Annotated in this window: 34 protein-coding genes and 1 tRNA gene (2 of these 35 cut by a window edge); 12 read left to right on the forward strand and 23 right to left on the reverse strand. The window is 40.4% G+C overall.

The annotated features are described in order from the left end of the window. The 12 genes from BMX11_RS03190 to BMX11_RS03250 all read right to left on the reverse strand — a co-directional run. A protein-coding gene (locus BMX11_RS03190) for a glycoside hydrolase family 2 protein (protein ID WP_090881323.1) crosses the window boundary here: on the reverse strand, positions 1-2,690 show its 5' portion. It extends 88 nt beyond the left edge of the window; 2,690 of the gene's 2,778 nt are visible here — the first part of the coding sequence; the start codon lies at positions 2,688-2,690; the stop codon falls past the left edge of the window. After that, a complete protein-coding gene (locus tag BMX11_RS03195; protein WP_245738565.1) occupies positions 2,690-4,120 on the reverse strand; it encodes a sialate O-acetylesterase in 1,431 nt (476 codons plus the stop codon). The genes BMX11_RS03190 and BMX11_RS03195 overlap by 1 nt, the downstream gene beginning before the upstream one ends. Next, positions 4,121-5,944: a sialidase family protein gene (locus BMX11_RS03200; protein ID WP_090881326.1), complete on the reverse strand. Its 1,824-nt coding sequence runs from the start codon at positions 5,942-5,944 to the stop codon at positions 4,121-4,123. Between the two features lie 713 nt (positions 5,945-6,657). Continuing rightward, positions 6,658-7,596: a glycoside hydrolase family 43 protein gene (locus BMX11_RS03210; RefSeq protein WP_090881333.1), complete on the reverse strand. Its 939-nt coding sequence runs from the start codon at positions 7,594-7,596 to the stop codon at positions 6,658-6,660. Then, on the reverse strand, positions 7,596-8,999 hold the full coding sequence (locus tag BMX11_RS03215) for a glycoside hydrolase family 140 protein (protein WP_090881336.1): 1,404 nt from the start codon (positions 8,997-8,999) through the stop codon (positions 7,596-7,598). The genes BMX11_RS03210 and BMX11_RS03215 overlap by 1 nt, the downstream gene beginning before the upstream one ends. Before the next feature lie 3 nt (positions 9,000-9,002). Continuing rightward, positions 9,003-12,134 (reverse strand): DUF6298 domain-containing protein, encoded by a 3,132-nt coding sequence (locus tag BMX11_RS03220; protein ID WP_090881668.1) that lies wholly within the window; start codon positions 12,132-12,134, stop codon positions 9,003-9,005. A gap of 199 nt (positions 12,135-12,333) precedes the next feature. Next, positions 12,334-13,965 carry a pectate lyase family protein gene (locus BMX11_RS03225; RefSeq protein ID WP_090881339.1) on the reverse strand — a complete coding sequence of 544 codons (1,632 nt, stop codon included), beginning with the start codon at positions 13,963-13,965 and terminating at the stop codon, positions 12,334-12,336. A 1-nt stretch (position 13,966) separates the two neighbouring features. Next, a complete protein-coding gene (locus BMX11_RS03230) occupies positions 13,967-15,622 on the reverse strand; it encodes a pectate lyase family protein (protein WP_090881343.1) in 1,656 nt (551 codons plus the stop codon). Between the two features lie 391 nt (positions 15,623-16,013). Continuing rightward, complete coding sequence (locus BMX11_RS03235) at positions 16,014-18,029, reverse strand: RagB/SusD family nutrient uptake outer membrane protein (RefSeq protein WP_090881346.1); 2,016 nt, start codon at positions 18,027-18,029, stop codon at positions 16,014-16,016. Positions 18,030-18,063: 34 nt separating this feature from the next. Beyond that, positions 18,064-21,291: a SusC/RagA family TonB-linked outer membrane protein gene (locus BMX11_RS03240; protein WP_090881349.1), complete on the reverse strand. Its 3,228-nt coding sequence runs from the start codon at positions 21,289-21,291 to the stop codon at positions 18,064-18,066. Between the two features lie 32 nt (positions 21,292-21,323). Then, positions 21,324-21,992 carry a DUF3826 domain-containing protein gene (locus tag BMX11_RS03245; RefSeq protein ID WP_090881352.1) on the reverse strand — a complete coding sequence of 223 codons (669 nt, stop codon included), beginning with the start codon at positions 21,990-21,992 and terminating at the stop codon, positions 21,324-21,326. Positions 21,993-22,014: 22 nt separating this feature from the next. After that, positions 22,015-23,646 (reverse strand): fucose isomerase, encoded by a 1,632-nt coding sequence (locus BMX11_RS03250; RefSeq protein ID WP_090881355.1) that lies wholly within the window; start codon positions 23,644-23,646, stop codon positions 22,015-22,017. Positions 23,647-23,875: 229 nt separating this feature from the next. Between BMX11_RS03250 and BMX11_RS03255 the strand changes: the two genes are divergently transcribed. Further along, the gene (locus BMX11_RS03255) at positions 23,876-24,745 is read left to right on the forward strand and encodes an AraC family transcriptional regulator (RefSeq protein WP_090881358.1); all 870 of its coding nucleotides are present in this window, start codon (positions 23,876-23,878) and stop codon (positions 24,743-24,745) included. Between the two features lie 543 nt (positions 24,746-25,288). On the opposite strand, the gene BMX11_RS03260 is transcribed toward BMX11_RS03255, so the two are convergent. The 7 genes from BMX11_RS03260 to BMX11_RS03290 form a co-directional block, all read right to left on the reverse strand. Then, positions 25,289-26,221: a dihydrodipicolinate synthase family protein gene (locus tag BMX11_RS03260; protein ID WP_090881361.1), complete on the reverse strand. Its 933-nt coding sequence runs from the start codon at positions 26,219-26,221 to the stop codon at positions 25,289-25,291. A 61-nt stretch (positions 26,222-26,282) separates the two neighbouring features. Then, on the reverse strand, positions 26,283-27,851 hold the full coding sequence (locus BMX11_RS03265; RefSeq protein ID WP_090881365.1) for a sodium:solute symporter family protein: 1,569 nt from the start codon (positions 27,849-27,851) through the stop codon (positions 26,283-26,285). A gap of 98 nt (positions 27,852-27,949) precedes the next feature. Beyond that, positions 27,950-31,456 carry a malectin domain-containing carbohydrate-binding protein gene (locus BMX11_RS03270; RefSeq protein WP_245738566.1) on the reverse strand — a complete coding sequence of 1,169 codons (3,507 nt, stop codon included), beginning with the start codon at positions 31,454-31,456 and terminating at the stop codon, positions 27,950-27,952. Next, a complete protein-coding gene (locus tag BMX11_RS03275; protein ID WP_090881368.1) occupies positions 31,453-34,269 on the reverse strand; it encodes a glycoside hydrolase family 95 protein in 2,817 nt (938 codons plus the stop codon). Before BMX11_RS03275 ends, BMX11_RS03270 begins: the two co-directional genes overlap by 4 nt. A 9-nt stretch (positions 34,270-34,278) precedes the next feature. Further along, positions 34,279-35,874 (reverse strand): glycoside hydrolase family 28 protein, encoded by a 1,596-nt coding sequence (locus BMX11_RS03280; RefSeq protein WP_090881371.1) that lies wholly within the window; start codon positions 35,872-35,874, stop codon positions 34,279-34,281. 6 nt (positions 35,875-35,880) lie between these two features. Then, entirely contained in the window at positions 35,881-37,437 is a 1,557-nt protein-coding gene (locus BMX11_RS03285; RefSeq protein ID WP_090881374.1) for an MGH1-like glycoside hydrolase domain-containing protein, read from the reverse strand. Further along, on the reverse strand, positions 37,437-40,175 hold the full coding sequence (locus tag BMX11_RS03290; RefSeq protein WP_090881377.1) for an alpha-d-galacturonidase: 2,739 nt from the start codon (positions 40,173-40,175) through the stop codon (positions 37,437-37,439). The genes BMX11_RS03285 and BMX11_RS03290 overlap by 1 nt, the downstream gene beginning before the upstream one ends. A gap of 401 nt (positions 40,176-40,576) precedes the next feature. On the opposite strand from BMX11_RS03290, the gene BMX11_RS03295 reads away from it, so the two are divergent. The 4 genes from BMX11_RS03295 to BMX11_RS03310 all read left to right on the forward strand — a co-directional run bounded on the left by BMX11_RS03295 (position 40,577) and on the right by BMX11_RS03310 (position 43,660). Next, positions 40,577-41,341, forward strand: a complete 765-nt coding sequence (locus tag BMX11_RS03295) for an SDR family NAD(P)-dependent oxidoreductase (protein ID WP_090881380.1) — start codon at positions 40,577-40,579, stop codon at positions 41,339-41,341. 24 nt (positions 41,342-41,365) lie between these two features. Beyond that, a complete protein-coding gene (locus tag BMX11_RS03300) occupies positions 41,366-42,217 on the forward strand; it encodes a fumarylacetoacetate hydrolase family protein (RefSeq protein ID WP_090881382.1) in 852 nt (283 codons plus the stop codon). A 25-nt stretch (positions 42,218-42,242) separates the two neighbouring features. Beyond that, positions 42,243-43,067: an amidohydrolase family protein gene (locus BMX11_RS03305; RefSeq protein WP_090881385.1), complete on the forward strand. Its 825-nt coding sequence runs from the start codon at positions 42,243-42,245 to the stop codon at positions 43,065-43,067. 89 nt (positions 43,068-43,156) lie between these two features. Further along, entirely contained in the window at positions 43,157-43,660 is a 504-nt protein-coding gene (locus BMX11_RS03310; protein WP_090881388.1) for a transposase, read from the forward strand. A gap of 90 nt (positions 43,661-43,750) precedes the next feature. On the opposite strand, the gene BMX11_RS03315 is transcribed toward BMX11_RS03310, so the two are convergent. From BMX11_RS03315 to BMX11_RS03330, 4 genes are all read right to left on the reverse strand, one after another. Beyond that, the gene (locus BMX11_RS03315; protein WP_090881391.1) at positions 43,751-44,332 is read right to left on the reverse strand and encodes a LutC/YkgG family protein; all 582 of its coding nucleotides are present in this window, start codon (positions 44,330-44,332) and stop codon (positions 43,751-43,753) included. Positions 44,333-44,361: 29 nt separating this feature from the next. After that, positions 44,362-45,729, reverse strand: a complete 1,368-nt coding sequence (locus BMX11_RS03320; RefSeq protein WP_090881394.1) for a lactate utilization protein B — start codon at positions 45,727-45,729, stop codon at positions 44,362-44,364. Next, positions 45,722-46,474: a (Fe-S)-binding protein gene (locus BMX11_RS03325; RefSeq protein ID WP_090881397.1), complete on the reverse strand. Its 753-nt coding sequence runs from the start codon at positions 46,472-46,474 to the stop codon at positions 45,722-45,724. The genes BMX11_RS03320 and BMX11_RS03325 overlap by 8 nt, the downstream gene beginning before the upstream one ends. Positions 46,475-46,921: 447 nt before the next feature. Beyond that, positions 46,922-48,073 (reverse strand): aldose epimerase family protein, encoded by a 1,152-nt coding sequence (locus BMX11_RS03330; RefSeq protein WP_090881400.1) that lies wholly within the window; start codon positions 48,071-48,073, stop codon positions 46,922-46,924. Positions 48,074-48,201: 128 nt separating this feature from the next. Here BMX11_RS03330 and BMX11_RS03335 point away from each other — a divergent pair, with 128 nt between their 5' ends. The 7 genes from BMX11_RS03335 to BMX11_RS03365 all read left to right on the forward strand — a co-directional run. Continuing rightward, positions 48,202-48,861: an HAD family hydrolase gene (locus tag BMX11_RS03335; protein ID WP_090881403.1), complete on the forward strand. Its 660-nt coding sequence runs from the start codon at positions 48,202-48,204 to the stop codon at positions 48,859-48,861. A gap of 1 nt (position 48,862) precedes the next feature. Further along, entirely contained in the window at positions 48,863-49,561 is a 699-nt protein-coding gene (locus BMX11_RS03340; protein WP_090881406.1) for an NUDIX hydrolase, read from the forward strand. A 167-nt stretch (positions 49,562-49,728) separates the two neighbouring features. Then, positions 49,729-49,801: transfer RNA gene (locus BMX11_RS03345), tRNA-Lys, on the forward strand. Positions 49,802-50,113: 312 nt separating this feature from the next. Then, on the forward strand, positions 50,114-50,347 hold the full coding sequence (locus tag BMX11_RS03350) for a hypothetical protein (RefSeq protein ID WP_090881409.1): 234 nt from the start codon (positions 50,114-50,116) through the stop codon (positions 50,345-50,347). A gap of 74 nt (positions 50,348-50,421) precedes the next feature. Further along, a complete protein-coding gene (locus BMX11_RS03355) occupies positions 50,422-51,738 on the forward strand; it encodes an ATP-binding protein (RefSeq protein ID WP_090881412.1) in 1,317 nt (438 codons plus the stop codon). A gap of 779 nt (positions 51,739-52,517) precedes the next feature. Then, positions 52,518-57,542, forward strand: coding sequence for a hypothetical protein (locus tag BMX11_RS03360; protein ID WP_090881415.1), 5,025 nt, complete (start codon positions 52,518-52,520; stop codon positions 57,540-57,542). A 15-nt stretch (positions 57,543-57,557) separates the two neighbouring features. After that, positions 57,558-57,671, forward strand: partial view of a hypothetical protein gene (locus BMX11_RS03365; RefSeq protein WP_090881418.1) — the start only. Its footprint extends 3,870 nt past the window's final position; 114 of the gene's 3,984 nt are visible here — the first part of the coding sequence; it begins with the start codon at positions 57,558-57,560; its stop codon lies off the right edge, out of view.

Consider the following 57,671-nt stretch of genomic DNA (forward strand, 5'->3'; position numbering starts at 1 on the left):
ATAGGCCCGGTTGTTTCTGGTTTTTGTGTTTTTGTTCCAATGGCCGAAATTCCGTTCATGAAAGAGATATCTCCATTCGGAAAGGTTGGACTCATATTATCATACTCTGTATCTTTCGATTTTTTCGGTGTAAATAGCCTTAAGAAAACATCTTCCCTATCTGTTACTACTTTAAAATGCTGCGTTTTTCCTACAAACTCGCACCAGTAAAGGTCTGAATAATAGCCCTTAAATTCAGGATATTGCCAAGGTGCTTCACCAGTTGCCGAATTGTTGTAATCCTTTTGCCAAATGCCAAACTGGTTGCCTTTCATTCTGTTTTTCCAAACACGATAAGGACCATTGCCTTTATAATTTACGCTTTTTATTTCTGATTCCGGATACGAAAAGTTCAGTCCCACAAATGTGGTAAAGTAAGCAGATGGAAAATATTTAACCTGCATTTTTAGCCATCCTGATGGATAAACAGTCCATTCTAGCGTATTGAAACTTTCTTTTTTATCAAATTTGGAAGAAATTACGAGGTTTTGTCCATCCATCTTATAACTAAAACCTTTGAAATTATTTTCGCCTTCCTGTAAAAACGGGCCATTGCTGAAAGGGATAATTCCTTTGGCATTTTTAGCTGTTTTAAGTAATCCAGTGGTTTTATCGAACGTGAGATTAATGCCATTTGCAGATACTTCGTAGTTTGTACTGCTTTCTTTGATGTTTATCTTAGCAGGCCCCTTCGTAATTACGATTTTCTCCGCATCATCCTTTGGTAAGGCGATTGGAAAACTCCAGGTAAACAATTCTTTCCCATCAGGTGAATTGGCAGTAAGATACAATGCATCGAAGCTTCTCCAGTCGGCAGGTAGGTTAATTTTTAGTTTTCCTTTTTCAAAAGGCCTGATGTTAGGTGCATCAATCTTAGCTCCCTTAAAAATGGCATCATCATTAGCCGATTTAAAGCTGCTGAGTTTCCAGCTGAAACTGCATTGATTCAGATTGGTAAAGGCATACCTGTTCTCCACCTGAAAAGATCCGTCAAAGCCCGCGGTCATTTCCCGTCGTTCTACAAATACCGGGCTCCAAACCTCCTTAATGGTATAGAAACTACCTTCCTTTTCATGGTAAGGGCCAACAATTCCATCGGGACCATGATTTCCATCAGTGTCCAGTTCACCATTTTTATCCGTACGAACTACCCCCTGATCGGCAAAATCCCAAAGGAAACCACCTGCCGATAGTGGATTGTTCCACATCGCATTCCAGTAATCTTCAATACCTGCACCATGGCCACCATCAAACATACCATGCAAAAATTCTGTGGGCATTAAAATGTTGTGGCCATGATCGTAATTACCAATGCCATAGTTGAACTCGCGGTAATGAGTGGTTTCAAAACCACCAAAAACCTCCCAAGGATGTATCACCGGACGCTTTTGAATATCTTCTTCAGGAAATAAATGATCTAACTCCCGATTGTGACCGCCTTCGTTTCCATTAGCCCAAAACACAATAGAAGGATGATTTTCATCATTCCACATCATTTCTCTGAGCAGTTTGGTTCCTGTTGGTGTATTATAAGTGCCATGCCAACCCGCAAGTTCATCCATAACAAATAAGCCTAATGAATCGCATACATCCAGGAAGTGTCCATCTGGTGGGTAATGCGACATCCGAACAGCATTCATATTCATTTCTTTCATCAACAATACATCATCAATGCTGATTTTTTTACTCGTTGTTCTGCCGGATGTAGGATAAAATGAATGACGGTTAACGCCCTTGAATTTCATTTTAACCCCATTAACATAAACGCCATCCCGCTCACGCACTTCAATGGTTCTGAAACCTATGTTCTTAGTGATCTGATGAACTTCCTTACCATTCTTAAGCAAGGTAAACGTTGCCTTATACAAATTGGGAAACTCTGAAGACCATACAGCGGGCTGTTCAAATTGATTGTTTAGCGCAACTTTCTTTGTTCCTTTTGCAATAGCAGTGCTGAATTTGTTGCCGAAGCGCTTTCCGTCCTTTCCAGTGAGTACGACTTCAACTTTATCGGCATCGCCAATAAAAGACAGATTGGCGATGAAATTTCCATCTGCTTTGGCATCAATCTGAACCCTTTCTATATGCGATTGTGGCAAAGACTCCAGGTATACAGGTCTGAAAATACCACCAAAAATCCAGAAATCTGCTTTTCTTTCTGCCTCGTTAACGGATTGATTAGCAGAATGCTTAGAAACTTTTACTTCAAGTAAATTATCTGATCCGATTTTTATCAGTTTGGAGATATCATATCTAAACACATAAAATGAACCCTGATGGATTTCTCCAGCCAGCTTACCGTTGATTTTCACTTCGGTATCGGTCATAGATCCTTCAAAAACAATGTTGATTTTGCGGTTTTTCCAATCGGCAGGAACCTTAAAATTGTATTTATATAAACCCTGTTCCTTGCCTTTGTTGGCTTCTTTATTAAAACCATAATTATATTGACCAAAGCCCTGAAGTTCCCAATTTGAGGGTACAGGGATAGTGGTCCATTTACCAGAGTTCGCTCCTGCTGTGCAGAAAAAATCCCAGTTAACCGTTTGATCGTTACCTGTTCCGGATAAATATAATTTTTCTGTTTGCTGCGCTTTCAGGGCACTAAACATCGGAAGTAAACACAAGAAGAGTATAAATCTGCGTTTCATTAATTGGGTTTAAATTGGTTTGTTAATGCGTTATCTGTTCTGAAGGGCAGAGCGGGTAGTCCTTGGCTAAAGAAAGTGCCTGTGGGATTTTCTGTCCAGTTGTAGCGAACCGCCGTGGGATTTTTTAATCCACCAGCTGATACCACAACCTTACCGTTTATATTTTTAGCAACTGCAGGGATAAATTTTCCATCCTGGCCAGCAATGGTAAATCCTGTTATTGCAGTTGAATTGTTTTTCAGGTGTTCAAATGTCAAAATCGCTTCATCTCCTTTAAAAGAGGCAGACTTATAAATTGGCCCTGAATAGTTTATTTGCTGGTTGTAGGTTTTGGCCAGGGCCCACAGTGCCAATCGCCTGCCTACTTCCCATTTATAGGTTGGGTGAAGGTCATCATTGGAATCGGTTAGATCGTTCGTTGAAACCATTCCTGTATTGGGTAAGCGTAAAAGCTGCGTTTGTGCCTCCCAAAATAGTGGTTCGGTATCTTCCGTTAAAATCACTTTCCCTTTGGTTTTGGAGTAATTGAATGGGGCTATCTGAACATAATAGAAAGGTAAATCGCCATCCTTCCAGGCTTTACGCCAGCTGTTGATGAGTGTTTTCATTTTATTCGAATAGCTTAGCGTCTCATTCAAAAAGCAATTCGTTTCCCCCTGGTACCAGAGAAAACCACGGATTTTAAATTGGGTTAAAGGCTCAATCATGGGGATATAAAACTTACCGGGGTCATTGCCAACTTTCTCCTTTTTAAATTCATCAGCGGTTTTGAAGGCTTCGTTTGAAATCCAGGGCTCAATTGCACTTCCGGGAACGGCAGCAGAAATCATCCCTACCGGAACCCCTAGTTTTTGTTGAATTTCTTTCGCAAAGAAATAGCCAACTGCAGAAAATGCCCTTAATGCGGAATCCTGGGCTATACTCCAGCTTTTGTGAATGGAATCTGGCTTAATTAGGGTTTTACGATTGACCAGAAAAATTCTGATCTGATCATTTTTAGCCTTCGCCACCTCATCTAAAGGAAATCCCAGGTGCTCCTTTTTAGGTTTCGGGATTTTCACCAGTTTGCGCATGGCATATTCCATGTTGGATTGACCAGAACAAACCCACACTTCGCCCACTAAAATATTGCTTAAGGTAATCTGGTTCGACCCGGAAATGATCATTGACTGTGGTTTCCAGGATGTTTTTAAAGGGCTTAATTCTACCGTCCAATGGCCTGATTGATTAGTGGTCGCTTTGCGAACCTGTCCCGCAAAGCTCACAGAAATCTTCTCTCCAGGACTCGCAAAGCCCCAAATATTAAGGGTTTTATCTCGTTGTAAAACCATATTGCTCGATAAAATCTGTGGCAGTAAAATTTTAGCATCTGCCGTCGTGGTGATGCAGAACAAAAAGAGAAAACCAAAATATTTGAATAAATACTTCATCTAAAATCCTGCTGTTTTTAAATATTTTATACTGTAACTGGCTTCTTTGGTCGATTCTCCTGCATTTGGTAAATCATAAGTCTGATCTGCAGGGGTATCCACGTCTGGAAAACGGCGCACATCACCAGTACGGAAAACAATCCTGGAAACTGTCGCAACAGGTTGAAAAGCCAAGCTCGTTAATACGTCTTTTCCGTTTACGGTAATAGTATAAAAGCGTGTAAAGGCATCTAATTTGAGTTTAATATCATAGGTTTCACCGGCCGTGTACTTCATAAAATTCTTGTATCGGGCACCGGCTTTGGCACTGATGGTACCTGCGGTATCGAATGTCAGTCTTACAGTAGCCATCCCTTTTTCATCTTGTAATTCAATCTCCAGCAGTCCGTGATCGCTTTGCTTTGGGGTAACTGAAAACGAAGTCACCACTTTTCTCGAAGCCGGAAATAATCTTTCCGCTTTAGCGTAATCAAAAGGGTCTTTATCTTTTAAAACCAAGGTTCCGTTCTCTACCTTAACCGGTGCCCATAGCGGACTGTAGGTATTCCAAAGTGCCAACTCTTTACCTTTAGCCAGTTTGCTGAAATCTTCATCTACATGGGCAGATGCTTTATCATTTACCGGTAAAGGAATAGCCGACACCCAAATATCTTCCTTGTTCATGCTGTAGGTAATCCAAAGTTTTCCGTCAGCAGGTTTTCCATTTCCTTCTTCTATTCCACGAACGTATTGCGGACCATAAGATTTGTAATTTCCACCATAGCGCATTGGGGTAATTTCTCCATTTACGAGCAGCAGATTGGTATAATCTAAACCATTTTTACTCGTAGAAATGGCTAATGGCCACCTGTATTCTGAAGGATTGTATACAGTGGCATAGTTTCCGTCAGCTGTTTTTTGCCCCCAGATTTTAGCATTGCTGTTTACAAAACCCGGCGCACGACTGGCGTTTTCAGGCCAGCTTTTACCATTGTCGTTGCTGATAGCAGTAAGTGCATTTTTCCATAAGCCAACCACTCTACCATCAGGTAAATGGTAATAACAGAAGGCTTTATATTGTTTTTGCAAAGTGATTAAGGGATCTTTTCTATCAGCTTCTTCATTCCATTGTTGAGTCATTAACTTATTAGCCAATAATTCTTTACAGGCCTCAACAAAAGCTTTACTTTTACTGCGGGTGTATAGCGGATATCGGGTATTTTTTTCAGAATAGCCTGGATTGTAATGAATAAAGTAGATTGGACCATAAGTGCCATCAGCCTTAATTTCCCTCACCGCTCTGCCTAATCCATTTCCATCATTGGGATCGTCTTTTGCATCGAAACTGATGGCGTAGAAACCCAGTACCAGAAAGACATTTTTAGTGGAAACATAAAACCCCATTCTTTGATGCATTACTGCGTCCAGATCTTTAGCCACATCGGTTCTGCCTGCTTTCGTGGTACCATCAGCGATTCTGTAAATAGGAAAAATCACCTCTGGTTTGTTCCAGGTGTAACCATCTGCCGAAGTTTGTAACAGCGTTTGACCTGGGGGAATACTCTCTCCCACTTTGTCGCTCAAATATTCTACATAAAACTTATTGTTCCAATAAGCCAGCATGGGTGCGTGATTGTACGTCCAGCCAAAGTTTTCTGCAAGCTCAGGATGTTCCCTGTTTGCCCTGAAAGTTTGGATGCTGTGAACGCCCATAACAGGCGATAGCTGCCCGTGATGATAATCGGCATTTACCAGGGTTTTACCTGTGTAGCGTACGGTATCTTGTGCCTTGACTGATGAAAAAGCCAAAGCTGATAGAAACAATATATATTTAGTTAATTTCATTATTACGTTTTTTATTCAGTTACCTACTCTTGTTAATCTGAGCTTGTAGAAGAACTATCAATAGTCCAGCGCTATATCCTTCGATTACCTGTCCCGATTTTACATCGGGAAGCTCAGGATGACAAGGCTAAAGGCTCAGGATGACATTTCAAGTTGGATGACATCACAAGTAGTATATCTTTTTTTATTTCTTATTCATTTTACTCCCACATCTTGTCAGTCTGAGCTTGTCAAAGAGCTATCAATAGTCCAGCGCTATATCCTTCGACAAGCTCAGGATGACAACGCTAAAGGCTCAGGATGACAACCTACGTAGGTGACATTTCTTATTTATCCTTATCATGCATCTATACTTCCACATCTTGTCAGTCTGAGCTTGTTGAAGAGCTAACAATAGTCCAGCGCTATATCCTTCGACAAGCTCAGGATGACAACGCTAAAGGCTCAGGATGACAACCTACGTAGGTGACATTTCTTATTTATCCTTATCATGCATCTATACTTCCACATCTTGTTAATCTGAGCTTGTAGAAGAACTATCAATAGTCCAGCGCTATATCCTTCGATTACCTGTCCCGATTTTACATCGGGAAGCTCAGGATGACAAGGCTAAAGGCTCAGGATGACATTTCAAGTTGGATGACATCATTATTTATCCTTATCATGCATCTATACTTCCACATCTTGTCAGTCTGAGCTTGTTGAAGACCGCCTTACTTCATTTCATTAATCAATTTCTTTATTACACTTTTCTTTACCTTAATGATCGTTCCGTGTTTATGCCCTTCCGGGATAGCGACTTCACTGGTTACATCTTTGAAAGCCTTAAAATCTGCTGTTTTCACTGCTGAATAGATTTTTTGCCCATAAGCATCGAAATAAATCAGCCATTCCTTTCCTACCTTAACTACCGTTGGTCCTTCGGTTAGCTTCGGGCTAAAAGTTTCTGAGGCCGCTCCATAGGGTCCTGTTGCACTGTTACTAAAGGCTACTTTTAAATTTCGATTAGGCCGGGTATTGTCTTTCAAAACCAGCACATAATCTTTCGCCTTGCGTTTAACAATAACAGCATCTATTACGCTAAACCCGGGATCAATGAACAATTTAGGTTTAGAAAAACTGTTAAAGTTTTTTGTTGTCACGTAATACATCCTATGGTTGTTATCTTCATCTTCAATGCCTTTTTCAAAGCGAAAAGGGATGGTTGAAGCCCAGATAATAATGTATTCCTTTGTCTCTTCTTCATAGAAAATTTCTGGTGCCCAAACATTAACCGTAGCTGGCTCGCTTTCCATTACCGGGATAAACTTTTGTGCAGACCAGTGGATTAAATCTTTTGAACTGGCATACCCGAATCCTTTATCACCTTTCCAGCTACAAGTCCACACCAGATGAAAAGTTCCATCGGGTCCCTGAACGATAGAAGGATCGCGCATTACCTTTTGTGTGCCTACTTCCGGCTTAAGTAAAGTTTTATTTAAATCAGTCCAATGATAGGCATCATCACTATAAAGCAATCTCAAACCCTCAGTGGCAGGTTCATGAAAAGACGTAAAAATATAAGCTTGTTTGCTGCAAGAACTTAAAATACAGCAAAATAACCCAATTAAGGCTATTCTTGTGCTCAATATTTTGCTTAAACTTCTTATCATTATATTTTATCCAATATTAAAACCCAATCGTTTCCATTTATCACTTCACCAGGAGGATCAAATGTATGTGTCCCTTTATTGTTTATTGCACCGATTAGGGTAGTTTTTCCATCTCTAGGATTAAACCAGGAGGCCTTTACGTTCTCACCCTCAATTTTACCCATATTCAAATTGATATTTCTTCCGGTGTAGGTGTAAACCATCACGTAATCTGCTCCTCTGGTAGCCAATAACCTGTCGTACTTTTCTCCATTCTGTCCGGCAATAACCGATTGATCGGGAACCCTATCAAAGTAAGAACGCGAAAGCATTAAGTCTTTCAGGTATTTCATTTGAGTTGCCCCAGCAGCATTTAACGCCGTAATCCACTGATCTTTTGGCCCGTAAGCTGGCTTTTTATCGGTTACTTTATACATCTGCATCACAGAATTATGACCATAGGTATAACCAAATGCACCTGCAAAAACCGACCAGTAACCGTAACGTCTTACATCTGCAGCTGTCCAGCGTGGTTGTGTAGTATCATGTAATCCTTGCGGGATATCTTCGTAAGAAGGCTCTCCGTCTATAGTAGGTTTAACAGGAGTTAATTTATAATCGGCTTCAATATATTTCCAGTTATCTTCTCCGTAATGCAGTTTTTCGTTTTTAGAAGTATCCTGATCATAACGGCGGTGCCCAGATTGTATCATGTTAAAATCGCTCCATGCTGCGTTGTGGAACCATTGAGAAGAAGCTGTTCTTCCCCTTGGGTGGAAAGTAATTAAATGATTGGGATCATTCGCCCTTAAGGTTTTACCAATGGTAGTCCATACGTTCAGTCCATCGCTGCCTTTAATATCGCCTCCATCTAACCAAATGATATTCCATCTGTCACGGTATCTTTTGGCTAAAAATTCAGCATAAACTTTTGCTTCAGGTTCTTTTACTTTTTTCTCTTTTACATTGGTTCCCCAAACCGGCACCAATGCCATATATAAGCCCTTCTCTGCCGCTTTATCGATGATATAATCTACATTGTCCCAATAATCGTATTCATCGGCTTTTTTATAATTACTTCCAGGGGTAATGGCAGGTTTAGCCACATTGGCGCGAACCAGAGATGAGTCCAGATACACATTTCTGGAAGGTACATCATGAAGTAACATCACCTGGATAACGTTAAACCCTTTTTGTTTACGGTCTTCCAGATAAGTATCGGCCTCTTCGCGTGTTAACCTGCTGAAAAGTAACCAGGCTGTATCGCCTAACCAGAAGAAAGGTTTACCATCTCCTGTAGTTAAAAAACGACCATTTTCTGAAACCAGCAATGATTTTGGATCTGCTTGCTTTTTACTTTTGCAGCCCAGAGCAGTTGCCATTACGGCAATTAATAAATAGATATAGAATTTGTTAAAGCGCATATTTTATAGTTTTTTGATGAATATTACTTCATCCCCTGATCCTACTTTGTTAATTTTTGATGGACTACCACCATTAATTTTTTCTTCTTTAATTGACTGGCCATTTTTTGCGTTCATTACCGTAATACTGAATTTTCCTGGCGCTTTGCTTAAGTCCAGATCAATTGCTTCCGCAGATGCATTGTAGAGGATATAAGCTGTTCCAGGATCAGCGAGGCCATATTGCTTTGCCGATTTTCCCGCGGGTAAAAAGGGTTTCATGGTACTTGCCGCACTTAAAAAAGATTGGTTGAAACCTTGAATATTAGATAAAGAGCCTCCAGCCATAAAAATTGCCCAACCGAAACTATCGAAGTTATCTCCTGAATAGATCACTGCTTTTTGAGAAAACTTATTTTTATATTCTGAAACGGCACGATATACCTCCTCAAAAGAAGTTTTCTTTGGTTTTAACAGTCTGGCATGCTGTCTGGGTGCTAAATTCTGACCACCTTGAGGTGCATAAGCCGTACCATCTGCCTGATAATGCCAGTAACGAATATCGATCAGATCTACCACTGATGCGCGCGCTGGGTCGGCTAATATGGCATCCTGAACATCCTTAGTAACACTCAAGCCAATTATGGGATGTTTTCCCGTTTCTTTCTCCCAATCTTTAATCGTATCGATCCAAAATTGTACGAAATGAAGTGGTCCGGTAAATTCGGCACCAATTAACTGAATGACTCCCGTATTTCCATTGAAATTTTCCAGACACTTTCTGATGTAAGCTTTATGGATAGCTTTGCGGTGTTCATTACTAATATCATAGAACTGCTCGGCCATGAAAATTCGTTTGTCGCCTGCATAAGGTACCGGCTCAGGAAATCCTGTGCTGTTAATATTATTTGCGGTACGCCAAGGGAAGTCGGCATAATGCGCCCCTGCCTCAATGATGTTATGCTGAAAATAATTTTGGTGAATTAATACCAATGACTTTTGATCAGCGAGGTTGGCGAACTGCTTTAAGCGATCCCAATACCAGAGATTGTATTTCGTTACATCGTACTTACTTAAGCCATCCCAGGCTATATCTTGTCCGCTACGGGCGAATGGGAGCTCATAAAAGGGAGGCCAAACTTCTCCATCCATGCGGCGGATACGCTCATGATCATCTCTCCTTCTATCGTACCACAGACCATAGTTATGGTCTAAAACTTTAACCTTTCCATTTTGCATAGAATCGGTAATCTGATCTAAATCATCGGTAAGGCCATTGCCAGCCCGGCCAGGAACGAAACGGGTAACATGAAATTTAGTGCTCTTTAATCCGTAAGGCCGTGCACTGCCGTTCCACCAGGGAACATCCTGACGATTGCCCACAACCAGTTCATTTCCACGTACCAGCCAACCATTTTTTATAGACATGGCGCTGGCCATTTTTGGCTGCTCTACCTTATCTAAACCAATTTGATCAATATTTTTAGCCTGACCAGCAGCTGCTGCGATTTTTGTTCTATCGCTTGCTAAATCAATATATTCGGCAAGAGTTTGAGCGGGTTTTACTGCCAGTTTGGTTAATTTTTGGGCTACATCTACCGGTGGACTACTCGACGCTTCTGTTTCTACAGGGAGTAAAAACGTTCTTTCCTCCACTCCTTTACCCAGCCTGTCCTTCAACTGTGCATAATATAAGCTTCGGGGTTGGATCTGTTCGTTAGATTGGTCCCAATACCCATCGCCAGCAAACTGCGCCCAATTGCCCAAGGCCCAATTTTGTGCTGTTGGTGGCTGGTAACAATCTATTCTTGCTGCCGAGCATTGCCAAAACATACTGTTTGCGGCTGCCCAGCCTGCTCCCTGCCCGTCTTGTCCGCGGTTCATAAAGCTCAATGCCTCACCATCTACGTTTACGATGTCAAACAGTACTCCTGAAGCCCAGCTATCAATTGCACCACTAAAGCTATACGGTAAATAAGACTGGCATTGCACAAATACATTCGGTCCTGCCGCACAGAATCCTACTGCAAAATCGTGGTATGCATATTCTGAATACAATCTTTGAAATAAAGTCTGTTGTCCGCTGGTAAGGAAAGTATATCGTCTTTCTCCACCAATTTCTGATACCGGAGCCAGTGATTTACAATCTTCAACTGTTATTCTCTTAGCCGTTTCGAGTACGCTGACTGCAGAGCCAGCAAAGTGTTGAAATGTTACCTGGCGAACCCAGGCATCCTGCACATTTTCTATGCTAATGGCATTCCATCGGTGATATTCGTCTTTTAAATTTTCTTTGTGATAATCGGATGCCAGGTTTAGGTTTTCTACCCCTGATTGCGTAATTTTGCCCGACCAGGTATATTTCGAAACTGTTGCACCACCATATCCGGCATCTAGCGCCGTAGTGATTGGTGCATCGAAAGTGATTGTGTTTCCACTGATATTGATGATCTGACGATCCCAGAAGAGATCTCTTTGTCCGGCTTTCCAACCTAAAGAGGTAATGCCACCACCGAAATGCTCGGTATTGATATCATCTATCCAGTTTTTGGTAGATGGCCGATGGATGGTGATGTTGTCTCCAACTTTAAACCCTGTTGTACTTGCAACTGTAATCTTATTTGCATTAACCGGAACATAAGTATCTGTAATATTTACAGCACTTCCATCTGCTTTATTATTTTTTCCTAGAATCCTGATTACGCCAATTCGGTCCAGGCCTGTAGCATGGATAATCGTTCCATTATCTCCCATTCCTGATCCTCTTAGCACTACGCCAGAAGAGGCAATCTTTAACGTACCGGCAACTTCATAAGTTCCTTTTTCGAGTAAAACTGCCCCTCTTAAGCCATCTTTTCCGACAGGTAATTTGCTCACGTAGTTGATGGCAGATTGAATTCTTAAGGTTGCATCTCCCGTTTTTACCGGAACAATCACCTTAACGGTTGCCATTGGAATGCTTTTTTCTCCGGCCATATAGCCCGCGTAAGAAAAATCAGGAACACGATTGCCCTGTGCATCTGGTGTATAGGCCATTTTCCCATCCTTATCTCTATAAATGGGTTTAGGTGGCTCTACAACCTTAGGTTTTTGAGCAAATACTGATAATGAACCCAAAATAAAGGGTAAAACTAAATAGCGCTTTAGCTTCGACATTTGTGGTTCATATTTGAGGTTAGTATTTAACATTTATAATGTAATTCTACTTTATTTTTATAGTCAAGTCATTCTGAACACTTGAAGAATCTCCAGGCGATGAAATACCAACATTAATAGCGCATTGCGATGTTAACTTGATCACCTTATCCAAACAGATGCTTCGTTCCTCAGCATGACAGCATGGGAAGTAATTCCCTTAGGGCCTTACCTTTCCCAAATCTACCAGGCTATTCAAATAAACTTCAATGTTTGCATAGCCATTCTTTGAAATTTTGGCCGAATCACTGGCATCTTTAGGGTTCAAACCATTCTTACTTTCCCATGCATCAGGAATGCCATCCTGATCAGTATCTACATAAGGTGTTCCTTTATATTCTGGATAGCCACCAACCTGTGCAATATCTGAAATGATCCCTTTTTTATATGAATCTCCTGGCAACCGACGCTTCACATAACTTTGCTTAGCTGGTAATACACCATCTGCAACGTGCTCAATTTTACCCGTCCGTACTTGCTTTACAATCCTGGTATCTACCGCATCGCGAACGGGAAGACTTGCTCCGGCATTTGCTAAAACATATTCGTAAGCTTTTTTGGTATCTATGATGGAAATTTTAGCCATTGGCAAAGGTTTATCCACACGCATCGAATCCAAAAGTTTTTGCTTATCTCTTTTGCTTTCGGGTTGAACGCCTCCATCCCAGTTGTTCTGAGTTACCTTATCGTTACCTTCCGTAATGTTTCCGGTAATATAAGCCTTACCAAATTCATTGGTAAATCTTTTATCTCTGCCTGATTCCGGCTTCAAAATCCGGTAAGAAATCGGCTCTCCTACGGGTGTGATGGGTCCCGGCTTGTAATAGTTATTAATGAAGCTGTAAAATGAATTGTTATCTCCACCATCTGCACTGCGGTTCCACCAGTTGAAAATGACGTTATTGGCAAAACCAAAATCACCATACATCCCTACAGAAGGGTTTCTACTGATATTGGATGCCCAAAGATTACGCATAAACGTACTGTTTAAACCTCCAATCGTACTTCCGAAAGCGTGGTTGTAAGTATCCAGCGCTTCAGAAAAAATAGAGTTCTGTATCGTTACGTTAACCGTTGGCAGTTTTTCTGGCTTAGAACCATCTTTGGGATCGTACACATGGCGATAAATCGACATATTTTCATCTAATCCCCAACTCGCAGAAACGTGATCAATAATGATATTTCCTACTGGATTACCACCAATGGCATCGTCACGACGGGTTACATCGGTTTCCCCTCGGCGGAAACGCATATACCTGATTACCACATCATGGGTATTGATCCATACCGATTCTCCGGCCACACAAACCCCATCTCCAGGTGCACTTTGTCCGGCAATAGTGATATAAGGTGCACGGATGATTAGCGGAGATTTCAAACGAATAATTCCAGAAACATTGAAAACGATAATTCTCGCTCCTCCCTGCTCGCAAGCCTCACGTAAGGTTCCCTTCCCAGAATCGGCTAAACTGCTAACCACATACACTTTTCCTCCTCTGCCACCAAAAGAATACGCACCTCCCCCTTCAGCGCCTGGAAAGGCCGCCAGTTTGGATTGAGGTAAATCGCTTGGCTTTGCAGCCCATGGAATATAAGGTTTACCATGCTTCGCCTCTTCATCCACGATGGATTTTACCTTTAAAAACTGCTGTTCTGATAGACGGGTGATGTTGTCCATAATAGAATCAGCTTTCTTTTCCATGGCTTCTGGTATGACCGGATATTGCGCCCATGCTGAGTTGGCCAGGCCAACAAGAGTTGCAAAAGTTAAAAATGATTTGAACCTGATCATCTTAATTAGGCTTTACAATAGATACCGGAACCACACTGTTTAAGTAAACTTCGATGTTTGAATAACCACTTTTGGTGATTTTAGCAGCATCACTGGCATCTTTCGGATTTAGGCCATTCTTCAATTCATATGCGTCAGGCATTCCATCATCATCAGAATCTTTATAAGGTGTTCCCTTATATTCCGGGTAACCACCAACCTGGCTGATGTCTGTAATAATTCCTTGCTTATAGGAATCTTTTGCTAAACGACGGTGTTCAAAGTCCTTCTCCGGTAATTTTACACCTTCAATATAATCGATTTTACCTGTTTTAACTTGTTTTAATACACGGGTATCAACCGGATCTCTTTTAGGTAGCATTGCCCCAACATTTGTTAAAACATAATCTTTTGCTGCAAGTGCTGGTAAAATAGTAATCTTAGGCATTGGGAAAGGTTTATTAACCCGCATGGCTGCAAAGTAAGGTGATGCTTTTTCGAAAGTCATCAACTCTCCTTTCTTATCTTCCAATTGAACGCCACCGTCCCAGTTATTTTTCGTTACTTTTTCATTGCCTTCAATGATATTTCCTTCTACGTAAGCGCGACCAAATACCACGTAAGGGAGTTTACTTCTACCCGATTCTGGTTTTAATATCCTATAGCTGATTGGATCTTTTAAGTTTGTTACCGGCCCGGGTTTATAATAGTTATTTACGATGTTGAATAACGCAGTGTAATCGCCACCATCAGTAGATCTGTTGTTCCAGTTGAATACAACATTATTTGCGAAATTGAAAATACCATTCCAACCGATTGATGGATTTCTTGCGCCATTATCAGCCCATAAGTTTCTCATAAAGGTACAGTTCTCTCCGCCTAAAGTACTTCCGAAAGCATGGTTCCAGGTATCTAAGGCTTCAGAAAAAATAGAGTTCTGAATGGTGATGTTCACCGTAGGTAGTTTATCTTCAATTTTTCCGGTGCTATCGTTATACATGTGGCGATACATCGACATGTTTTCATCTAAACCCCAGCTTGCCGAAACGTGATCGATCATGATATTTCCTACCGGATTACCTCCGATTGCATCGTCTCTTCTGCCCACATAAGTTTCACCACGACGGAAACGCATAAAGCGAACAACCACATCATGGGTATTTAACCAAACCGATTCGCCAGCAACACAAACACCATCACCTGGAGCCGTTTGTCCGGCAATGGTAATATAGGGTGCACGGATAATCAAAGGTGTTTTTAAACGGATAATTCCTGACACATTAAAAACCACGATTCTGGCACCACCTTGCTCACAAGCATCACGTAAGGATCCGGGACCGCTATCATTTAAATTCTTAACCACGATTACTCTACCGCCACGGCCACCAAAGCTGTAAGCGCCACCGCCTTCAGCACCAGGGAAAGCTGCAATTTCTGCTTGTGGTAAATCAGTTGGCCGACCAGCCCATGGAATATAAGGTTTTCCTTGCTTAGACTCTTGGGCAATAATAACCTTGGCTTTTTCCCAGGCGATATCAGATTGGTGATAAGCTTCCTTCATCATCTCATCAGAAGCTTTTTTTACATCTTCAGGGATTTTTGGATATTGGGCAAACGAATAAGTAGTGGAGAGTATTAATGCTGCTGAGCAGAGCAGATTTAAAAAGTTCTTTTTCATTTGTGTTTTGTTGGTTAGAAAACAAAGAAATGGTTTTTGATCTTTTTTATGCTTCGCATAAAATCATCTTAGATAAAGATAAAAGATTCTGGCTCATTTACATTGAATTCTTGGTTCTAAAATTTTGGTTAGAAAGTATATTATCTTTCAAATTTGCAATCTAAAAGCGGCTTATTAATCTATAATATTCGCTAGCTATTGTACTATTTTATCATTCGATAAAAATAACGGTAACAATCTAAATTCATTATCACAGCGCTGTTACAAGAGTAATAAAAAATTCATATATAAATAACATTTTTTTAAATAAAAAAAGGAGACCACTAGGATCCCCTCTTTCAAACCAAATATACTAAATTTAAAAGGTGCTGAGAAGGCACCTGAGCGCGTGTTATTTTAATGGATCGAATGTGCCTGCACCATTCATACTATCCCAACCTGTAGTTTGTTGGAGATATGGACTTGCAGTTAATACGTTTTGATTGATACCGAAGAAATAATACTGTGGATACCAGGTGAATTTCCATGTTGCTGGGTTCGTTCTGTCTAAATCATCTCTTACACTTACTTTAAAATAATTGTCATATAAATAATCTAAGTATTGATCAGCATTTGTTACACCAGCAGGATACGTTGTAGCATCTCTATCTATTAAAGGAGCGTTACCTGTAGATGGTTTTATTAGGGGGTCATTATTACCCACGTAATCTGCACCTGCAGGAGTTTTAACGCCAATATAAAATCCAGTCCGTCTTGTTCCATTTAAAGGAGTAAAACCTAATCTAGCTGTTGTTGGACCCGCTTCGAACAGCATCCAGCGTCTTAAATCCCAAAAACGCTTATTTTCATAGGCAAACTCAATTTTTCTTTCGTTTAAAGCAGCAGCAAAAAGTTGGTCGCGACTTAAACCAGTTCCTAATCCGTAAGAAAGATCAGTTCCCGGCAAAATTCCTGCACGCTCTCTAATTGACTTAATTCCATCAAAGCCTTCGTTTAATTTATCCACCCCGATAGCCGATTCTGCTAAATTTAATATTACTTCTGCAAACCTGATTTCCATGTAATCTGTAGTGCTGTTGCTAAAGTTTCCAATACTATTATTTGCTGCCGGATTATTGGCTTTACAAAGATAAATACCACTGGCGTTGGCGCCTTTAGTTTCTGTAGTAGCATTGTAGGTAGTTGCTCCTGTCCTTTTCCATACGTATGTCCATTGTCTAAAATTCGTATTTCCATTATATGACCATGTTGCACCATTATAAACGAAGGTTTTGTAAAAACGTGGATCTCTGTTTTTATAGAACTTTCCTTCTGTATAAGGAAAAGCGGCAGATGATGCTGTAATTGGTTTGCCATCACGCATTGGAAAAGCATCTACAATTTGCTTGGTTGGGGAAATGGACCCTGCTCCATTAATTTCTCTTGAACGAGTGGCCTGCTCCCAACCATTATTTTTTTGTGTATTACCGGTAGTAAGTGAATTGAAACCAAAGTTGAAAACCGATTCCGAACTATTGTCTCTAACAAACATTGCTCCCCAAGCTACACCGTTAGCAGTTCCTCCTTCTTTAAAGAGACCAAATCCATTGTTTTCCAACAAGGTTTTAGCTGCTAAATTTGCCTGATACGCTTGTTCCCAACGTGTTCTATCGTCGTTACGGTTGAAAAGCGGACTTGCCCAGGTTAATAATACCCGACCTTTTAATGCAGCAGCAGCTCCAGATGTAATCCGGCCTAAATCTGCACCAGTCCATTTTCCAGGTAATAAAGAAATGGCCATATCTAAATCTTTAGTGATTTGAGCAATACATTCTGAGGTAGAGCTCCTTTGAACCTCGTTTGCCGGGCCAGATGCTAAAATAGGATCCTGAGGTACAAGTACTAGCGGAACACCGCCATATAAACGAACCATCTCAAAATACTGCCATGCTCTCCAGAAATACATTTGACCTTTAAGTTTATTTCTTACATCTTCTGCAATGCCGTGTTTATCAATTTCCTGAATAAAAATATTGATTTCTTTCATTCTTGTCCAGGTATTGTTCGCAACACTGTTCGGAAGGCGCTGAGCAAAGTACTTTAAAGCATTATTATTTACATAAGAAATTTGTGGCCACTCTCTGTTCCAATCAGTTTCACCGGCAAGTTCGTCGGTAGTTTGTGTCCAAAGGGAATTATAGGTGCCGTTATCGGATGCCGACTGTGACTGTACATTTGGTGTACCATTATTGGCCGGGAGAAACAAACCATAAACATAATCCACATAACCTTGTGCTAATGCGGGTTCTTGAAAAACCTGTTCGTTAAATCCGGTATAATCCTTTTTCTCTTCCAAAAAAGAATCTTTACAGCTGGTTGATAAAACAACCAGTGCAAGAAACATATATAATATTTTATTATTTTTCATGTCTTTAATTTTTAATGTTGCTTATTTCTCACAATTAGAACGTCACATTTAAACCAAAAGAAAATGTTCTGAGGTTAGGAAATATATCATATGCCGTATCGCTATCCCTATAGCTATAAGGGTTGTAGAAATTTACCGGGTTTAAGGCTGTTGCGTATACCCGTACATTACTTACTTTTACTTTCTCTAACAAGCTTTTTGGAAGAGAATAGTTTACCTGAAAACTAGTCATTCTCATTCTGAAACCTGAAACCTTCCAAAAATTCGAAGCAGGCGTTAAACTTGTGCTTTCCCAGTTTGGATTTGGCATAGTTCCAGTTGGATTTAAAACCGGATCATAGATGTCGCCCCAGATTTCAGGCACACTGGCAAATGTTCTGGAGATAGAGTTGTTCATTTTCTTACGTGCATCTATTTCCGCCCAGCCACCAAATGAACCAGAAATTACAGCCTCTACACTCACACCTTTATATCCTGCTTTCAAGGTTGTTCCGAAACCATAGTGATTGGTTGCTTTCTTTGCCAACTGTACCTGATCATTATTGTCAATGATTCCATCAGGCCCAGCAAAGGTTCCATCAGGTTGAAGTGGCCCTCTTACGTCTCTGTAATAAAGCATACCGGGTTTCAAGTCTTTAGCTAAAATCGCAGTACCATTTCCCGGATTCACAGAGGTAATTTTATACTGGCTTACATATGCATCAATATCTGCCTGGTTTTTAAACATCCCTAAATAATCATAACCCCATTTTCCAATGTCAGATGATACTCCATTTCTTGGATTCCAAGGATATAAAACATCATTTGCATTAAAATCGGCTCTGATAACCTTATTATCTTGCCATGCGAAACGCAAATCAACACCATAAGTAAAATCGTTACCAATTCTGTCATTCCAGCCCACACCGATCTCATAACCAAAATAATTGGCTATACCGAAATTTTGGGAAGCCACTGAACCACCAACAGTAACGGGAATGTTTGAAGTAATCTCGGTTAAAATATTGGTAGCATGGTTAAAATATCCATCTACGTTTACAGACAATCTATTTTTCAAAAATTTAGCATCAATACCGATGTTGTTCTTAAGTTCGTCACTCCAAGTAGCATCTGGATTTGGTGAAGCTTCCATTTTGTAACCTCCCGTTGCACCACTATCACCATTAAATACAGCCCCTTTTCCATCCTGGAAAGTATATCTTTGGCGCCATAACCAAGCTTTGGTTTGATCATTTCCTAATAGTCCAATTGAATATCTTAGCTTTAAATAGTCGATACCTTCAACTTTAAAAAAATCTTCCTGAGAAATCACCCATCCCAATGAACCTGAATAAAATTTACCCCAGTAGTTTCCTGGTGCAAATTTGGTAGAGGCATCGCTTCTAAACATAAATTCTGCCAGATACTTATCCGCATAAGCGTAATTTGCTCTTGCTACATATGATAGTGAACCACCTTCAGACCTTGTTGTGCTTCCGTCTATAGCACCCGTAGCAGAGTTAAATTGCCCGTTCGTTTGTTGAATTGGATCAGCTCTGAATACCACTTCACCATTATAAGCTTGTTCTGAACGTTCAACCGTTGCTAAACCACTAATGGTGTGCTTACCGAAAGTTCTGTTGTAATTTAAAACAAAGTTAGATTGAGTTGAGCTTTGGTTAGTGTTTGAATAGTATAATCTGTTTCCGTTAGAGGCCGTGATGGCTACCGGATTTGTGGCACCATCATAGATATGCTTATTTGCTCCTAAGCGTGTAAAGTTATAAATGCTGTATCTGGTACCAATCTGAGAACCATTCGAACTTCCGTTGTTTCTGGAATAAGCTGCTCTTGCTGTTAATCCCTTGATGAATGGTACATCATACTGAGCATTTAAATTGATTGTAAAAGTATTGCTTTTAGTTGTAGCTAAGTTTCCTAATTTTTCAATCTCATAAAAATGATACGTAGAGAAATCATTGGTAGTTCCCGGTAATTTTACAGGAAGGCCATTAATATAGGTGGGCACATAACGTGGAGCAAGAATCAAGTTTCTATAGTCGTTGTCATCCAACTCACTACCGATTTTATTAAATGTTTTAACTAGTTCACCATTGTTACCCGAAAGTTGTAAACCTACTTTTAGGTTAGTCGCGACCTTCACATCCACTCCAGTTCTAAAGTTCCAGCGCTTAAAATCTAAACTTGATAAGTTACCATTTTGTTTAAAGTAAGCGATATCTCCGAAATAAGTTGCCTTATCGCTACCACCGCTTACACTTAAAGTATGCTTCATATTGTAAGCAGAATGCCACGCATCTTCTAGCCAATCGTAGTTGATATTGCGAAAATGATCTAATTCATCCTGGCTAAAAAAAGCATCTTCAGCAGCTACTGTACCTGGAGTAACATTTGCGCCATTTGGCCCGTTCATAATATTATAGTACATACCAAATTGGTAAGCGCTTAGCATTTTTGTGCGATAAGCTTCATCGTTGACAGCATATGCGCCACTATAACTGATTCGTGGAGGTCCTACCTTACCACGTTTTGTTTTCACTAAAACTACTCCATTACCAGCCCTTGTACCATAAATAGCGGCAGATGCATCTTTCAAAAAGGATAAACTTTCAATTTCTGAAGGATCTAAGTTGTTGAAAAGCGTAGCATCTGGTTGTCCGTTTGCAGGGTTAATCTGAATTACATCATCAATTACATATAAAGGGTCGGTAGAGCCCCCGTCTTTAGAGAAAATGGTATTTGGATTTCTAATTGTCAACTTTGCAGTAGAGCCTGGTCTTGAAATACCACCACTAACCCCAACACCTAATATTTTTCCAGCCAATGCCGCACCAATATTACTTGCCTGTAAATCTTCAACCTCTGTAGCTTTAATATCCACTACTGAACCAGTTAAATGTGTTCTTTTTTGCGTTCCGTATCCCACCACCACAACATCTTCCAAATCTTTATTTTCAGATTTCATTCTCACTGTGATATTCGTTTGTGTACCTACAGTAATCTGCTGTCTGGTATAGCCGATGTAAGAAAACACCAATACATCGGTGTTTGATTTTACCTGAATGGTAAAAACCCCATCGGAGTTTGTGCTCACATTGCTGGGAACACCTTTCAAGCTTACGTTTACTCCAGGTATTCCTTGGCCGTCTGACTGATCAACCACCTTACCTGTAACCTTTCGGTCTTGAGCAAACAACATTGTACATGCCAGCATCGTAAGTAGCAGAGACAATGAAATTTTACGTAAAAATATTAAGTTCATCTTGTTTATTTGGTTAGCTTTTTAAATTCTCGTTAGTTGTTTTGCGCTTTTGCTTTTATTCTCTTTTGCCATTCTTCACCCTCCTTTTTTAAATCATAGCCTGCGGCTGATAGATAGTTATTAATTCTTCCTTTATATTTTCCAAACCAGGCGTGTTTTTTGTCAGAAGATTCTGCGTCAATTGCATGTTCGCGAGCTTCTGTTAGCCAGGCTAAGATTTGTGTTTTCTGTGCTTCATTCAAAGTCAGGATTTGCTCCTGATAAGCTTTGTAAGTAATTGGCAAAACGTTGTAAGTCATGGCGTTCTTTACTTTTTCCACCTGATCGGCACTTAAGTTTTTATTAAGGCTTTTGATGTATTTAGGGTGAAGCTTTGCAAGCGATTTTTGTACTTTTCTAGCCTCTACAGCCAAAGCAGTGTCTCTCTGAGCTTTATCATCCTTGTATTGTGCCTTAATCAATTTTACCTTTTCGTCTCTTTCGGTATAAATATCATTTAAATCACTATACTGATCGCGGATGATGTTGCGTACTTTCTCAGATTTACCGGCATCGGTAATTCCTAAAACGGCCACAATTTTATCTGCACGTTCTGTAATTACTTTTACATAGGCTGCACGATCTGCTGTTGCATTGTTTTGCGAATAGGTTTTAGATACACCTATCAGCATGAAGAAAGCGATTACAACTGGAAATCTCATTGTCTGAATATTTAAATTTATGTTAGTTTTTCTTTTTGATCAGGTTTACTTCACCACAGAAATGTACCTTTAAACCCAGCTCGTCCATGGCAGCAGCTTTTATCCTGCAGGCTTCATGGGCACTGGCTTCGTAATTGGTGTATACCACCTGAATATGGTTAGCTTTGTGTCTCGCCATTAATTGGTCACGGCTCACTCCTTTTAAAACGGCATGCATAATTGGCCATTCTGGTGTGGTTTCATTCCAGCGTCGGTTGGTTTCTGCTTCAGGTAAAAGTACCACCTCGCCTACGCCTAAATCGCAATGTAGTTCATTATCCATCACATAAACACGACTCCAAACAATAAAGCCGGGTTTACTTACGCCTTTTAATGAACCTCCACCTAAGCGGAAATACATAGCGGGTTGCCTGTCGCTGCTTGCACCGGCATATCCGTTAATAAAATGGGCGGCAGGAGCAGCACCAGAAATTAAGAATAACCAAACGAAATCATCTACATCCCCTCCTTTAAAATGCTCTCCCCAACGGATATCATGAAGGGTATTTTCGCCCGTCATGCCCAACTCTTTCCAAAGTTTGTACGTTACTAAGGCATCTAAACCTGCACACTCGTCTACTTCGTTAAAATGCGGTAATGCCGCTTTAGGATAAAGTTCCTTTCCTGCTTTGGAAAATACCGGAGGCCTGTCCTCATTGTTAAGCAAGCCTTCTACTAAATCGCTGGCAACTGTCAGGTCCTTTAAACCTTGCTGATATTGAATACCTATAGTATCACAGCTAAAATCATCTGCAATTCTTAAGGCCGCGATGTACATTTTACACTGTTCTAATGTTTGTTTTCTGGTAAGTTCTGTTGCTTCATTTTCTCCCCAGTTGAAGGTCATTCCTTTTTTAAGCAACCACTTTAACACTTCTTCAGCTTCCTGTTCGGTAACCTCCAGCATGGCGGCATATAAGGCCGATTGGCTCAAACGTTCTTTGAAAAAGCCTGTTTGGTGCAACAGTTCGTCAGGGATGATTGCGTTGTACATGCCCATACATCCTTCATCAAAAACGCCCATAATTACTTTGCGTTCCTTTAGGGATTTGGCGAAAGCTCTTCCTTTTTTATCGTCTCCGAAAGGTATTTTGCTTAATGCAAAGCTTTTAACATGGGTTTGATCGTAACTGATCTTGCCCGTGGCCAACCATTGCTGCAAACCTTCGTTAAAAAAATCGTCGGTAAAATCTTCGCTCCATAAAGTGCTGTAATTAATACCAGCTTTGGTTAAACAGCCATTAAGATTTAACATTCCTACCAAACCCGGCCACTGCCCGCTCCAGTTTGCAACTGTTAAAATAGGCCCGCGGTGGGTAGTTAGTCCTGCAAGTACGTGATGCGAATATTGCCAAACGCTTTCGGCCACAATTAATGGCTGATCAGCATCAATAGAACGGAAGATATCCATACCCATTCTTTGCGAATCGATGAAGCCGTGTTTTTTATTAGAATTATATGGATGAGCACGATTAACTGTCCAACCTAATTTCTCTAAGGCGGTGGTTAATTTTTGCTCCATTTCGACTTGTGCAGCCCAGCAATTTTGATTTGCTGAAAGCCGTAAATCTCCACTAGAAACTAACAGAATTTGCTGTTGTTTTGCTTGTCTCATAATTCATTACTGAACAAAATATTTATATAAAAATAAATTGTCTGTTTATATTTGGGTGTTAGCCTAAGGGGCTATATACAAAATTCAATAAAGAAAAACACTATTTACTAGTAAAATTTATCATATATATATAGGATGTTATCATAAAACATCTTAACTTTAGCACAGTAATTAGCATGATTTGCAAAATTGTATTTTGCTACACTAACCAAATATTTTTGAAAATCCTATGAAACCACATTTTCACAAAGTTCCCATTACACTACAAAGTTCTTTCAGTATTCGTCATGATATCAAGCCCGATTTTGGTAACATCTGGCACTATCATCCGGAGTTGGAATTGCACTATGTAATTAAAGGGGAAGGCGTTCGTTTTATTGGCGATAACATCAGCAATTTTGTTCCTGATGAAATGGTTTTGATAGGCGAAAATTTGCCGCATACCTGGCGATGTAAGGATGAGTACTTTCAAAATAACCCAGATTTAAATACAGAAGCGATGGTGATTCATTTTTTACCTGATTGTTTGGGTAAATACATGCTCACCTTACCTGAAGCCTACTTAATTCCTAAACTATTTGAAAAAGCCAAAAGTGGAATGGTTATTCACGGAAAAGCCAAAGATAAACTGGTAGAGCTAATGCGTTTGGCAGTAGATGCTACCAATCTGGATCGCATCATTATTTTATTGTCGATTCTTAAAACCCTGGCCGAAACCGACGAATACAGTCAGATTGTGACCAGTAAGAATACTTTTTATCAATCTAATGAATCGGAAACCCTCAGAATCAACAAAATCTGCAATTATACCTTAACCAACTACAAGAAGGATATTACACTAGAAGAGGTGGCCTCTCTGAGCAACCTAAGTGTAACCTCTTTTTGCAGGTATTTTAAACTGATGACCAAGAAGACCTATTACGATTTCTTAATTGAAATTAGGGTGAGCCATGCTTGCCGCTTTTTGATCGAAAACAAACTGCCCACTGAAGTAATCTGTTTTGATTGCGGTTTCAACAATGTATCTAATTTCTACAGGCATTTTAAGAAGGTTACCGGGATGACCCCACTGGATTATAAGAGGAAGTATTTGAACTAAGTTGTAGGTATTGAGTTGTAAGTGGTAAGTTTTAAGTAATAAGTTTTAAGTGGTAAGTCAGGGTGCTAAAATTCTAGTTTCCGATTACCCCTTCTGGCGCAAGCGTCCCGCTTGTGACCTAAACTCTGCTCTAGCGGGAATCCGAACCCCTTGGTCCGTGACGCACGGACCAGCATAAGAACAGACCCCGAATCGCGCAACAATCGAAGACCTTGCTGATGTACTTCTTATTAAGTCGAAAACTAAAATGGATTACCCTTCGACAGGCTCAAGGATGACAATCAATTTTATTTTTCGACTTAAGTTAACTGTATTGATGGGGACGCCAACCAGTAGAAATAAGGAATAAACTTTAAGTGGTTAGTTATCAAGATGCTAAAATCTTGGTACATCCATTAACTCAATGAGCTGGTTGGTGGGGACCCCTTCTGGCGCAAGTGTCCCGCTTGTGATCTAAACTCTGCTCTAGCATGAATCCGAACCCCCTGGTCCGTGACGCACGGACCAGGAGCTTACCGGCGTTCAAACCAAGCATTTACTTTACTAGATAAATACGTTTATATTGAGGTTGCTGCGCAATGAGGTATAATCGTTATATAGATTCTCTACTTCTTTTACTACTTTAGGGGAGAAATCGCCCACTTTTCTTCTGGTGAAGGTAGAGATGTTTAAACCTCTTTTTTGAAGAAAGTATTTAGATACAATCGGGTAAACATTGTGCATCACGTCCATATTATCAATCAAAAACTGCTGTACAATCTGCACTTCCTCCTGCATGCTTTCATCGTTAAAATGATCACATAACCAAACAATTAATTCCGGAAAGTAATTACCCTGAATACAGGATAAACCCGAAGAGCCTGCCTTTAACGACTCTACAGCATGTACAATGTAAGCGTCATACAAACCAAATGCATGTCCTGAGGTGAGTGCTAACTTTTCTTTAATCTGATTAATATCCAGACAGGTATCTTTATGATAAATCACCCTTTCTGTAGCCACAAAATCCTTTAACTGGTTTGCAGAAAGTACCCTTTTATAAGGCACGGGGCATTCGTAAAAACCCAATGGAATTTGGTCTGTTTGCTTTAATAAGTCAAACACACGCGCGTTAAATACCTCGTCAGATTCCTGCTCATCGGCTAGCAAACTGGTAATGGCAATTACAGCTTCTGTTCCGGTATCGTAAACTTTTTTAACAAAATCTGCCTGTTGGCTTATAGCGCCACCAAAAGTACCAGTAGCGACTACAGGAACTGCCCCATCCACTACCTTGATCACATGTTTGATGGCTTCGATGCGTTCCTGATCAGATAACTCGAACATTTCGCTCGAAAGGCAATTGGCGAATAAACCTGTAGATCCAGCCTGCAGATAAATCTCCGTTAATTGGGTAAGCGCCGGATAATCTATATTTCCATTGCTTAAAAAAGGCGTGAGCATGACCGGGATGAACCCTTTTTGTGAGCTTTCCATTGATTGATATTATGGTAAAATTTATTCGTTTTTAATTGATAGAAAGGATCTTACACAGATCTTATTCTGATGTTTTTAGTGATTTCTTTTTTATTTTACTGAGCAATAAACCAACAAGGAAAATGGTTAATGTGCCCACAACAATTATCATATTTTTATGTAGCGGGTTTCTAAAGGCTTCATACTCTGGCGGAAGAAGATTAGAGAATGTCATCCAGATAATTACGGCGATACCTATAATGGTTGCCGTAATGGCTTCGTGATTTTTGGTTCGCTTACTGATGATGCCAAGCAAAAACAATCCCAGCATGCCTGCGGCAAATATTCCTGAGAGTTCCCACCACACATCCAGAATACTCTTTACCCCTATCATTGCAATTCCTGCAATCATTCCAAAAACCCCAAAAGCTACCGTAGCAATATGAAGCAGGGAAAGATTTTGTTTTTCCGTAATGTCTGGCTTAATGTATCTTTTATAAATATCTACCGAAAATACCGTTGCTGATGCATTCATTCCCGAACTGATGGTGCTCATGGCTGCAGAAAGTATAGCGGAAACAATTAGGCCTACTAATCCTACCGGGATTTTGGTTACCATAAAGTGAGGCATAATTTTATCGCCATAATCAGCAGGTTGCAAACTTCTTTCCAGATTTAGAATTTCTGCGGCTGAGGCATTCACCGGCAAGCGTTCTATGGCCACCTGGTGTTTGATGGATTGCACCAGATCTGGGTTAACCTCGTAGTAAGCAAAAAGACAAGAACCTATAATAAAGAACAGTAATGAGGCAGGAATATACAGCCAAACACACAGCCAAATCGACTTTGAAGCAGCTTTACTTGAGGATGCGGTATGATAACGTTGTACATAATTCTGGTCCATTCCAAAATTATTCAAGTTAATAAAAAAACCATACAACAGCACCACCCAAAACGAGGAACTGATAAACTCAGGCTTAAAACTACCCAAACTAAACTTGTTTGCCGCACGTCCGATCTCTACTACCTTCGAAGCGCCCCCCGGCATATTCGAAATAATAAGGTAGAGAATCAGTAAAGCCCCAAATGTTTTTACAATGGCTTGTACTACTTCTGTCCAGATTACCGCTTCAATGCCACCTAAAACCGTGTAAAAAATGATGCAAATTCCCATTACAATCATGATCATCTGCATCGAGTATCCGGTTAAAGCCTGGAGGCTCAAGGCGATACCAAAGAATATCGACCCCATCCTCGCCAGTTGCGTCAATAAGAAACAAACTACTGCATACACCCTTGCCCAGGCACCAAAGCGGTGTTCCAAATGGGTATAAGCAGATATTTCTCCTGAACTTCTGTAAAAGGGAACAAAATATTTCGAAGCTATCCAGGCTGCTAAAGGCATTGAAATACTAAATACAAATGCATTCCAATTGGAACCAAAAGCTTTTCCGGGAACGCCCAAAAAGGTATTACTGCTTAAAAATGTCGCATAAATTGATAAACCTATCGCCCATCCGGGGATCAGGCCCGAAGCTTTTGTAAATTGCTCGGAATTTTTGTTATTTCTAGAGAAATAAACACCAACCAATATCATTCCAACAAGGTAAATGAAAATTACTGCAAGATCTATTATAGGTAAACCTTTCATTAGTTGTTGGCTCGTTTATTAATTTGGTTAAAACAAATATGCATGTCTATCAAGCTTTATTCATATAAGATTTTGGCCACATATTATACCATCTTATCTTATTGAACATCCAATGCATCTATGGCCAGGTTATTCGCATTTATTGTCATAAACTTTACCCAATATTTCCCGGCATTAATCATGCTTCCGGTATTGGTATTCAGATAGTTCCATTTACCTTCTTTGGTAGGTGCCAGTTCCAGTTCTTCGGTCTTCATTAAGGTTCCGTCTATAGCATAAAATTCCATCTTAACCTTTTGCATCTCCTGTGTTGGATTGTGATATTTCAAGGTCAGCGAATAGGTGTCTGCCACCCCTACCGACATTTCAAACTGAATGGCATCACCGGCCGACTGATTAAAAACAACTCTTTCCTTACCCATTAAAACCTTTTTACTTATGTTTTGCCCAATGAGCTTCGCATCTGTTGCCTTGTAACTGGTGATGGTTTTTAAGTCATATGCAGGTGCCAGATCACTTGGTGGTACTACGGCGACTATCCCCGGGGTAAATTTCAAACTAAGGGCTTCGTTAGCTTTTAACCTCTTTCTATAAATTGAAAATTGCGTTGCCTCGCTATTAATGATTCTTGTTTTAGTATCCTCAAACCCTGGTAATTTTTCGGCTCCAGCCGTTATACCTACAAAAACATCGGCTTCTTCTTTAACCTTAAATGAGATGCCATCTTTATCATTCTTAAAAGGTTGAAACCATTCTGCACCAAATAAATTGGATGGAACTGAGGTAAACTCTGCATCACTATACTGAAACTGCTGATCTCCTAGATCTAACCATGAACTCGCCTTAAGCGTGGTATTTAGCGGCAATTCTACAATTGAATTGCGCTGATCGCCCACCCGAAGGCTGGCATCTAAACTTGCAATAGCAATAGCTGAAATTACAGCCTGACCCGATTTAATATTTGGAAAGGAAATTTCCAGATCTCCGGCATTAACCTTAACCTTAACCGTTTTCTTAAAGGCGGTGTTTGTTCTTGCCGATTTCCAGATATCCAGATCTTTTAGTACAACAGCTCCGTTCACAGCCACATCAAATAACCGCATTTTCTCTGCATTTAATCCTCCGCCAACGCCGAGCCAAGGCTCTACAAAGTATAACTCTACCAAATACTCTCCTGCCTTTGCTATTGGAAAACTAAACTTTAGCTGATCGCGACCATATCTGAATGATTGAAAGAGCTTCCAGTCTTTAGTATCGTTTATTGGACTAAAAACCCGTCTCTGGCTGGCAAAAAATGCCGGCACACCATTAAAAGCGTTAGTCCATGAGGTAGAGCCGTAATGCTTAATATTCGATTTTAGTGGTTGGTCTGCCTGCCAAATCTGTCCATATTCATCGGTATATGCTGGGCCGCCACAGTTTATTCGATAGAGGTAATTATAATGCTCTTGTGCCTTTAAAATAGAATTATCCTTTGTGTAAAGCTGATCAAAGCGTGGCGAACGTGGCAAACTGTTGAGCACCACCACGTCTTTAGCTACGGCTTTACCATTTACATAACCTACTGCATAAAGGACATTGTAGCGAATATTTACCTTGTCCCATTGGAAATGACTCCCAATGCCATTGCGTTTTTTCCTTCCTAATGAACTGCCATTCAGATCATTAAAAAGCTCTACTTCATCACAATTTGAGTAGAGTACAATACTATCTTTGATACCCGGCTTACTCCATCTGTTTGGCCAGGTATGCGAAACAATGTATACCATCGGGTCGGTATGTTTAGCTGCATAATTCGCCCTAAACATATAATAAGCATCTGTAGGCTCTTCCCAAGGGGTAAACATGCCTTTATAATTTACAGGGCCTACCCGATCTAAATCACGTAAACCTTCTCCACCCTGAACCCTGCCCGGGTTATCATGCGAACTGTAAAGCCAAAAGAAATGCCCCGCAACCTCATCTTTAACCGATTCAGCTAAGCGAACTTTGGTCTCCATGAGGGAGGTCATGTAGTTTTCAGAATAATCTGTTTTACTTGCTGAGTCTACCTCATGCAAGTCTATCGTGCGCCAGGCACCATATTCCCCAACTAAAACTTGCCTTTTTAAATCTTCAGCATAGGTTAAAGGATTTCCACCATACGTGCCTGTCCAGTTTTGAGGCACATCCCAATCGGTACCTTTACCCCCATTACAAGTAGTTACCTTTCTTTGAGAAGAGGCTGTGGGATCTAATTTCCTAATCAGTTCGGTACATTCTTTTGCAAAATCTTCTGGTAAAGTACTTTCATTCTCTAAGCCCCACAACACTACTGCCGGACTATTTCTTCGTTCTTTAACCCAATCTGTTAGTAAATCCTTAAAATTCTTTCTAAATGCTGGTGTATCATACCAGATATGTGCCGCCATTTGTGTCCAGCAAAGAATTCCCTCTTTATCCCAATAATCAGAATATAAAAGATGATGAGGCTGATGCGCATCTCTAAAAGCATTGAATCCTGCTGCTTTAATTAACCGCACGCGGGTACTGATCTGCTCATGGCTAAAAGCATGGCTTTGCCCAATCATATGCTCGTACTCCGCAATACCGTTTATAAATACGGGTTTTCCGTTAAGCAGAAAGTGTTTTTGATTGGCGTTTTCACCTATTGGCCAGCTGATCCAGCGTATTCCGTAAGGGGTATGCTGTTCGTCGATTATCTTTCCATTCTCTAAAACAACGGTTTTAAGCTGATAGAGATAAGGATTTTCTAGTGACCAGAGTTTCGGATTATCGATAGGATCGGTTTTCTGTTTAACTACCGTTTCCTTATTGGCTAACAACTTAACCGTCTGCTTCAATTCCTTTACAGTTTTTCCATTTTTATCCAGCAAACTATTGATTAGGGTTAGCAACTTAGGCTGAGTACCATAATTTTTAAGGGTAGTTTCCAGGTTTAATATGGCCGATTTTTCGGAAATCTTGTTGTCGTTCCAGATATGAATGCCAAAAGGCTGAACCCGCGCATCGTTAGTTACAATTAAATGTACCGGCCTAAATATACCCATAGGCTGCGAACCTTCAGAAAAACCTCTTTCTGTAGAGCAACCTCCATCAACCCAGGGCAAGTCCTGGATATTGGCAGGATGATCTGCACGAACAGCCAGCACATTTTCCTGATTGTTCAATTTAATAACCTGGCTTACATTTATGGTAAAAGTGGTTCTGCCTCCGGCATGATAACCCACCTTTTTTCCGTTCAGCCAAATTGTGGCGTAAGAACCTACTCCTTCAAAATATAAAAAGAATTGCTTGCCTTGTTTTGGGCTATTAATCTTAAAGGTTTTACGGTACCAGGCATATCCATGTTTATTGCCATGTAATTTGCGTTGATAGCCTTCATACTGATCCCAGTTATGCGGAACATTTACCGTTATCCAGCCTTTTTTACTGAAATTGGCTGTTTCAAAACCATCATAGGCGTGAATATTTTTTTCATCCGCAATGCTGATCCATCCCTCATTCAAGAAAATCTCTTTTCTGGATAAGGTTTGTGCCGACAGTTGGCCAGAAATAAAAAGGAACAGCAAAGCAACACATCTCCAGCACTTCATTTTGATCATTCTAAATCGCCGTTAAGTTTATAGGTTTCACCAACCTTGGTTATTATCGTTTTAGTTTTGCCTGCATAATGAATTTCGCAGTTGCCATCTGTTTTGGATTTAATTACCAGTGCGGTTAATTTGCCCTCATTCCAATCCAGATCCAGTTCATAGCCACCTCTAGCCAACATCCCTTTAATACTACCTGTAGGTATAGCACCTGGCAATGCAGGCAACAAATCCAGGTACCCCTGATGACTTTGGACAATCATTTCTGCAATACCTGCAGCTCCACCAAAATTGCCGTCAATTTGGAAGGGCGGGTGTGCATCAAAAAGATTCACATAAGAACCCGCACCGTTATTGGCCGGTTTTATAAGCATTTTAATCAATTTCATGGCGTGATCTCCATCTTTAAACCTTGCCCAGAAATTAATCTTCCAGGCCAAACTCCAGCCTGTTGCATCATCACCACGATATAATAAAGATTGCTTCGCTGCCTTCATTACCTCCTTGTTTTTATCCCAGGTAATATCGTCACCAGGAAATACACCCCACAAATGAGAAACATGGCGGTGTTTATTGGTCGTATCATCCTTATCTTCAAGCCATTCTTGCAGCTGACCATACTTACCAATCTGGTTGGGTGCAATCTCTTCTACATGCGATGCTAAAGATTTGGTAAAATCATCCTGAATATTTAACACCTTAGCAGCAGCAATACAATTTCTGAAAAGTGTACGTATAATCTGATGGTCCATGGTTGGTCCGGCCACTAAGCCTCCATTTTCAGGTGAATTTGACGGCGTGCTAATTAGCCAGCCTGTTTTGGTATCCCGAACCAGGAAATCTTCAAAAAACAGAGCAGCCTCCTTCATTAATGGGTAGGCTTCCTGACTTAAAAATTGTTTATTCTGGCTAAACAGGTAATGCTCCCAAAGATGCTGACTTAACCAACCTCCTCCGGTTACCCATATCCCATGGTTGGAGGCGTTAATTGGTGCGGTACCGTTCCACAAATCTGTATTATGATGAAGCACCCAGCCCTTTGCATTGTAATATTCTTTGGCCGTTTCCTTTCCGGTAACTGATAATCCTTTGATTTTGGTAAATAGCGGCTCGTTTAGCGACTGGAGATTGAGAATTTCTGTTGGCCAGTAATTCATCTCCAGATTAATGTTTGTGGTATATTTACTGCCCCATGGCGGACTTAACAAATCATTCCAGATCCCCTGAAGGTTTGCAGGTTGCGTGCCTGGGCGAGAACTTGAAATAAGCAAATACCTGCCATACTGCATGTAAAGGGCTGCAAAAGCCGCATCTTTACTACTTGCAAACTTTTCCAGCCGTTCATCGGTTGGTAAACTTTCATTTGCCGAATGGCCAAAGCTAACCTGAAAACGGTTGAAATAGGATTGATACTCTTTAATGTGGGCATCTTTAATGCTGTCGAAGGATTTGTTTTTAAGATTTAATAAAGCCCTTTCGTTCCTCGTTACCGGATTTCCTGATACATTCTGGGCATCAACAAAATTGGTTCCGGCGGTGAGATAGAGTACCACCTCATCGGCCTTTGTAACGATAACCTTATTATTCAGCACCTTAACTGATCCATTTTTTACAACAGCTGTGAGTCGGCTTTCGCCTTTAAGTGCGCCATCTTTTACCTGTACATTTAGAACTATAGTATTCTGACCTAAGGTTTTGACAGCCGATTGGCGGTGAACACTGGATAAATCGGCACTAAAACTGATTGATTTTGCCTGATCAGCACTGAGCTGGATAACCAAGGCATCATCTGGCTGACTCACAAAGTATGTTCGTTGATATTCTACCCCATCATAAGTATAGGTTGTTTTAGAGATGGCGGTAGAAATATCTAAAGATCGTTTATAATGGCGAACGTGGTTTTGATCCTGATTAAAATGCAGATTTAGATCGCCAAAAGGCTGATAACTACCCTGATATTGTGCCACACCCGGAGGCGTTTCATTCTGAATTTTATACTTCCAGTTTTTGTTGAGGGAGATTCCTGTGGCAGAATCTTGTCCTTCAGGATAAAAACTGATGAACTTTCCTGCATCCTTATAACCTAAAATACCACCTTTATCATTATAATTCAATACCTGAATGGCAATTGTATTCTTCCCTTTGGTTATCAACTTAGCGGGAATGGTGTATTTTCTGGGTTCGTTGTTATCGGTATTGCCTACCAAATGGCCGTTCACATAGGTAAGATCCTGATTATAAATGCGATTTAGATCTAACACTAAATCTTTCCCCTGCCAATTGGCTGGAATATCCACTTGTGTTCTGAACCAAACCGCACCATCTACATTGGCTAAGCCCGCAGTTTCCCAGCCATCGTAAACCGGTACTTTAATGTCAGGCCATTTCGTATCATCAAAAGCAGGCAAAGCCGGATTTCCGGGAATGCCCTTACCCGATTTAACCTCATTTACCCAGGCTGCACGATCGCCAGCATCACTTTGCAAGCCCATAAATTCCTTTTGGGCAAGTGCTTCGGCTTCCTTTTGTTTTCCATCCGCAAGCAATTGCCTGATTTGAGCTAAATGCTGGAAAGCTCCTTTTCGATTGTAATCTCTTGGTTTGCCAGTCCAAAGTGTTTCTTCATTAAACTGGATATGATCGTCTGTAACGCCTCCGTAAACCATGGCACCAATCCGTCCATTCCCCAATGGAAGCGCATCGGTCCATTTTTGAGCTTGCTTATTGTACCAGAGTTGGTAATTATTTTGCTGAGCGGATACCCGAGCTGAAATAAAAAGAAAAAAAATGGCAAGTAGATAATTAAAACGAAATGGAGTTTGCATGATTATTTTTTATTGACCTTTATCCCCTGAAATGACATCGATTCTTTCAAAAACATCTTTAGTTTTCTCGATGGCATACTTCACATTTTTAAAATTGTTATTTCCGATTGCTATATTTTCAGTACCTGCACCACTCAACTTCAGGTAAGTGGTTGTTCCTTTAACTGGAAATGCATTGTAAAGGAAGAGATTCTTTACATTTTTCAGCTCAATAACCGGGACATTATTATGTGGCGTATAACTTTTAAAACCGTTTATAGTCATATTCTCCACTAAACTTGCCGTAAGTGAAGGTCCAATCTCTGTATTCACCTGAACATTATGAAATTCTACTTTATTGGTGTTTTGCAGGTTAAATCCAGTTTTAGCATCCAGGTTAATGTCATTAAAGCTAATGTTTTCGATAGGCATCTCTTCCAGGCCGTTTAAATATCCGGCTTGATTAACCTGGCCGGTAATGTTGCTGAAGTGAATATTTCTAAATCTTGGTGTTCTTTCAGACACAGGCTCTAAAAAGGTTTTGGCATATTGCATATCCAGTACAATGGCTTGCTCCCGAATATTTTTCATGATGATGTTGCTCACCCTGATTTCTTCTACCACACCTCCTCTGCCACGGGCGGTTTTTATCCTGATTCCCCTGTCTGTACCATCAAAAACGCAATTGGAAATGGTTATTTTACGAACATCACCAGACATTTCACTGCCAATTACTACGCCTCCATGCCCGGAAAGCATGGTGCAATTGGTAATGGTATAGTTCTCTGCCGGTGCGGCCATTCTTCTTCCAGGTTCATCCTTGCCCGATTTAATGGTAATGCAATCGTCGCCTACACTGATATGGCAATCAGAAATGTGTACATTTTTACAAGATTCGGGATTGATCCCATCGGTATTAGGCGAATGCGGGTTGTTAATGGTTACCGCATGAACTTTCACATTTTCGCAAAACTCAGGGTTGATCGTCCAGAAAGGAGAATTGATAATGGTAATCCCCTCAATCAATACATTTTTGCAAAACATAGGTTGAATAAAAGGCGGACGTAAAAATCCACGCTTCATTTGCTTAGGATCATCAGGAAGGATAATATCTTTATTTACCTTATCAAATTCGTATTGCCATTTAGAACGGGCCTGATCCTGCTTGTATCCTTCTACAAAATCCCACCATTTTTTTCCATGTCCATTAATTAATCCACGGCCTGTAATTGTAATATTTTCTGCTTTATAAGCATAGAAAAGTGGCGAGAAACTGGTTACATCTACCCCTTCATACCGACTTTGAACCATAGGTAGGTAATTGTCAAAATTATCACTAAAATGAAGTTCCGCACCTGCATCAATCAAAATGGTAATATTACTCTTTAAATGAATGGGTCCCGTAAGATATTTTCCGGCAGGAAAATACACTGTGCCGCCACCTGCTCTTGAGGCAGCAATTATTGCCCTTTTGATGGCCAGCGTGGCAATTTTGCTACTGTCGTTTTTAGCGCCATACTTAATCACATTGTAATAAGCCTGAGCATATAGATTAGATGAATAACAGCAGATAACCAATAATAAAGCGGCTAAAAATAGTTTTTTTGGTTGTTGTAAAAATTTCATTTCAGATTAATTCATTTGCACTTTAACAGGCTTCAAATCCTTAGTGGTTAATACTTTTTTCCCATCCACATAAATATGGAATCCCTTACCCACTTGGTATTTTTCACCAGTTTTATCCCATATCAATGAGATATTTTTACCATGATAACTTACATTTTGGAGCGCGAACCAATCCCATTTGTTTTTAGGGATCAGTGGGCGTATGTCTAAAATCTCATCTGCACGAGGCTTAATCCCCACTAAATCATTGATAATCAAATCGCAAAAAGTAGAGTGATTGTAAAAGCTACTTCTCGGGTTATCACCTTTTAGCCATTCTCCGGTTTTTTCATCCTGATACTCGCCAATATACGGTTTTCCATTCTTTATATGCGATGCAGCATACTTTTGTAACTCATCGTAAAAGACATTTGCAGTCATTTTACCTTTGTTTTTATAATTATTGAGGAGGTTGGAAAGTCCCTTTAAAGTTTGTGAAGAAGCAAAAGGCCATAAGGCACCATCCCACTCGCAACTGTGTCCGGAGCCCCGGGTTCTGAAAGTAGGATCACGGCGCTCGGCGGTGGTAAGCCCCCAGGGCGCATTAAATCCTGCAGTGTCCAGCAGGGCATCCCAGGCTTTAGCGTATTGCGACTTATCATCAGGCAAATTAAAATCCCATGGAATAAAACCAATGGCCTCTCTTACCTGAACAAGCGACCCGCTTTTAGCCAATTTAGTTTCGAAGAAAGCCGATTGATTATTCCAAAGACTATCCTGAACCAATTTTTTTAGTACCTGTGCTTTCTGTGTGTATTTGCTTTTCAGCTCTTCATTGCCTATTAGATTACCTATTTGAACCAGAGCTTTGGCATTCCCATACATGTAACTGTTAATGCTTGGTCTCCTGTTCTGGTCTTTTCTCGATCCGCTAATGGATTCTTCCATTCCATCTTTTACATCAAACTGCCAAAAAAGACCACTTTTCAATTGCCTTTCTGTCTCCCATTTTGCATAGTCGGCATCTAAGGCAGGCGCTATACTTTTAAGAAAAGGCAGGTCTGGTTTAACCAAATTATTTTCATAAACGGCGTCATCTATCCAACTGCTAAACTGATGGAAACGTTGTTTACTTTGCCCTGCATCTGCATGATAGAGCCAAAACTTAATGTAATCCTGCAGGTAGCTGTTATCTTTTAACCAGCGGCCTTCATAAAGGTGATGCCCCAAGGCACAGCTAATAGAATTGTACTTTCCAGCATGTTTAACAGGCTCGATAAACTCCGTAAAAATAAATCCTTCGGGAGTTTTAACCAGGTGCTTTCGGTATGACCACCATCTGTAATAATAATTTTGCTCTAAAACACTATCAGGACATTCAAATAAGGGAATGTTCGAAGATAACCATTCAAAAGCCTGAGCATTGGGTATATAATTTTTTACAGCCTCCGTATCAATGGAGTTAAAGTAATTTATGTATTTCTTTAATACTGTTGTACCTGGTTTTGGCTGCTGTTGTGCAAAGCCCGATGACGTTACCAATAACAGTAAGCCAATCACTTTCTTTATTTTCCTTTTAATCATTATTCAAATAGCCAATCAATATCCTTACCTCTACCATCTAATCCCGCATTGAAAACCCTCAATTCTTGTTCTTCGGGGATAAAACCTAAAACTAAACCTGCCCCTTTAGCCAAAGTTAATGTATTTGTTCCTGCCGGAAAGCTAAAAGCATGAACATTGGCAGGGGGAAATCCATTTAAAACCAATGCATTGCTAATCTTAATTTCTGCCTGTCCGTAATTGTTGGCGCTCGCATCTATTTCCAATACTGGTGGCAATAAATACCTCGGATCCTTCTGGTTAAAATAGGCTACCAAAACTTTAACGGCACCCTTGCTACTAAACTTAATCTCCGTTCCAGATTGAATCTGTTTTTTCATGGAAAGCTTCAAGGCCTTTAATCCCTGTAGCTGAGGCGTAATTTCTTTGATTAAAACGGTTGTATCTGCAAATACAGATGCATTCTGCGCCAATGAAAAGCTTTCTAAACCTGGCGTTAGCACTTTTACTTCAGCATTTTTATAGGCTACCACCTTTGCAACAGCACCTGGTTTGATCTTTTTGAGCGAGTCTATACTGTGTTCAAAATGATTCAGTTCTTTGGTATAAACCGGAAGCATTTCTTTCCAGTGAATGAAAGTTTTATCCACTCCCCTCATCGGGATTTTGCGTTGCTTGGTTTGCATGCTATTGGCATATAAATATTCCTCTTCCGTTAGCTTCACCAAATTTGCATAGTGTTTCACACTGCTTTTTAGAAAAGGCAATGCTTTTTCTAAATCAGCAACATCATTTGAATATTTATACCTCAAAATCCATAAGGCCGATTTGACTTTTTCTGCATAAAAATTAGCCATTTCATCGTAGCAATAGATATCGTTTTTAAGTCTTCTGAATTCCTCTTTGTTCTGACCCACATTCTTAACCTGATTAATAGCTGCTATTGCATGTTTTCCATGAACCACTACCTCTTGCGCTACTTTCATTGGGGTTTCACCAATGTGTCCCTGCTTTTTCCATTCCTTTTCGGCATACTCTATAATCATCTCACCTTCAGGCGCTTCAGATTCATAAAGTAAAGTAAATAAACCATAGCGAAAAGGATTAATCAACTGTGTCATCAGCATCCCTAAGGTTAGGGTTTGTCTGTTTCCATCGGTAATGCCGTATCTGCGCAAGAGCTTAGGGGAAATCTCACCAGAAGCCTCATAGGCCTCTAAAATGGCCTTGCCGCTGTTCAGGTCAGTACCATATTTATCCGCCAGCTCTTTACCCCAGTAATTGATTTCGCCAGTGCGGTCGCGTTTAGAATTCCAGGCATAACGCGCCCATTCTTTATACCAGATCCAATCTCTTTCTACTTCTAGAATTCTTTCCCTGGCTTTATCTGCCGTGTAAGGCCAATCCCAGTAGCTGGCCTGAGGATATAAATGCAATCCTTTGGCACCATAGTTTTCATTCATGGCCTGTACAGACTTTTGAATGAAATCTGCAGATCCATATCTAAATGGTTCCAGGTTGGCCAGGATATGTACGTTTGAAATATTGATAGTGCCAATATTGGCTAATTTACGGTTGAGTTCGGCCCAGGCACCCCTCGGCTCATAGGTGGTTAAGGCTTCTCCGTTAAACTTGTTCTCGGTATAGAGATTTTTGTATAAGGGTAAAGCAGCCTTCATTACTGCGGGCGCATCCGTATCATGTGCTCTGAGTACAATTGGCGGTTCTCCCTGAATATTCGCAGCTTTTAATCCGTCTTTTACCCCAGGGATAATTGTTTTGGTGAACCAATCGATATCATCTTGCCCTACCCCTTCCATAGCCTCTCCAAGCGCTACCATTAAGCCTACATTGGGATACTTCTCCACAAATGCAGCTATAGATTTTCGGGTATAATCTGCAATAATCGGAATGATGGGCCTGTTTCTATCTTGTGTTTTCAAGCCATGCTTATCTGCGAAAGGTTTTGGAATAATGATGTTGTAGAACATCTGAATGACCCAAATACCCCGTTTATCGGCCTCTGTGGTTAAAAATTTAAATATCTCTTCGTTCTTTTTAAAGGTTTCATCATCTACTTCCACTGCGTAAGGATAATCTTTTAACCTCACCAATGAAGAAAATGGATGACCATTCCACAGGTATAGGGAGTTGTAGCGATTCTCTACCATCATATCCAGGTACTTAATCCACAAGGCTTTATCATAAAACCAGGAGAAGGTTTCTGGGGTATAAGGGTATTCATACACGTCGCGACCAGGAAGATAATCGGGCTTTTGTAAGCCAATACAGGTTCCTCTTAATATCATTTCCGGATGATCGGCGATGGTTAAGGATTGTGGAAGCTTCCCTTCTTTCTCAATGCGTTCTACTAATTCTATACAGCCGTATAAAGCTCCGGAAGCATCGGCTCCGATAATGTATATATTACTTTTATCACTATAAATGTAAAACCCTTCCTTGCCTGCAGCCAATACCTTCTCGCGAACCGCTCCCGAAAGGATATTTTTAAAAATCAGCTCAGAATATACGCCAACTACCACTTGCTTACTATTGGCCTTAATTTTATCAACGGCAGTAACCTGGCTTTGGAACTTAAGTTTTTGCAGGCAATCCTGAATTTTGCCCGCACCAAACTTTACACGGGGATTGTTTTCTTTGGAAATTAAAATGTCTTGCTTCGGCGCAGAATGCTTATCCAGGGCATATGAAGCATGTGTTAGAACGGCAAATAAAATTAAAATTAGAAACTTTCTCATTCGATGGGCTGGATATCAAGCCAAAGGGCTTTGATAATAAAATATTTAGTTAGATCTGAACTTCAAATATAAGCATAGCTGATTTTTTATTACTGTAATATTTCCCCAAATTACTATACAATATTACCATTTGACCCTTAACGCAATTATTTCGTTACAAAGGTTTAATTTAAATGAAAAGCCCGAAAACCTGATGCCAATATCGCATAATATTTGGACAAGAAAATACAATTTTAACTAAGCTATTTCTATTTTATTTGTAATGGGTTGAAGAGTACCAAATGTAAAGTATGAGCATGGTTCAGTTGACTACATAAGTGGCAATCAGTCTGTATTTTATCGTACGTTTTCCCTGAAAAGAATCTATAATCATATATTTAATCCATAAAAAAAATCAACATATGTTTTCATTAAAGAATAAAAAGGCAGTAGTTACCGGTGGTGGAAGTGGAATTGGGAAAGCTATTGCCACTGTTTTAGCAAAACAGGGTGCCGAAGTGCATGTTATCGAACTCGGAATAGAACAAGCCGCTACAACCTTATCTGAAATAGAACAGGCAGGCGGGAAGGCTTATAGTCACGCTTGTGATGTTTCAGACCATGCAGCAGTATCAGCCGTTTTTGAAAATATAGGACCTATAAATATTTTGATTAACAATGCCGGAATTGCCCATATTGGCAAGGCAGACACCACACCTGAAGCTGATTTTGACCGGGTGATGAAAGTAAATGTTAAAGGAGTTTACAACTGCTTAAATGCTGCTATTCCCCAGATACGTAAAGCGAATGGTGGGGTAATTATTAATATGGCTTCTATAGCAGCGTTAATCGGATTACCAGATCGTTTTGCTTACAGTACAGCAAAAGGGGCCGTTAAGGCAATGACCATGAGTGTGGCTAAAGATTATATTGGCGAAAACATCAGGTGCAACTCCATTTCACCGGCTCGTGTACATACACCATTTGTGGATGGTTTTTTACAAAAGAACTATCCGGATAACATTGATGAAATGTTTGAAAAACTTTCAAAAACTCAACCTATTGGCAGAATGGCCAAGCCAGAGGAAGTTGGTGCATTAGCCTTATATTTATGCAGCGATGAAGCCTCATTTATTACAGGATGTGACTATCCTATTGATGGTGGTTTTACAACTTTAAACAATTAAATATTCAATAAAATACGATTATAAATGAAATTAATAAGATTTGGAGAAGCAGGCTTCGAAAAGCCAGGAATCATTATAGAAGATAAGTACTACGATGTTTCTACCTTGGTAAAAGATTATGATGAAGCCTTTTTTGGTGGAGATGGCATAGAAAAACTGAAAAATGATATCAAAACGGCTAACCTTCCTGAAGTAGATAAAAATGTACGTTTAGGTGCTGCTTTGGCTCGTCCTTCTAAAATCATCTGTGTAGGTTTAAATTATAAAGACCATGCTGCAGAAACCAATGCACCGATCCCTGCTGAACCTATTTTGTTCTTCAAAGCAACTTCTGCGATTGTTGGCCCTAACGATAACCTGGTTATTCCTAAAAACAGTAAAAAAACTGACTGGGAGGTGGAATTGGCTATCGTTATTGGTAAAAAAGCAAGCTATGTAACCGAAGAAAATGCTTTTGACCACATTGCTGGTTATGTTTTGCATAACGATTACAGTGAGCGTGAGTTTCAATTGGAAAGAAACGGTCAGTGGGTTAAGGGAAAAAGCTGTGATACCTTCGCTCCTATCGGCCCTTTCATTGCTACGCAAGATGAAATTGCCGATGTGCACAACCTTCGCCTTTGGTTAACCGTAAATGGTAAAACCTTACAAGACGGAAACACCGCGAATTTAATTTTTAATGTTCCGTTCATGATTTCTTATATCAGTCAGTTTATGACCCTTCTACCTGGTGATGTAATTACTACGGGAACACCTGCAGGAGTTGGATTAGGTCAGAAACCAGAGCCTTGGTATTTGAAAGCGGGTGATGTGGTTGAGTTAGGAATTGATGGCTTAGGAACAAGCAAACAAGTGGTTAAAGCATACGAAGGATAATATTAACAGATAAAGTAAATCAATTATGATAGATACGCACGTACATTTTTGGAATTTCGACCCGGTTAGAGATAGCTGGATTACAGCGGATATGCAAACTATACGCAACGATTTTAACCCCAAAAACTTACTTCGTATTTATAATGAGTTACAAATTACTGGTTGCATAGCTGTTCAGGCTAGTCAAACGGAAGAGGAAAATCACTTCCTTCTTTCATTGGCAGAGCAGAACGACATTATTAAAGGTATTGTAGGCTGGATTGATTTACGCTCACCAAAACTGGAAGAGCGATTAAATTACTGGAAATCTTTTAACCTGATTAAAGGCTGGAGACACGTGCTTCAGGCAGAAAACAGCGATTTTATTCTTTCCAGGGAATTGATTAACGGCATCAAAAAGTTAAAAGACTTTAATTACACCTACGACCTTTTGGTTTACCACAACCAGTTGCCCGAATTGATTCAAATGGTTGATCAAATTCCTGATCAACCATTTGTATTAGACCATTGCGGAAAACCGGATGTAAAAAAACAGGATTTAAAAACCTGGACTCAAAATATCCAAACCCTTGCCCAAAACCCATTGGTGCATTGCAAAATTTCAGGCTTATTTGCCGAGGCAGATTGGAAAAACTGGAAAGAAGAAGAACTCTTTAACTGCTTCGATGTCATCTTCGAACATTTTGGCCCCGAACGCGTCATGTATGGCAGTGATTGGCCGGTCATGTTAATCAGTCGCCCCTATGCCGATTGGTTCAACCTGGTTCAAAAATATACTTCCAGATTTAGTGCAGCAGAAAACGACTTGATCTTCGATAAAAACGCAAGGCGTTTCTATCTAAACTCCTGAAGTCTGCACAAACATGTGGCAAACGAGACTTCAGGAGTTTATTAGCCAAGGACTTCACCCATCATCCCTCTTACCAAACTTTAAAAAGTATGAAAATAGAGGAAAATTCTTTTTACCACATCTTTAACCGCGGAAATAACAAAGGGCTTATCTTTTTTGAAGAAAGAAATTACGCCTATTTCTTAAACAGGATATCAACCTACCTGCTTCCGCATGCCAGCGTAATCTGCTATTGTTTGATGCCCAATCACTTTCATCTGGTTGTTAAGGTGCACCACAAAGAAGGATTTGAAAAAGGCATTAAAAATCTCTTTATTTCCTATGCCAAATCTATTAATACTGCTTATAAGCGTGTAGGCTACCTATTTCAAGGTAGATACAAGGCGAAACAGATAGATTCTGAAGCTTACTTGCTCAGAAGTGTGGTTTACATCCATCAAAATCCTAAAGCAGCTCAGATGGTAAGCCATTTAGAAGAATACCCACACTCTTCATATCGCTACTTCCTAAAAGAAGAGGTATCTATTGTAGAAAAAGAAAGCGTTTTAGCCTGGTTTGGCGGTTTAGATGGCTTTGTACAAAGCCATCTCTAAACTTCCGAAGTTTTGCTTTGTTGCAGCCAGATAAACATCGGAAGTCTTGCCGTCGGGTAACGGTAATGCCAGACCTCGGAAGTTTAGAGATCACTTCAGCAAAAAGATCGTCATGCTTCTGGCACCGTGGGCACCAAGCACCAACGATTGTTCAATATCTGCTGTTTTGGAAGGCCCTGCAACGAAGGTACCGAAATCATATTCGGCATCAGCCATCTTTTTGTATGCGTCGTGCATGGTGGCCACAATCTGGTTTTCTTCTACCAGCATACCCAAATGTTGGGTGATAAATGGTAATACACGGTGGCCCATACGGTCTTCGGTAATCCATACCGCGCCATTTTCAGCTACGGCAAAATGGGTTTTAAATACAGCGAATTCCGTATTTACGAAATCGTGGGGTACTTCATCGCCAGTGAAAGGCGTAAAGTAATCTAATTCCTCAATCGGTGTAATGATCCGATCGGACTTTGTAAAATGTTCTGAAATGTAAAGGTTAATATCTTCAACTTTCTGAATAACCACGACTTTACCACCAATGAGGTTAATCATCTGACAAAATTTTTCAGATACTACTTCATTTGATGGAGAATCGAACTGTAAATCTTCTGGTAATAGCGTGCTTTGAGGTTGGTTATTTAGAATGGCTGATAATATTTGCGCTCTGCTCATTGATGTTAATTATTATAGCTGTTGGTTGATTAGGGGTTGTTCTTTTTATACCATTCAGAAAATGATTCTTTCGGTGGTTCTGGCATTTCTCTATGTTTATACCATGGGTTTAAGCCGTTGTTTACAGTAAAGCCTGCATGTTTCAATGTCCAGCGGCCAATTTTGCCTGCAAGCTTAAATCGGGTTGGAGAAGCTAAGGTAAAGTTCATTACCTTCATGGCCATGGTTTTTGCGGCAGGAGAATTTCCTTCCTTAACAATTACCTGTCTCCATTTATACAGTTGATCGTGAATATCAATTTTTACCGGACATACATTGGTACAAGATCCACAGAGTGTTGATGCAAAAGGCAAATCCGAGTACTTTTTCATATCGAGATTTGGCGCTAAGATTGCACCAATTGGCCCTGCAATGGCATTATGATAACTATGACCGCCACTTCTTCTGTATACCGGACAAGTATTCATACAGGCGCCACAACGAATACATTTTAAAGAGTTTCTAAAGCTCTCTCTGCCTAACTGAACGCTTCTGCCGTTGTCTACCAGCACAATATGCATTTCCTGTCCTTTGCGAGGCTTTTTAAAGTGGCTCGAATAGGTTGTGATGGGCTGTCCGGTTGCGCTTCTGGTTAATAACCTCAAGAAAACACCCAAATGTTTCTTCTTAGGAATAAGCTTCTCTATTCCCATACTGGCAATGTGAATATCAGCAAGGTGAGCGCCCATGTCGGCATTCCCCTCATTGGTGCAAACCACAAATTCTCCTGTTTCTGCTACGGCAAAATTAACGCCCGTTAAGGCAGATCTTCGTGTTAAAAAAGTCTCCCTTAAATGGATCCTAGCTGTTTCTGTTAGTACCTGAGGGTCGGAAACGCCGGCTTCGGTACCAAGATTCTCGTGGAAAATCTGACCAATTTCTTCCTTTTTCTTATGGATACAAGGAAGAACGATATGGCTAGGCGGTTCTTTGGCCAATTGAACGATGCGTTCACCCAAATCCGAATCAATAACGTCAATCCCCTTTTGCTCCAGGTAATCGTTTAAATGGCATTCTTCAGTCAACATCGACTTACTTTTAACCATTTGTGTAATTCCCTTTGCTGCTAGCAGGCCATGAACTATTTTATTATGCTCTGCGGCATCCGCTGCCCAATGTACCTTAATACCATTGGCCAATGCGTTTTTCTCAAACTCTTCTAAATACTGATGAAGATTAGAGAGTACATTATTTTTAATCTGGGAGGCTGTTTCTCTCAAAAGCTCCCATTCAGAAATTCCTTGTGCTGCTTTATCGCGTTTCGCCCTGATCCACCAAAGCGTATCATCGTGCCAATTTACCCGATCTTCATCTCTATTGAAAATTTCTGATAATGCGGGATGCTGTAAGTTACTCACTCAGGGCCTCCTTTTCTGCATTTAAAATTTCTGCAATGTGCAGCACCTTAACCTTGCTATTCTTTCTTTTCAAAATTCCTTCCATGTGCATCAAGCAAGACATATCTGCTGCTGTGATGTATTCTGCCCCATTCATTAAGTGATCTTCTACCCTATCTTTTCCCATTTTAGCGGAAACAGCTTCTTCTGCCACACAAAAAGTACCGCCAAAACCACAGCACTCATCGGGTCTGGTGAGTTGGATAATCTCCAATCCCTCTACCTGATTTAATAGTTGCATCGGTTTAGAAAATGGTGTATCTACCAGCTCGGTCATGGAAGAAAGGTGTAAGCCCCTTTGCCCGTGGCAACTTTGGTGTAATCCCACTTTATGTGGAAATGACGCTGTGATCTTATCTACTTTAAGCACATCGGTTAAAAACTCTACCAATTCATATACTCTTTTGCGGATATGCGTGGCCTGTTGTTCTTTTTGCTCATCGTGCAAGTGATCTTTCACGTGCAAAACACAACTTCCCGAGGGGGAAACGATGTAATCAAACTCCGCGAAGTTATCGATAAACAGCCGATCGCAATCTTTAGTCAGATGTTCGTATCCTGAGTTAGCCATTGGCTGGCCACAGCAGGTTTGGTTCTGTGGGTAGTAAACGTCTACACCTAACTTTCTAAGTAATTTGAGTGTAGCTATCGCAGCATTTGGATAAAACTGATCTACGTAACAGGGTACAAATAGGCCAACCCTCATCTTTTAATCCCTTTCATAACTGATTTGTCCTTCATTATAAACATGCCTGTTTGGTTAGTAAAAGCCAGGCAAATTAATCATTTTTTAATGTTTTAACTGTTCTGCACTATCATGTTTTATTGAGCAAATTTGCCCTTTTATTAAGTGAAATGTGAAAAAATACTTTCGTGTATGTAGTATCGAGATTCAAGTATCAAGTATTGAGATTCAAGTATCGAGTATCGAGATTCAAGTATTGAGTAGCAAGTATTGAGTAGCAAGATTCAAGTAGCAAGTATCGAGATGTTAAATCCTGTTATTACATTAAACGACGAACCACAGAGATTTCCCTGAAAGATTCGTCGTTTTTATTAGCGCACAACTGTCAGATCACTCTTTCGTCTTTGCTCTTTGTTCTTTGCTCTTTGTTCCTTATTCCTTGCTCTTTATTCCTTGCTCCTTCCCTTCCTACTTTACAAATTTATAAGTGGTAGAGGTTTGGTAAGTTTCTCCTGGTTTAAGCACTGTTGATGCAAAATTAGCATGGTTTGGTGCATCAGGAAAGTGTTGTGTTTCTAAGCAGAAAGCAGAACGATGAGGATAGGCTTTACCGCCTTTACCATCATGATCGGCACCCGTAAGGAAGTTTCCGCTGTAAAACTGCAAGCCTGGTTCAACAGTATATACTTCTAAGGTAATACCTGTTACAGGGCTAGTTACCTTAGCAACCGGTTTTTTGCCATCGTGGTGTGTTAAAGCAAAATTATGATCGTATCCTTTACCATACTTTAACTGCTGATCATTTTCATCAATTGATTTCCCAATGGTTTTCGCTTTATTGAAATCGAAGGCTGTACCTGCTACCGGCGTTAACTTCCCTGTAGGAATCAAAGTAGAATCTACCGGAGTATAAGCGTTAGCATCAATTACCAGTTCGTGATTTAAAATGGTTGAATCGCCCTCCCCGTTAAGGTTGAAATAAGCGTGATTGGTGAGGTTAACTACCGTAGCTTTATCTGTTGTAGCCGTATAATCAATCTGAAGTGCATTATCATCCTTTAAGGTATACACTACTTTTACATTTAGTGTACCAGGGTAACCCGCTTCACCGTCTTTAGATACGTAGCTTAGCTCTAATTTCTGACTATCTACCTGTTTAGCCTCCCAAACCTTTGAGAAAAAGCCATCAGTACCTCCATGAAGCGTATTTACTCCATCATTAAGTTGCAAATTGTACTCCTTCCCTTCTAAAGTAAACTTTCCTTTTCCAATTCTATTGCCATATCTGCCAATTAAAGCCCCAAAAAATGGTTCTCCTTTTTTACGATAAGCACCTATACTGTCGTAACCCAGCACTACATCTGTAAGTTTATCATTCTTATCGGGCACCAGTAGAGACACTACTCTACCGCCATAATTACTGATGGATACTGAAGCTCCGGATTTGTTTTTTAAGGTATAAAGCCTTACCTCTTTTCCATCTATAGTGGTATTGTATTTGGATGAATCGCTTTGTGTTGTAGCCTCAGCCTTAGTGCTTGAACCTGAATTACAGGATGTAAATGCTACTGCCAGACATAATGCAGCAAATGGTATCGTTCTCAAGAATCTTTTTTTCATACAGATTTATTTTTGGTTAAGGCTAATGTAGATAAAAAATAAATAACGTTATAGTAACGATTATAATTTATTTCAATATTATTGGATTTATTTTTAGCAGCGGAAACAAAGCTATAATTTAGCGACATATGCAAAAACCTAAAGCTTTTCTATTTGACCTTAATGGTACAATCATCGATGATATGCATTACCATACCCAGGCCTGGCATGCCATTATGAAGGATGAACTTGCTGCCAACCTGCCCTATGAAGCGGTAAAGAAGGAAATGTACGGCAAAAATCACGAGGTATTAGAACGGGTATTTGGCAAGGACAAGTTCAGTTTATCGGAAATGGAAAGATTATCCATTGATAAGGAAAAGCGTTATCAAGATGGTTTCAGACCGCATTTAGCTTTGTTACCTGGTTTATCAGATTTCTTGATTCAAGCAAAAAAGGCTGATGTATTAATGGCTATAGGTTCTGCTGCCATTCCTTTTAATATTGATTTCGTACTTGATGGACTGAACATTCGCGATTATTTTTCTGCTATTGTGAGCGCTGATGATGTAAAAACCAGCAAACCCGATCCGGAGACTTTTCTGCAGGCGGCCCAGCTTTTAGGTATAGCTCCTGAAGACTGCCTGGTTTTCGAAGATGCGCCAAAGGGTGTGGAAGCCGCCCAAAATGCAGGCATGAATTGCGTAGTTGTATTAACTACCCACAGCAAGGCCGAATTTGACGACTATCCAAATATTATTAGCTTTATTGCAGATTATAACGACGCTTTTCTAAAAACGCCTTTTTAAAATGGGAAAATATCTTAATCAAAAACCTGTCCTTGTTGCCGTAGATTGTATCATATTCGGTTATGATGGGGAACAGTTGAAACTTTTAGTGATCAAAAGGGCCATTGAGCCAGTGAAAGACCAGTGGAGTTTAATGGGTGGCTTTATCGAAGATGATGAAGATCTTGATGGTGCCGCCAAAAGAATTTTGTTAGAACTAACTGGCTTGCATGATGTTTATCTGGAGCAATTGCATACTTATGGCCGCCCAGACCGTGACCCGATTGAGCGCACCGTATCGGTGGTGTATTTTGCACTCATAGACATTAATAAATACAGTAAACAAATTAATGATCAGTTTCATGCAGAGTGGTTTAAAATCAAGGAGGTGCCCACATTAATCTTCGACCACAATGAAATGGTTCAGGAGGCCATGAATAAAATCAGGTACCAGGCAGCCCTGCACCCTATCCTGTTTGAATTATTACCCAAAAAGTTTACTATTCCTCAGTTGCAAGCCCTTTATGAGCAGGTTTACGATGCGCCTATTGATAATCGCAATTTCATACGCAAGATTACTGCAAGTGGTTTATTGATCAAACAAACAGAGAAAGACAAGTCGAACTCGAGAAGGGGTGCCTTTTATTTCAAGCTCGACAAACTGAAACACCGGGCTCAATTCCAGTCATTCCTTAATTTTATCCCTAAAAACAACAAATAAGCATTCCAGACTAAAATAAATTGAAAAATTATTTCTTTTAGAATCAGTATTTTATCTCCCTAACACCCTCTAAAAGGCAATATCCTGCACAAAATAATTGGAGTGAGTCGGTTTTATTTCTATCTTTGCATCACTTTAAAGAAAACAAACAACGTTTTTAATAAAGAGATTCCGTAGCTCAGCTGGTAGAGCATTACACTTTTAATGTAGTGGTCCTGGGTTCGAATCCCAGCGGGATCACAAGAAAAAATATCAAAGAGAACTTAAACCCTGCAAATCAAATGATTGCAGGGTTTTTGCTTTTAGGGAATTGCCAAAAATCGCACGAATTCACAAAACTTTGGTGAGTAATGGTGAGTAAGCAAAACTATTAAAACTGACTCACCTAATGATGCATAATCATTTAATGTACAAACTGTTACGAACTGAACATCTTGTGTATTTTAAGAAGCAAAGCTATGTTTGCATCGCTGTTATTTATTGTTTTTTAACGGCGATGCAGCTCTCGAACCGAAAATCGGTTCTCGGGTTGTTTCCTTTAATCCTTAGATTATGAAGACCAAATTTAGCCTGCTTTTCTATCTGAAAAAGCAAAAGAACTATGTAAGCGGAAATGTGCCGAAATACATGAGGATTACCGTAGAGGGAAATCGTGCAGAGATTTCCCCAATCGGGATTGCGACCCTAAGCGATGGAACGCCAAGGGCAGCCGAGCCATCGGTTCCAAAGAAGAGATCAAGGAGCGAAGATATGGCGATGTTGAAAAAGAGATTGGCTATTGTCTGAAATAGAACCTAATTTTATAATCAGTAGAGATACAATTTCCTTTAAATCTTGAAAGAAAAAAATCTATAGTAGAAATGCCGGAAACGCAAAATATAGAATACAAACAAAGTTGGCGAGACGAATACCTGAAATGGATTTGTGGTTTTGCCAATGCAAATGGCGGTAGTATCTTTATAGGTAAAGATGATAACGGAAAAATAGTTGGTGTGGCTGATGCTAAAAAATTGTTGGAAGAAATTCCTAATAAAGTGCGGGACACGTTAGGCATTTTAGTGGATGTAAACTTACAAACTACAATACAAGGCGATTTTATAGAAATACTGGTTGAAGGCTATCCTTATCCTGTAAACTACAAAGGGCAATACCATTACAGAAGCGGAAGTACCAAGCAAGAATTAAAAGGCGCTGCATTGGATAAATTCCTGTTACAGAAAAAAGGCAAACGCTGGGATGGCCAACCAGTCCCCAAAGTTTCAGGAAAGGATTTAAAACAGGATACATTCGATTTTTTCCGCAAACGTGCTTTCAAAAGCCAACGTATTGAAGAAGATATCTTAACAGATACTAACGAACATTTACTTGAAAACTTGCAACTTAAAGAGCACGATTTTCTAAAACGTGCAGCTATTCTGTTATTTCACAATAATCCCGAAAATTTCATAACTGGTGCCTACATTAAAATCGGTTTCTTCGAAACTGATGACGACCTTAAATTTCAGGACGAAGTACATGGAAATCTGTTCGAGCAAATTGAAAAAGCAACAGATCTACTTTTTACCAAATACATCAGGTCAGCAATTAGCTATGAAGGCATTCACAGGGTTGAAAAGTATGAATATCCAAAAGATGCAGTTCGTGAAGCACTGTTAAATACAGTTGCACATAAAGATTATTCGGGCGGCGTCCCTATTCAAGTAAGTGTTTACAGCGACAAAATTATTTTTTGGAACGAGGGACAATTACCTGAAAATTGGACTGTAAAAAATCTTTTAGAAAAACATGCTTCAAGGCCTTTTAATCCAGACATTGCAAATGCTTTATTTCGTAGTGGCTATATTGAAGCTTGGGGTCGTGGAACAATAAAGATCATAAACGAATGTAAACAGGCAAATATCCCAGAACCAATTTTCAGCTATAATTCCAGCGACATTTCTATTGAATTTAGAAAAGATATTTATAATGCGGAATATTTGAATAACTTGAAATTGAATGAACGACAACTAGATGCGCTTATTTACTTCAAATCAAAGAGAGAAATCGTGACTTCAGAATATGTAAAAAAATATACCGTCAATGAAAGAACTGCAAGAAGGGATTTGATAGAATTGGTGAAGAAAGGAATTTTGCTTAAGCAAGGAGATAAGAAAACGACAAAATACAACTATCGGTAGATGTCCGATAAATACCCGAAATGTCCGTTAAATGTCCGATAAATGTCCGATAAATTGCATATTTCAATGAAATTTTGCCGAAATACCCAACCTACTTCCAGATAAGCTACAAATACACAACAATGTTTAGCAACTAGTCCGGCAATAAAAGCAGTATTCTTAACGCCTGTTCAAAATGACCTGAGTTTGCTTGGAGTGAATAACTTCTAAAACTTTTGAAGATGCTGTTACAATAGAAGTGCTTACGAATTAGCTTCAGGTCGTGTACCATAAATGTACTTAACCTTCTATTTGGAAAAGCGCATTTAGATATAAATTAAAACCAATAAAATCGAAAGAAGTTATAGCCATATACTAATCCCCTATTCTATTCGTCAATCCCCTCAGTTCCAACATAAAAGTCAACAACTTTTTTTACTTTTTTTTTCAGCACATAAAGCGGTTCAACCTCCTTATTTATCCTACAGAAACCACAAGGATATGTTGTTTGCAAAAAACAAAAGCCATTAAAAATTTCTTGAATACATTAACACAACCCAGCTTTTAGACCATTTCTAATACTGGTATACATTCAAATAATAACCACCTGGAAACCGACCGTAACTATCTGAATACAAATATTTTATTTGCATTTAAGCAAATTTTCTCCCTAACTTCATATCAGGCTATTATGCTGAAAGCAGCAAAAATGGTTGTCTAATCAAGAAATACCCTTCGTCAAAAAAACCGGAATCCTCCGTTTTATGCCCTCCGCCTTTCACCATCTAAACTCATTACAAATGGCTAAAACTACCCTACCAATCAGCCCGCTGAATTTGGTGCACAATATTGCCAGCACCAGAGAAAATACTGCTCAGCTGGAGACCTTGCTCAATCGCCTCAAAACTGCAGAAGTGGGCACAGAGAGTTTACGGCTTTTAAAAACCGATGCATCCGAACTCATTTTACAGAATGTTTCGAGGAGTGAATCTTTAACTAAGTTTAAACAAATCCGTCCGGGCAAAACTTCGAGCGATGCGCTGGTTGTACGGAGGGAAAGTCCTTTTTCAGCCTTAACCGATTTGCAGCGGGCGGGGAGTTTAAGCATTGCCGGAGCGACAGAAACATTAGGTCCTTTTACAGCGGAAGATGGCCGGATTTACTGGTATGATTTTCTTACTTACGAAAAGCTCATTCCGGTATACCTTACGGGTGAGGCTGCACCATTAATGCTTATTCCATTGAAACTGGCGGTGGTTTCCCGTCCTGGGGCATCTTACACACTGGCTAAAGGCAGTATTTGGATACGTGCAGGGCTTTTTGCCAGTGCAGCCGGAAACACCAAATACACAGGTTTTAAAATCAGTTCCGGAAAGTTAAACCTGAGCAAGGCTACGGGAATTACCAGCAACACCTTAAAAATTAGTGCAGATACAACCCTGGCGCTTGAACTTATTTTAGATAATACCTTTGAACTTAAGGGCGACTCGGTGATCGGTTCTGACTCCAGAAGTGCAGGCATTAAGCTTCCTGAGCATTTAAACCTTCAATATGCCAATAAAAAAATAACCATCAGCCAGATGGACAATGCCTCCTGGCGACTTTACGGGGATAGCAGACAATTCACTTATCGTTCAAAACCAGCGGTTTACAACGCCGATCTGGACAAAGTATTTATCCCGCTCCAAAGTGATCTGACTGAGTTTAGGGTGCAGGAAAAAAGCTCCGAATTTTTTGATATAGACGGCGCTGCCCCGGTTAGAGATTCCCTTTGGTGCCTCTCGCTGGCTGCCTTAGATATTACTAAACCCTTTACCATCCGCAATAATGGCGCATTGGGCGTGCTGTGCAGGCCTGGTTTGAGTTGTAGCTGGCAAGGCTTAAAGCTAAACGAAACCATCAGTTTAAAAGGTCCATATCTTTTGGCTGAGCCGGGCTTATTTCTGATCCACGAGAATTCTGCTGATTTTAATGGTATTCGCGAACAGTATAAACTCTGGGATTTAGATCCGGTTTCTGAAATCAAGGCCAGTTTAACGCTTTCCTTTATGAAAAAGAAGCGTTTCGATTACAGTTGCCTGGCTGAGGGTGCAGAGGCCGTTTCTGCCTTTGCAGATGCTGTTGTTGATGCAGACAAGCCTATTAAGGCCGATGGAGTTCCTGTTGCGCCCAGAACTAAAGATAGTATCTATATTAAATACATCACCCCTACGCTTTCGCAGATGATGGTGTATGACCAGGATATGATTAGCGAAAATGCAGCACAGCCCTCTACGCAATTGGTTTCTGAAGCTGTTTTTTTGGAGCAGAAAAAAGCCAGCAGTTTACCCTACCAGTTCGCATTGGAAAATGCCTATCTGCTTACTACGCCGCCTGCAGCGGTGATGCTAACAGGTTATTTTGATACTGATAACATCATTACGAAAGGAAACTTAACCATCCTTTATGGATTACTGGAATTAATCCCAACCCTACCTCACCCCTATACTTCGGCTTCGCTTTTTAAGGGACGAAGAGCGGCCGCGAGCTTTAGAGATGCTGCTACGTATAACCAGAGCATGATGGGCTTGTTAACTTCTACCAATTTATGGCAAAAAAATCCTGAAAATTTAGCCCTTGTTGATGTAGATTTTAAACTTCTGTACAATCAGGCAGCTTTGTTGCCAATGGCGGGTGCTGCCGGTGCAGAAACGAGCACGGATGCTACCGGAATGGCCATTTTTACGTCAGGTAAATTAGCTGAACACCTGAAACGTAATGCCGACCGCTTAAATAACTCAGCGGTTTTTCGCAGTCCGAATCTTTTCTCGCTGCTCGACTTAAGTACCAACTATGACCTTTTAGGTGTTTCAATGTCTTTTAACCAGGTTCGTGTGCTGAGCGAAAGCATAGCCAAAGTTAGCCAAACGAATGAACAATTGGTTACGATAGAAAAGATGAATCTGCGCACCCCCATGGCCTTGCTCAATGGATTTACCCTACCTCAGGTTTCCTGGGAACCCTTAATCAATATCAGTAAGCCAGATGTGAGCGCTGATCCGGACGAGGGATTGCTTTCCTATTCAGACCAGGGCCCGGCTACCATTTTTAACCAGTTTGATCCGGAAAAAATAGACATTGACCCTTTAAAATATATCCAGCGCTTTAAATACAACCTGAAACCTGCGGAGGATGCTCCATTTGTTAAGCAAAAAAACTATCCGAGCAGTATTCTTTTCAGCCTGCCGAACGGCAAAATTTCCATGGCCTCATTAAGGCCGTTTAATCCTGGCCAGGCCACCATGAACAACCGCCACCTAGATTTTATCCAGCCTGCATTCGACCTCGGAAGCCTGGAAGTAACGGGAGGCTTACAGTTCCGGATTTCGGCCAATAAGGCCACGTCAAATGAACTTCCGCCTGAGCTTAATGGTTTTACCATCCAACTTAAAAACCTCACTGATAACGGCGGAAACCCCTTACCGCAAAGTATTTTAGGAGAGAGTGTGCACACCATATTTAACGGTACTTTTGCAACGGGCATCACAGCCACGGGTGTTCCGCTAACGCATATCGACTTTTCCGGTTATGGTGCAAGTACCTATAGTAATTGGTTAGCTCCATTAGCAAAGTATGCTGACATTGCGCAGGTTAAGTTTGACATTATGCGGGGCAGGGTATCTCATGAAATTGTTCAGGCCGTGAGTATGATTTATCCCTATGGTATTTGTGTGGTTCGCACCATTACTTTCTATCGCCGCAACAATGCGATCATTTTTAGGGAAGACAGCGGCTGGGTAGCTAAAAGCCCAGGGACTTTCGATTTTTCTTTCCGGGCTAAAGGACAAACCGGGCCTAAGAACTTCCAGAATCCCTATATTTTCCATCCGGGTTTAACCACAGGCATCTTTAATGCTGTAAATATTAAGGAAGTAGAGAATGACTATATCAATCTACCCTATACGCCTTCCAATGGCGAATACTTTAAGAATAATCCGGCAGATTACGTTCACGAAAGTGGTACAGGTCCGGCTCAGACAGCGAGGTTTGTAGGTGTAACCTTCGATGCTGATGTAGATCTGGATGCAGATGGAAAAGGAACCATAAAGAGGGTTGCTGGAAAGCAGTTCAAAGGCTACCTTCAGCTCTTGCCGCAAGGTGTACCGGTTCCGGAGCGGGTATTCAGTGAGCTGATGGAACGCAACCAAAAAACTTTGGGTGGAAATATCGATACCATACTTAATCTGGGGGGTAGTGAGCAAAAAATTCAGGTTAGCCGGCTGGATGTTACAGCTTCCTTCCAAAATGGAGATCAGAACGATGCCATTTTTGTGGCAGCGGCCAGAGGATCTGTACAATTGCCTGCTGACGGGAGCTGGAGCATTGTTCAGCTCGACAAATCCAGTGGTGATGTGCAACCGATGACAGATAAACAAAGTGTCCCAATCATCAGGGCCGGAGAGCGAAACCGCAATGGGGCTGCATTTACCCTCAGTGCTGCCAGCAAAGTAACCAAAGTAGCCTTTCCCGAAGCTCTAAAGAATTCGGAAGCTATTTTTGCCAAAAGATTCGGTTTTTTACAGAATACCGGAACACAAAAGCTTTTGCTCGGTGATCCGAGTTATGATACCAATCAGATAGGAAAATTATTAACAGAAGCTCCCCTCCTTGCCGATAGCTTTAGGTTACTAAACAGTAAAGGGCCATTTCCAAACCTGGGTAACTCCATTCGCATAGAAGATGTTGCACAGGCAGCCACGAAAATCCTCGAAAACGGTCTGGAGAAGGTGATTACAGATTTTAAACTTCCAGACAATTTCAGCTTTGATATCATCGGAAAAGATGGCGACCCTTTCCATATGTACATCAAGTATGAAAGTGAGGATAAAGATGGCGGAAAGGAAAATACCCTGGTGAGCTACCTCACTAACTCTGCCGGAAAAGGAAACTGGGACAGCCAGCTTAAAGAATTGAGTATTGTGGTAGATCTGGCCTCATTTAAATCACTGATGACGATCAGTGGTGATCTGAAAGCCAACATATCGGCCAACCCGGGTTTCGATTCGGGTAAAGCACCCCAACTGAAACTGGCAGAGCCTTTAGAAAAAATTTACCAGATCCTTGAGTTTTTAGATAACCTGGATCCATCACAACCGGTAGAAGCCATTAAAAAAGGCTTACAGATTGCCATGAGTAACAATGCCGATAGCTGGGATTATAAATTTAAGGCAAGCAAAGAAATTCCTTTGGTTAAATTTCCTTTTGATCCGATTAACTATAATTCGCCCACCACGCCGCTCAAACTCGATGCCTTTTTTAAGATTGGTTGCTACTTTAACCAACCGATCAGAATTCCTAACACCATTGATCAGCTGATGCCATCGGCAGGTGCCTTTTTAGAACTTGGCGCAGATTTACGTGTCATGTGTGTATCGCTGGCAGCAGCAACGGTGTATGCTACAGGAAGGGCCGAAGTTGGCTTGGCGGCCGATTTAAAAAGCCCACCTACGCTATATTTTAAATTTGGTTTTGGTATAGAGCTCTGTGTAGGCTTACCGGTTATTGGCAGTGTTGCGGTACTGTACATGGTTGGGGTAGATATGTCGTTAAACACCCAACAACTTACTGTAGGTGCTTTCATCTACTTTAGGGGAAGAGCAGAGATTTTTGGTGGTATTGTAACCATTACCATCGCGATTGAAGCCGCCGGAAAGATCCAGAAACAATTTGATGGTGGACCAACCAGCTGCATTGCCATGTGCACCTTTGCCTTAGACATCAGCATATTCTGGGTCATCGACATCAGCTTTACCGAAACCTGGGAAGAAACCCGTCAGATTGCTTAACCTTAAATTCTTATCATGGAACCTACAACACTTAGCATACTTACCTTCCCGCAACGTTTAGAAGCCGGAAGGATCCATTTTAATATTTTAATTATTCCGCGAAACCTCAACCCCTTGTTGCCCATCAAA

The sequence above is a fragment of the Pedobacter rhizosphaerae genome, from assembly GCF_900111155.1.
Taxonomy (GTDB): Bacteria; Bacteroidota; Bacteroidia; order Sphingobacteriales; family Sphingobacteriaceae; genus Pedobacter; species Pedobacter rhizosphaerae.

Bases quoted from the DNA above. Each gene is read 5' to 3' on its own strand.
- BMX11_RS03350 (WP_090881409.1), top strand. From the start codon at position 50,114: ATGAAGACCAAATTTAGCCTGCTTTTCTATCTGAAAAAGCAAAAGAAC.
- BMX11_RS03340 (WP_090881406.1), top strand. From the start codon at position 48,863: ATGGGAAAATATCTTAATCAAAAACCTGTCCTTGTTGCCGTAGATTGT.
- BMX11_RS03245 (WP_090881352.1), bottom strand. From the start codon at position 21,992: ATGAGATTTCCAGTTGTAATCGCTTTCTTCATGCTGATAGGTGTATCT.
- BMX11_RS03315 (WP_090881391.1), bottom strand. From the start codon at position 44,332: ATGAGCAGAGCGCAAATATTATCAGCCATTCTAAATAACCAACCTCAA.
- BMX11_RS03215 (WP_090881336.1), bottom strand. From the start codon at position 8,999: ATGCGCTTTAACAAATTCTATATCTATTTATTAATTGCCGTAATGGCA.
- BMX11_RS03225 (WP_090881339.1), bottom strand. From the start codon at position 13,965: ATGATCAGGTTCAAATCATTTTTAACTTTTGCAACTCTTGTTGGCCTG.
- BMX11_RS03285 (WP_090881374.1), bottom strand. From the start codon at position 37,437: ATGATTAAAAGGAAAATAAAGAAAGTGATTGGCTTACTGTTATTGGTA.
- BMX11_RS03240 (WP_090881349.1), bottom strand. From the start codon at position 21,291: ATGAACTTAATATTTTTACGTAAAATTTCATTGTCTCTGCTACTTACG.
- BMX11_RS03330 (WP_090881400.1), bottom strand. From the start codon at position 48,073: ATGAAAAAAAGATTCTTGAGAACGATACCATTTGCTGCATTATGTCTG.
- BMX11_RS03335 (WP_090881403.1), top strand. From the start codon at position 48,202: ATGCAAAAACCTAAAGCTTTTCTATTTGACCTTAATGGTACAATCATC.
- BMX11_RS03235 (WP_090881346.1), bottom strand. From the start codon at position 18,029: ATGAAAAATAATAAAATATTATATATGTTTCTTGCACTGGTTGTTTTA.
- BMX11_RS03280 (WP_090881371.1), bottom strand. From the start codon at position 35,874: ATGAAATTTTTACAACAACCAAAAAAACTATTTTTAGCCGCTTTATTA.
- BMX11_RS03210 (WP_090881333.1), bottom strand. From the start codon at position 7,596: ATGATAAGAAGTTTAAGCAAAATATTGAGCACAAGAATAGCCTTAATT.
- BMX11_RS03275 (WP_090881368.1), bottom strand. From the start codon at position 34,269: ATGCAAACTCCATTTCGTTTTAATTATCTACTTGCCATTTTTTTTCTT.
- BMX11_RS03250 (WP_090881355.1), bottom strand. From the start codon at position 23,646: ATGAGACAAGCAAAACAACAGCAAATTCTGTTAGTTTCTAGTGGAGAT.
- BMX11_RS03195 (WP_245738565.1), bottom strand. From the start codon at position 4,120: ATGAAGTATTTATTCAAATATTTTGGTTTTCTCTTTTTGTTCTGCATC.
- BMX11_RS03300 (WP_090881382.1), top strand. From the start codon at position 41,366: ATGAAATTAATAAGATTTGGAGAAGCAGGCTTCGAAAAGCCAGGAATC.
- BMX11_RS03255 (WP_090881358.1), top strand. From the start codon at position 23,876: ATGAAACCACATTTTCACAAAGTTCCCATTACACTACAAAGTTCTTTC.
- BMX11_RS03230 (WP_090881343.1), bottom strand. From the start codon at position 15,622: ATGAAAAAGAACTTTTTAAATCTGCTCTGCTCAGCAGCATTAATACTC.
- BMX11_RS03260 (WP_090881361.1), bottom strand. From the start codon at position 26,221: ATGGAAAGCTCACAAAAAGGGTTCATCCCGGTCATGCTCACGCCTTTT.
- BMX11_RS03295 (WP_090881380.1), top strand. From the start codon at position 40,577: ATGTTTTCATTAAAGAATAAAAAGGCAGTAGTTACCGGTGGTGGAAGT.
- BMX11_RS03310 (WP_090881388.1), top strand. From the start codon at position 43,157: ATGAAAATAGAGGAAAATTCTTTTTACCACATCTTTAACCGCGGAAAT.
- BMX11_RS03265 (WP_090881365.1), bottom strand. From the start codon at position 27,851: ATGAAAGGTTTACCTATAATAGATCTTGCAGTAATTTTCATTTACCTT.
- BMX11_RS03360 (WP_090881415.1), top strand. From the start codon at position 52,518: ATGGCTAAAACTACCCTACCAATCAGCCCGCTGAATTTGGTGCACAAT.
- BMX11_RS03200 (WP_090881326.1), bottom strand. From the start codon at position 5,944: ATGAAATTAACTAAATATATATTGTTTCTATCAGCTTTGGCTTTTTCA.
- BMX11_RS03355 (WP_090881412.1), top strand. From the start codon at position 50,422: ATGCCGGAAACGCAAAATATAGAATACAAACAAAGTTGGCGAGACGAA.
- BMX11_RS03305 (WP_090881385.1), top strand. From the start codon at position 42,243: ATGATAGATACGCACGTACATTTTTGGAATTTCGACCCGGTTAGAGAT.
- BMX11_RS03290 (WP_090881377.1), bottom strand. From the start codon at position 40,175: ATGAGAAAGTTTCTAATTTTAATTTTATTTGCCGTTCTAACACATGCT.
- BMX11_RS03270 (WP_245738566.1), bottom strand. From the start codon at position 31,456: ATGATCAAAATGAAGTGCTGGAGATGTGTTGCTTTGCTGTTCCTTTTT.
- BMX11_RS03325 (WP_090881397.1), bottom strand. From the start codon at position 46,474: ATGAGGGTTGGCCTATTTGTACCCTGTTACGTAGATCAGTTTTATCCA.
- BMX11_RS03220 (WP_090881668.1), bottom strand. From the start codon at position 12,134: ATGTCGAAGCTAAAGCGCTATTTAGTTTTACCCTTTATTTTGGGTTCA.